Source organism: Streptomyces sp. NPDC057854, assembly GCF_042797055.1.
Classification (GTDB): domain Bacteria; phylum Actinomycetota; class Actinomycetes; order Streptomycetales; family Streptomycetaceae; genus Streptomyces.
In genome coordinates this window covers 1-41,889 of record NZ_JBHVMF010000040.1, presented here as the reverse complement: position 1 = coordinate 41,889, position 41,889 = coordinate 1, and the positions used below count along the sequence as shown (strand labels likewise).

Sequence of the window (41,889 nt, the reverse complement as noted above, 5' to 3'; positions counted from 1 at the left end):
GGCCGGAGTCGTCCGGGACGACTCCGGCCCTCGGCCGTCTCCGGGGCACCGGGCGGTGCGCCCGGTGCCGCTGCTACTTCTTCTTGCCGCGCTTCTCGCGGACGCGCACCGAGATGTGGATCGGGGTGCCCTCGAAGCCGAACTCCTCGCGCAGCCGGCGCTCGATGAAGCGGCGGTAGCCGGCCTCCAGGAAGCCCGAGGCGAAGAGCACGAAACGCGGGGGCTTGGTGCCGGCCTGGGTGCCGAAGAGGATGCGGGGCTGCTTGCCGCCGCGGATCGGGTGCGGGTGGGCGGCGACGAGCTCGCCGAGGAAGGCATTGAGCCGGCCGGTGGGGACGCGGGTCTCCCAGCCGGCGAGGGCGGTCTCGATCGCCGGGACCAGCTTCTCCATGTGGCGGCCGGTCTTCGCGGAGACGTTGACCCGGGGCGCCCAGGAGACCTGCTGCATCTCGGTCTCGATCTCGCGCTCCAGGTAGTAGCGGCGCTCCTCGTCGAGCTCGTCCCACTTGTTGTAGGCGATGACGATGGCGCGGCCGGACTCGACGGCCATCGTGATGATCCGCTGGTCCTGGACCGAGATGTTGTCGGTGGTGTCGATGAGGATGACCGCGACCTCGGCCTTCTCGACGGCGGCGGCCGTGCGGAGGGAGGCGTAGTAGTCGGCGCCGGCCTGGAGGTGGACCTTCTTGCGGATGCCGGCGGTGTCGACGAACTTCCAGGTCTTCCCGCCGAGCTCGATCAGCTCGTCGACCGGGTCGCGGGTGGTGCCGGCCAGCTCGTTGACGACCACGCGGTCCTCGCCGGCGACCTTGTTGAGCAGGGACGACTTGCCGACGTTGGGGCGGCCGATGAGGGCGATCCGGCGGGGGCCGCCGACGGCCTTGCCGAAGGTCTGCTCGGGGGCCTCGGGCAGCTTGCGCAGCACCTCGTCGAGGAGGTCGCCGGTGCCGCGGCCGTGCAGCGAGGAGACCGGGAACGGCTCGCCGAGGCCGAGGGACCAGAGCGTGGCCGCGTCGGCCTCGCCGGACTGGCCGTCGACCTTGTTGGCGGCCAGCACGACCGGCTTGCCGGCGCGGCGGAGCAGCTTGACGACGGCCTCGTCGGTGTCGGTGGCGCCGACGGTGGCGTCCACGACGAAGAGGCAGGCGTCGGCGGCCTCGATGGCGTACTCGGCCTGGGTGGCGACGGAGGCGTCGATGCCGAGGACGTCCTGCTCCCAGCCGCCGGTGTCGACGACCTTGAAGCGGCGGCCGGCCCACTCGGCCTCGTACGTGACGCGGTCGCGGGTGACGCCGGGGCGGTCCTCGACGACGGCCTCGCGGCGGCCGATGATGCGGTTCACCAGGGTCGACTTGCCGACGTTCGGACGGCCGACGACGGCGAGGACGGGGAGCGGGCCGTGGCCGGCCTCCTCGATCGCCTCCTCGACGTCCTCGGCGTCGAAGCCTTCTTCCGCGGCGAGCTCCATGAACTCCGCGTACTCGGCGTCGCCAAGTGCCCCGTGGTCGTGCTGGTCGTTCATGAAGTCCGTTCCTTGATCATTCGTGGTCGGTGGGATCCGGCGGCGGAGCCGAGGGACCCACTACTGAGAGTGTCGCTCAGCGCCCGGTGAGGCGCCTGGCGTTTTTCAGGTGGTCGGTGAGGCGCTCCTGGATCCGCACGGTGGCCTCGTCCAGCGCCTTGCGGGTGCGCCGGCCGCTGCCGTCGCCGGCTTCGAAGGCGTCCCCGAAGACGATGTCCACCCGGCTGCGCAGGGCCGGGAGGCCCTTCACCAGCCGTCCGGGCCGCTCGGTGCTGCCGAGCACAGCGACCGGGACGATCGGGGCGCCGCTGCGGACGGCGAAGTAGGCGAGGCCGGCGCGGAGCGACGCGAAGTCGCCCTCGCCGCGGGTCCCCTCGGGGAAGATCCCGAGGACCCCGCCCCGCTCCAGCACGCCGAGCGCGTCGCCGATCGCCTTCCGGTCGGTGGAGTCGCGGTCGACCTTGAGCTGCCCGATGCCCTCCAGGAAGCCGCCCAGCGGCCCGACGAACGCCTCCTTCTTGATCAGGAAGTGCACGGGGCGCGGGGCGGTGCCCATGAGCATGGGTCCGTCGATGTTGTGCGCGTGGTTGACGGCGAGGATGACGGGGCCGGAGGCCGGCACCCGCCAGGCGCCGAGCACGCGCGGCTTCCAGAAGCCGTACATCAGCCCGATGCCGATGCGCCGGCCGACGGCGGCCCCCTTCGCGGAGGGCTCGGTCACTTGCCGCCCGCCCGCTTCTCCTCCACCAGGGTGACGACGCACTCGATGACCTGGTCGAGGGTGAGCTCGGTGGTGTCGACCTCGACGGCGTCGCCGGCCTTGGCGAGCGGGGAGGTCTTGCGGCTGGAGTCCGCCGCGTCTCGCTTGACCAGGGCCTCCTGGGTGGCCCGCACGTCGGCGCCCTTCAGCTCGCCGGAGCGGCGGGCGGCACGGGCCTCGGGCGAGGCGGTGAGGAAGATCTTGAGGTCGGCGTCGGGGAGGACGGTGGTGCCGATGTCCCGGCCCTCGACGACGATGCCCTGCGCGGCCTCGCGGGCGATGGTCCGCTGGAGCTCGGTGATGAGCGCGCGGACCTCGGGGACGGCGCTGACCGCGCTGACCTTGGAGGTGACCTCCTCGGTCCGGATCGGGCCGGAGGCGTCGGCGCCGTCGACCGTGATGGTCGGGCGGGACGGGTCGGTGCCGGAGACGATGACGGGCTTGGCCGCGGCGTTCGCCACCGCCTCGGCGTCGGTCACGTCCACGCCGTTGCTGATCATCCACCAGGTGATCGCCCGGTACTGAGCGCCGGTGTCCAGGTAGCTCAGCCCCAGCTTGGCGGCGACCGCCTTCGAGGTGCTCGACTTGCCCGTGCCGGAGGGGCCGTCGATGGCGACGATCACGGATTCCACGGTGAGGGGGACCTTCCTGGGTGGGCGGGCGGCCCCGGCGGCAGTGCGGGACCCCTCTAAGGTTACCGAGTCCCCACACCCGTACGGCCCAGCGTCCCCCGGGCCCCGGCCGCACCGCGGCGGGCCGCCGCCCGCCGCGCTCCGGCCGGCGTCAGGCGGTGCGCAGGGCCCAGCCCTGGGACTGGAGGGCCTGGGCGAGCGCGGGCGCCGCCTGGGGGTCGACCATCAGCTGGACGAGACCCGCCTGCTGCCCGGTCGCGTGCTCGATGCGCACGTCCTCGATGTTGACCCCGGCCCGGCCCGCGTCGGCGAAGATCCGGGCCAGCTCGCCGGGCCGGTCGCTGATGAGCACCGCGACCGTCTCGTACGCCGTGGGCGCGGCGCCGTGCTTGCCGGGGACCCGGGCCCGTCCGGCGTTGCCGCGGCGCAGCACGTCCTCGACGCCCTGGGCGCCGTCGCGGCGCTTGTCCTCGTCGGCGGACTGGAGCGACCGCAGGGCGCGGACGGTCTCGTCGAGGTCCGCGGCGACGCCGGAGAGGACGTCGGCGACCGGCCCGGGGTTGGCGGACAGGATCTCGATCCACATGCGCGGGTCGGAGGCGGCGATCCGGGTGACGTCCCGGATGCCCTGCCCGCAGAGGCGTACGGCGGACTCCTCCGCCTCCTCCAGGCGGGCGGCGACCATCGAGGAGACGAGCTGCGGGGTGTGGGAGACGAGCGCGACGGCGCGGTCGTGGGCGTCGGCGTCCATGACGACGGGCACGGCCCGGCAGAGCGCGACGAGTTCGAGGGCCAGGTTGAGGACCTCGGTGTCGGTGTCCCGGGTCGGGGTGAGCACCCAGGGGCGGCCCTCGAAGAGGTCGGCGGTGGCGGCGAGCGGACCGGAGCGCTCCTTGCCGGACATGGGGTGGCTGCCGATGTACGCGGTGAGGTCGAGGCCGGTCGCCGCGAGTTCGCGCTGCGGGCCGCCCTTGACGCTGGCGACGTCGAGGTAGGCGCGGGCGGTCCCGGCGCGCATGGCGTCGGCGAGGGTGGCGGCGACGTGCGCCGGGGGGACGGCGACGATCGCGAGGTCCACCGGGCCGTCGGGTTCCGTGTCGGTGCCGGCGCCGAGCGAGGCGGCGGTCCGGGCGCTCGCCGGGTCGTGGTCGCGGAGGTGGACCGTGACGCCCCGGCCGGCGAGGGCGAGTGCGGCGGAGGTGCCGATCAGTCCGGTTCCGATGACGAGCGCTGTTCTCACGGGGGTGTCCTTGGGGCGCGGGGCGGTAAGGCCCCAGCCTAGTCAGCGGCCGGGGGCGCGCGTGCGCGCGCCCGCCCTGCGAGACGTGACGGGGACGGGTCACGGTCGCCGGGGCGGGCGCGGTGCGGTGCGGGGCCGTCAGAGCTTCTGGGCCCGGATGATGTCCTCCAGCGAACCGCCCTCGGGCAGCGAGCCGCCCGGCGTCAGCTTGTCGACGGCCTCCGGCAGCGACCGGGCGATCTCGTCGGCGGCCTGCTGCGGCGAGACGCCGGCGTCCTGGGCCACCTTCTGGAGGGTCTCGTCGGGCAGCGCCTGGGCGATCTGGCCGCCGTCGACGGGCTTGTTCGCGCCGGTGCCGATCCAGGACTGGGCCTGCTCGGCGAGACCGGACCTGGTCAGCAGGTCGAGGAGCCCGCCGAGCGGGTTCTGGCCGCCGGCCCCGGCCGCGCCGCCGCCCTGGCCGCCCTGGCCGCCGGCGAGGGCGCCGAGGAGGGAGCCGAGGATGCCGCCGGCGCCTCCGCCGCCCTGGCCGCCGCCCCCGCCGAGCAGGGAGCCGAGGAGACCGCCGAGATCGTTGCCCGCCATGGTGCCGCCTTTCGTCCGGTGAGCCGGGTCGGGGACCCGCCGATGCCCCCCTCAATCTCACCCATACCGTGACCTTCCGCCACCCGGAGTAGGCGCGGACCGGCGGGCGCCGGTGGCGGGCCGGTAGAAAGGGCGGATGCTGCTCCATGTCGTGCCCCTGGACGAGTGGTCCGCGGACCCGGACCTCCCCTACGCCCCGCCGTCGCTCGCCGCCGAGGGCTTCGTGCACTGCTCGCCGGACGCGCAGGCGGCGCTGGCGATCGCCGACGCCCACTACCGGGACGTGCCGGGCCCGCTCCTGGTCCTGGTCGTCGACGAGTCCCTGCTGACCGGCGAGGTCCGCTGGGAGGGTTCCGAGGACCGGCTCTTCCCGCACGTGTACGGACCGCTGGAGCGCGCGGCGGTGACCTCGGTCCTGGAGGTGCTGCGGGACGCGGACGGCCGTGCGAGGGAGTTGGCGCCCTGGGTGTAGGCGGGGTCCGGCGTGTTGCGGGGGCGCTGCGGCGCACCGGGCGAAGCTGGGCCGTATGACTTCACGGACGACACCCCGCCGCGCGGTCCTGGCCGCGGCCCTGACGACGGCGACCGCGGCGGCGGCCACCGGCTGCGGCTCGGACGGCGGTGGGGGCGGCGACGGCGGTACGGAGTCGGGCGCGCCGGCCACCACCGCCCCGGGCGGCACGGCCAGCGCGCCGGCGGGCACCCCGCTGGCGAGCACGTCGGAGATCCCGGTGGGCGGCGGCACCGTCTTCGCGGACCGCAAGGTGGTCGTGACGCAGCCCGTGGCGGGCGAGTTCAAGGCGTTCTCGGCGATCTGCACCCACCAGGGCTGCGCGGTCACCAAGGTGGCGGACGGCACGATCGACTGCCCCTGCCACGGCTCGAAGTTCGCGATCGCGGACGGCGCGGTGAAGGCCGGGCCGGCGACGAGGCCGCTGCCCGCCGAGGAGATCACCGTCTCCGGGGAGACGATCACCCTCGCGTAGCCTGGCCGCCATGACCGCCATGGACATGTCCCCCGAGGCGCTGGTGCGCGAGCACACCGTCTACGCCTGTGTGATGGGCTCGCGCGCCTTCGGTCTGGCGACCGAGGACAGCGACACCGACGTCCGGGGCGTCTACCTCGCCCCGACGCCGCTCTTCTGGCGCTTCGACAAGCCCCCGGCGCACGTGGAGGGCCCGGCCCCGGAGCAGTTCAGCTGGGAGCTGGAACGCTTCTGCGAGCTGGCCCTCCGCAACAACCCCAACGTCCTGGAGTGCCTGCACTCCCCGCTCGTCACCCGCACCACCGAGGTGGGCGCCGAGCTCGTCGCGCTGCGCGGCGCCTTCCTCTCCCGGCAGGCCCACGCCACCTTCGTGCGGTACGCGGGCGGCCAGCGCCGCAAGCTGGAGGCGGACGTCCGCCAGTACGGGCATCCGCGCTGGAAGCACGCCATGCACCTGCTGCGCCTGCTGGCGAGCTGCCGGGACCTCCTCCGCACCGGCGCGCTGCGGATCGACGTGGGCGACGACCGGGAGCGGCTGCTCGCGGTGAAGCGCGGCGAGCTGCCGTGGCCGGAGGTGGAGGCGTGGATGAACCGCCTCCAGGACGAGGCCGACGGCGCGCTCGCCGCCTCCCCGCTCCCGCCGGCCCCCGACCACGCGCGCGTGCAGGACTTCCTGGTCCGCGCCCGCCGCGCCTCCGCCCTGCAGGAGCTCTAGCCGCTCACGCGTCCCAGAGCGCCCCGAGGGCCAGCAGTTCGTCCCGGTGCTCGATCCGCGCGGTCCACTCGGCGGGCCAGGCGTCGGCGCCGAGGTGGGCGCCCGCGAACGCGCCGGCGAGGGCGGCGATCGAGTCGGAGTCGCCGCGGGTGCAGGCGGCCCGGCGCAGCGCGGTCACCGGCTCGCCGGGGAACATCAGGAAGCAGAGCAGCCCGGTGGCCAGCGCCTCCTCCGCGATCCAGCCGTCGCCGGTGTACGCGCACGGGTCGAGCTCCGGGTCGGCGGTGCGCTGCACGGCGGCGAGCCGTTCCAGGACGGCCAGGCACTCGTCCCAGCCGCGCCGGACGAAGTGCGCGGCGCTCGGGTCCTGGGAGCGGGTCCACAGGTCGCCGAGCCAGCGCTCGTGGTACCGGTCGCGGTTCTCGTACGCGTACGAGCGCAGCTGCCCGACGAGCCCGGTCGGGTCCGCCCCCTGGGCGAGCAGCCACACGGCCCGCGCGGTGAGGTCGGAGGCGGCGAGCCCGGTGGGGTGCCCGTGGGTGAGCGCGGCCTGGAGCTGGGCGGCGCCGGCCCGCTGCTCCTCGCTGAGGCCGGGGACCAGCCCGATGGGCGCCACCCGCATGTTGGCCCCGCAGCCCTTGGAACCGATCTGGCTGGCGTCCTGCCAGGACCGGTCGCTGTCGAGGAGGTGACAGGCGAGCATGCAGGTACGGCCCGGGGCCCGGTTGTTCTCCGGGGAGCGGTACCAGGCGACGTACTCGTCGCGGAGGGGCCGGGCGAGCCGGTGCGGGGTGAGCGATCCGCTCTCCATGGCGGTCTTGACGCCCCGGGCGAAGGCGAGCGTCATCTGGGTGTCGTCGGTGATGTACGCGGTCCCCCGGGTCACCGGCAGCTCCATCGTCCGCCACGGACCGCACTTCGCGAGGATCGAGGGCACGTCGTTGAACTCGGTCGGGAAGCCCAGCGCGTCGCCGAGCGCCAGCCCCATCAGCGTCCCCGTCGCGGCCTGCTTGGTCATGCGGATCGTCCTTCCGGTCGGAGCAGCGGCGGGTGGAGGGCCGTGGCCTCCCCCGCCCGGTAGAGCGCGGCCGGTTTCCCCCGTCCGCCGGTGCGGCGCGGCGGTCCTTCCACGGGCTCCACGAAGCCGGGGGTGGTGAGGACCTTGCGCCGGAAGTTGGGGCGGTCCAGCGGGACGCCCCAGACCGTCTCGTACACCTGCCGGAGCTCGCCGAGGGTGAACTCGGGCGGGCAGAAGGCGGTGGCGAGGCAGGTGTACTCCAGCTTGGCGCCGACGCGTTCGCGGGCGTCGGCGAGGATGCGGTCGTGGTCGAAGGCGAGCGCCGGGACCTCGTCGTAGGGCAGCCACCGGGCCTCCGCCGCGTCGCCGCCGCCGCGCGGTTCGGGCAGGTCGGGGACGAGCGCCGTGTAGGCGACCGAGACGACCCGCATGCGGGGGTCGCGGTCGGGGTCGGTGTAGGTGCGGAGCTGTTCGAGGTGGAGCCGGGCGACGGTCGCGCCGCCGAGCCCGGTCTCCTCGGCGAGCTCGCGGCGGGCGGCGGCGCCGGCCGACTCGCGGGGCAGCACGAAGCCGCCGGGGAGCGCCCAGGCGCCCGCGTAGGGCTCCTGGCCGCGCTGGACGAGGAGGACGTGCAGCCGGCCGGAGCGGACGGTCAGCACGGCGAGGTCGACGGTGACGGCGAAGGGCTCGAAGGCCCGGGGGTCGTACCCCTCGGGGGGGTTCATCGGCGCTCCGGGAAGGGGGTGGCGAGGAGCGCGTCGACGGCGGCGACGGCGGTCGCGAGGCGTTCCTCGTGGGGGCCGGTGAGGACGACGGTGCGGCGTCCGGTGCGGGTGAGCCGCGCGAGCAGCCGGGCGGTGGTCCAGGCCCGGGTGCCGTCGTCGGCGGGGCCGGCGCCGCGGTGGTCGGTGAGCAGCCAGAGGTCGTGCCGGCCGCGGGCGGCGACGGCGCCGGTGGCGGGGCTGACGGTGCCGAGGTCCCGCTCGTGCCGGACGGCGGTGGCGAAGGCGTCGGTGTCGCAGACGAGGAGCGGCGAGCCGGCCCGGGCGGCCTCCTCCTCCCGTTCGGCCTGCTCCTGGGCGAGGACGGGGAAGTCGGCGGAGTGCGGCGGGCCGTCGGAGGGGCCGGGGCCGGGCCGTACGGCGCGCGGCTCGGGGACGCACCGGGTGCGCGCCCAGACGCCGCCACGCCGCCGGTAGTGGTCGGTGAGGGCGCGGGCGAGGGTGGTGGTCCCGCTGTGCGCGGCGCCGAGGACGACGACCCGGCGGGTGAGCGCGGCCCGGACGGGCGCGGCCAGCAGGTCCCAGTGGGCGGCGGGGTCGGCGCGGACGGCCGCGGTGGTGACCGGGTGGGTCCGGCGTCCGGGGTCGACGGCGACGGCGCCGAGGCGGCGGGCGAGCGCGTCACCGTACGGCGCCGAGGTGAAGACGGCGTCGACGGGTTCCCGGACGGCGGCCGCGACGGCGGCGGGCAGGTCGGTGCCGGGCTCGGTGTCGGCGCCGAGGACGAGGGCGCCGGGGTGCAGCTCGCGCATCCAGGCGACCCGCTCGGCGGGCGGCAGCGGGTCGGCGGCGGTGCCGGCGACGACGACGGTGACGCGGGCGCAGCGGCCGAGGGCGGTGCGGACGAGGTCGTGGTGGCCCGCGTGGGGCGGGCAGAACCGGCCGGGGACGAGGCCGTGGCCGTACGCGGCGCCGGGGCCGTGAGGCGTCTTCACGCGGTCGCCTCCTGTCGGCTGGTCCGGAGCTCCACCGTCCCCGGCCGTGGCCGGTGTCCTGGTCCACCCCCGTGGGTCCAGGTCCGCCGGCCGGGTGCGGCAAGCGGGGACGGTGGAGCGTTGTGCGTGCCCGACTCTTTAAGAGTCACCCTGACTATAAAAGACGGCGGACCGCCCGCACAAGGCCGGACAAGCGGAGAGGCCCGTGCCCCGCGCGGATCGCGCGGGGCACGGGCCTCCGGCCGTCAGGAAGGGCTCGCCCTCTACAGGCCGACTTCCTTCATCAGCATGCCGACCTCGGTGTTGGACAGCCGCCGCAGCCAGCCCGACTTCTGGTCGCCCAGGGTGATCGGGCCGAAGGCGGTGCGGACCAGCTTCTCCACCGGGAAGCCCGCCTCGGCGAGCATCCGGCGCACGATGTGCTTGCGGCCCTCGTGGAGCACGACCTCGACCAGGTAGTTCTTGCCGGTCTGCTCGACCACCCGGAAGTGGTCGGCGCGGGCGTAGCCGTCCTCCAGCTGGATGCCCTCCTTGAGCCGCTTGCCGACCTCGCGGGGCAGCGGGCCGGTGATGGCGGCCAGGTAGGTCTTCTTCACGCCGTACTTGGGGTGGGTGAGACGGTGGGCCAGCTCGCCGTGGTTGGTGAGCAGGATGATGCCCTCGGTCTCGGTGTCGAGCCGGCCGACGTGGAAGAGCCGGGTCTCGCGGTTGGTGACGTAGTCGCCGAGGCACTGGCGGCCGTCCGGGTCCTCCATGGTGGAGACGACGCCGGCCGGCTTGTTCAGGGCGAAGAACTGGTACGACTGGGTGGCGACGGTCAGGCCGTCGACCCGGATCTCGTCGCTGTCCTTCACCCGGAGGCCCTGCTCCAGGACGATCTCGCCGTTGACCTCGACGCGGGCCTGCTCGATCAGCTCCTCGCAGGCGCGGCGCGAGCCGTAACCGGCGCGGGCCAGCACCTTCTGGAGGCGCTCGCCCTCCTGCTCGGCGCCCGGGAAGGTCTTGGGGGTCTTGACCTCGGGCTTGTTCGCGTACCGCTCGCGGTTGCGCTCCTCGGCCCTGGCCTCGTACTCGCGCGAGCGCGCCGGGGCCGTCCGGCCGCCGCCCCACCGCTGCCCGGAGGGCTGCTTCGGGGACTGCTTGGGCCCGCCCTTGGCGCCGCCGCGCGCCGCCTCGCCGCGGCCCTTGCGGGGGCCGCCCTTGGCGCCGTCGGAGGGCATGTTCACGTCGTACGCGCGCTCCTCCGGACGGGTCTTGCGGGGGCGGCCGGCGCTCTGGCCGCGCTCGTCGCGGTTGTTGCCCGCGCCCCGGTAGTTGCCGCGGCCGCCGCTCTTGGCACCACGGCTCCCGCCGTTGTTTCCGCTGTTCCTGCCGCTGCTGCTTCGCATCAAACTTCCGTCGTCTCTTCGTCCGCTGGTCCGTCCCTGTCGGGATGGAACGACGGAACGCCTTCCAGGGAGTCCGGTTCGACCGCGTCCGCCTCGGGGAGGAAGGGCGCGAGCTCCGGGAGTTCGTCCAGGCCGCGCAGGCCCATCCGCTCCAGGAAGTAGTTCGTCGTCCTGTACAGGATCGCACCTGTTTCGGGTTCCGCGCCCGCCTCCTCCACCAGACCCCGCTGGAGCAGGGTCCGCATCACGCCGTCGCAGTTGACCCCGCGGACCGCGGAGACCCGGGAGCGGCTGACCGGCTGGCGGTACGCGACCACCGCCAGGGTCTCCAGCGCGGCCTGGGTCAGCCGGGCCTGCTGGCCGTCCAGGACGAAGGCCTCGACGGCGGCGGCGTGGGCGGGGCGGGTGTAGTAGCGCCAGCCGCCGGCGACCCGGCGCAGCTCGAAGCCGCGCCCGTCGGCGGTGTACTCGTCGGCCAGCTCGTGCAGGGCGTCGGCGACCTCGCGCGGGGTGCGGTCGAGGACCTTGGCGAGGTGCGCCTCGGTGGCGGGCTCGTCGACGACCATGAGGACGGCTTCGAGGGCGGGCTTGAGGTCGCTCATGCGGGCTCCGGTGCTTCCTGGTCGAACTCTGCCGTGACGCGGGTCTCGCCGTCGCCGCCGGTCCAGGCGACCGTGAGCTCGCCGAGCGGGTCCGGCTGGTCGAGGGCGACGGCCTTCTCCCGGTACAGCTCCAGGAGGGCGAGGAAGCGGGCGACGACGGTGAGGGTGTCCCCGGCGTCCTCGATCAGCTCCCGGAACCGCGCGGTGCCGCGCTCGCGCAGCAGGGCGGCGACGACGCCCGCCTGCTCCTGGACGCTGACCAGCGGGGCGTGGATGTGGTCCACGTACACCTGCGGGGCGGCCTTCGGCTGCAGGGCCTTCACGGCGAGCTTCGCGAACCCCTCGGCGCCGATCGAGATGACGACCTCGGGCAGCAGCTCGGCGTGGTGCGGCTCCAGGCCGACGGTCCGGGGGTGCCGCCGCCCCTCCGCCTCCCAGCGCTCCGCGAAGATCTCGGCGATCCGCTTGTACGCGCGGTACTGGAGGAGCCGGGCGAAGAGCAGGTCGCGGGCCTCCAGGAGGGCGAGGTCGGCCTCGTCCTCCACCTCGGCGGCGGGCAGCAGCCGGGCGGCCTTGAGGTCGAGCAGGGTGGCGGCGACGACCAGGAACTCGGTGGTCTGGTCGAGGTCGCCGTCCGGCCCGAGCGCCCGGAGGTGGGCCATGAACTCGTCGGTGACCTGCGAGAGCGCGACCTCGGTGACGTCCAGCTTGTGCTTGGTGATCAGCTGGAGCAGCAGGTCGAACGGCCCCTCGAAGTTGGCCAGCCGCACGGTGAACCGCCCGTCCCCCGCTTCGGGGCCCGGCTCCTCCGGCGGCGGTACGGCTCCGGGGGCGTCGCCCGGGACGGCCGCGGGTTCGGCGGCGGCCGGGGCGGGGGGTGCGGTCCCGGGGGCGCCGGAGGGCGGCCCGCCGCCCCGGCCCAGCGCGCGGCGGCGCGGTGGGCGGGACGTTTCGTCGGCGTGCGGGTGCATCGGGGCGGTTCCAGGGGTGCGGGGTCGGGGCCGCCCGCAGGGTACCGTCAGCGACCGCGCAGACGGCGGACGAGGATGCTCGCGTCGCCGCGGGACTCCAGGTCGGCCAGGACCACGGCGACCGCCTCGCGGACGATCCGGCCGCGGTCGACGGCGAGCCCGTGCTCGCCGCGCAGCACGAGCCGCGCGTGCTCCAGGTCCATCAGCTCCTCGGCGGAGACGTAGACCGTGATCTTCTCGTCGTGGCGTTCCCGCCCGCTGGGGCGCCGGTTGGTGGTCCGGCCCCGGCGCCGCGCGGGCGCGGCCGGCTGGGCGGCGGGCTTCGCGGGGGCCGCCTCGGTCTCCCGGGCGCGCGGCTCGGCCGCCTCCGAGCCGGCCGGGGCGTGCTCGGCGGAACCGGCGGCGGCGTCCGCTCCGGCGGCCGTGTCGCTCTCACCCGCCGGAGCGGGAACGGTTCGGCGGGGCGACGACGACTGCAGTGCCATCCCCCCGGTCGTACGGAAGAGTTCGTCGGCTCCGGGCAGACTCACTCGGCGTGACACCGGGCGAGCACCTCCCTGGCGAGCTGGCGGTAGGCGGCGGCGCCCACGGAGTTGGAGGCGTACGTGGTGATGGGCTCGCCGGCGACCGTGGTCTCCGGGAAGCGCACCGTCCGGCCGATCACCGTGTGGTAGACGTGGTCGTCGAACGCCTCGACGACCCGCGCCAGCACCTCGCGGGAGTGCACGGTCCGGGAGTCGTACATGGTGGCGAGGATGCCGTCGAGCTCCAGCTCGGGGTTGAGCCGCTCCTGGACCTTCTCGATGGTCTCGGTCAGCAGCGCGACGCCGCGCAGCGCGAAGAACTCGCACTCCAGCGGCACGATGACCTTGTGAGCCGCCGTCAGGGCGTTCACGGTCAGCAGGCCGAGCGAGGGCTGACAGTCGATCACGATGTAGTCGTAGTCGTTCATCAGCGGCTTGAGGGCGCGCTGGAGCGTGGACTCGCGCGCGACCTCGGAGACCAGCTGCACCTCGGCGGCGGAGAGGTCGATGTTGCTCGGCAGCAGGTCCATGTTGGGGACCGCCGTCTTGAGCAGGACCTCGTCCGCCGACATGCCCCGCTCCATGAGCAGGTTGTAGACGGTGAGGTCGAGCTCCATCGGGTTCACGCCGAGGCCGACCGACAGGGCTCCCTGCGGGTCGAAGTCGACGAGCAGCACCCGCCGTCCGTACTCGGCGAGCGCGGCACCCAGGTTGATGGTCGACGTGGTCTTGCCGACGCCGCCCTTCTGGTTGCACATCGCGATGATCTTGGCGGGACCGTGGTCGGTCAGCGGGCCCGGGATCGGGAAGTACGGCAGCGGCCGTCCGGTCGGGCCGATCCGCTCGCGGCGCTGGCGGGCAGCGTCGGGCGCGAGGGTGGCCGCGTACTCCGGGTCGGGCTCGTACTCGGCGTCGGGGTCGTAGAAGTGCCCCTCGGGCAGCTCGTCGTAGGCGGCGAAGTGGGTGGACTCTCGGCCCATCTCGTTGCCGGCCGTGGCGTTCACGTGTAGGCCGTCCATCGTCTTCAGCGTGTGGGGTGTCGTCATGGGCTGGTGCGTCGCGAAGGTCCGCACCGCGACGGAGCCGACCGGGGCACCTGGCGCACCGCTCCCGGGAGTAAATGTCGACTCATTCACAAGTCGTCTTACCTCCTTGGATGTGACCAGGAACATTTATCGATCTGTCAGCGTGGCACCATGCCGACGGTTGGCGACTCTATGGCGTGTCACCGGTCCGCAGCAACACAATCGCCCGGACCCGGCCCGTTGTGTCGGCAACCGAACACGCCTCTGTCAAGGGTGCGCAGCCGTGCATCCACACGTTTCAGGGGTGTGCGAAACGGTTAAAGGGTTACGTTCGAGGCGAGTTGACCGAACGTTTTGGCGTGGCCGGAGACACAGCCGGCCGGACCTTGTCGAACAAGGTCCGGCCGGGTGCGTGACATTGACGGCGGGCGTTGACGGGGCGTCACCGGCGCCGTCGGGAGCCGCTGCGGGCTCAGCCGATGAGGGAGCTCAGCTCGACGTGGTCGTAGCCGTGCGCCTCGGCGACCTCCTTGTAGACGACCTTGCCGTCGTGGGTGTTGAGGCCCAGGGCGAGGGCGGCGTCGCGGCGGAGCGCCTCGGCCCAGCCGTTGTTCGCCAGCGACACGATGTAGGGCAGCGTGGCGTTGGTGAGGGCGTAGGTGGAGGTGTTCGGGACGGCGCCGGGCATGTTGGCGACGCAGTAGAAGACCGAGTCGTGGACCTGGAAGGTCGGGTCGGCGTGGGTGGTCGGGTGCGAGTCCTCGAAGCAGCCGCCCTGGTCGATCGCGATGTCGACAAGGACACTTCCAGGCTTCATCTTGGCGACGAGCTCGTTGGTGACCAGCTTCGGGGCCTTGGCGCCCGGGATGAGGACGGCGCCGATGACGAGGTCGGCCTCGACGACGGCCTTCTCCAGCTCGAAGGCGTTGGAGACGACGGTCTGCACCTTGGTGCCGAAGATCTTGTCGGCCTCGCGGAGCTTGTTGATGTCCTTGTCGAGCAGGGTCACGTGGAAGCCCATGCCGACGGCGATCTGCACGGCGTTCCAGCCGGAGACGCCACCGCCGATGACGACGGCCTTGCCGGCGTGGGTGCCGGGGACGCCGCCGGGGAGCACGCCGCGGCCGCCGGCCGAGCGCATCAGGTGGTACGCGCCGACCTGCGGGGCCAGCCGGCCCGCGACCTCGGACATCGGGGCGAGCAGCGGGAGCGCGCGGTTCGCGGTCTCGACCGTCTCGTAGGCGATGGCGGTGGTGCCGGACTCCAGGAGGGCGTCCGTGCACTCCTTGGAGGCGGCCAGGTGCAGGTAGGTGAAGAGCGTCTGGTCCTTGCGGAGGCGGTGGTACTCCTCCGCGATCGGCTCCTTGACCTTGAGGAGCAGGTCGGCGGTGGCCCAGACCTCGTCCGCGGTGGCGAGGATCTCGGCGCCGGCCGCGACGTACTCCGCGTCCGTGATCGAGGAGCCGACGCCGGCGTTCTGCTCGATGAAGACCTGGTGGCCGTTGCGGACGAGCTCGTGGACACCGGCGGGGGTGATGGCCACGCGGAACTCGTTGTTCTTGACCTCGCGGGGGATGCCGACCTTCATCGTCGATCACGGTCCTTGAATCAGGGGGATAACTGGTGCACTGCGATACATACCCGGATGCACTGCGGCGCACCGGGGCAGACCACGTTCGAACGCGGCGGAACCAGTCTAATGAAGGAGTTCCCGCTGTCTAGCCTTTCAAAGTACTAATCTTCAGCAGACCCACTGCGGATTTCGTAGGCAGAGTCTTCCGTTTCCAGCAGACGGTCCGCGGCGGCCCGGTGCAGCCGCGCCGCGGCGGGGTCGCCGAGCCGGTCCAGGGTGTCGGCGAGCCGCAGCTGGAGCGCCGCCTGGAGCCGGGTGTCCCGGGCCCGGCGGGCCCACTCGACCGCCTCCTCGCAGGTCCGCAGGCTCTCCTCGGGCCGCCCCGCGTACTCCTGGACCCGGGCCGCCTCGCTCAACGCCCGTGCGTGGCCCGGGAGATCGCCGAGCCTGCGGTAGCCGGACGCCGCCGCCCGCCAGTGCCGCAGCGCCTCCCCGTACCGCCCGGCATAGGTGTGCACGGCGCCGAGCCGGGCGTACAGCCGGGCCTGGTCGGCGCGCTCGTCGTGGGCGAGGCGCTGGGCGAGGGCGCGGCCGTACCAGTCGCCGGCCCGCTGCCAGTCGCCGAGCTCCTGATAGCTGCCGCCTACGGATTCCATCGCGCGACCGGTCGCGTACGGGTCATTTGCCTGCCTTCCGGCCTCCCACGCCGACCGATATCGCAGCAGCGCGTCCTGGGTGCGTCCCGTCCGGGCGTCCAGGTCGCCCAGGTTCAGCAGCGCCGCGGCCCGCTCCCGGTGCAGTCCGCGCCGCTCGGCCACGTCCAGGACCAGCCGGTGCAGCCCGTACAGGTCGGGCGCCGCGGCCTCGGCGCCCTGGTGCGCGGTGAGCGCCCGCACCAGGGAGGCGATGAGCCGGCGGGCGAGGGTGTCGAGCTCCCCGTCCGCGACCGCCATGCGGGCGCAGGCCAGCAGCGCCGGGCGGCGCGAGGCCAGCCAGCGGGCGGCGTCCTCGGTGGTGGGGAAGCGCAGGGCGCGCGGCAGTCCGGCGAGCTTGCGCCGGGCCGGGGAGCCCTCGGGTTCGGTGACTGCACGGCAGGACTGGAGGAGCCGTACGGTCCGCTCCAGCATCCGGGCCCGGGCGAGCTGCACCTCGGCGGGCCGGTCGCGCTCCTCCAGCTGGGCGCGAAGGAGGGGGACGAGATGGCCGGGGGCCTCGTACTCGCCGTCGGCGGCCTCGGTGACCAGACCCAGGCGGGCGAAGTCCGCGAGGGTGGTCGCCGCCGCCGACACCGAGCAGCCGGCCAGGGCGGAGGCCGTGTGGGCGTCGGCCCGGCCGAGCGGGGCGAGCGCCAGGTAACGCAGTATCCGGGCGGCCGGCTGGGGCAGCGCCTGGTGGGCGAGGAGGAAGGCCCGGGTGAGGGGATCGCCGGTCAGGCCGCGGAGCCGTTTGGCGAGGTCGGCGACGGAGGTCTCGGGCCGGCCGGCCAGCCAGCCGCCGGCCAGCACCACCGCCGCGGGCAGCCCGCCGCACTCCTCGACCAGCGCCTCGGCGGCCTGCGGGTCGACGGTGATCCGGACCGAGCCGGTCGCGGAGGTCAGCAGCTCGATGGCCGACTTCGGGTCGAGCCCGCCGAGGGTGCACGGGCGTACGTCCGGGATGCCGGTGAGCGGGCCGCGGGCCACCGCGACGACCAGGGCGTCGGGGTTGTCCGGGAGCAGCGGGTCGGCCTGCTCGGCGTCGACGGCGTCGTCGAGCAGCAGCACCGCCCTGCGGGTCCCGAGCGCTTCGCGGACCAGCTCGGTCAGCTCGTCCTCGGCGGCGCCGGGCGGCTCGGCGACCCCGAGGTCGCGGAGGAGTTCGCGGGCGGCGCGGGCGGTGGGGACGGGTTCGCCGCCGGGCTCGCTGAGCCGGGCGCGGTAGACGCCGTCGGGGTAGCGGTCGGCGATGGAGGCGATCAGCTCCTCGGCGAGCGCGGTCCGGCCGGAGCCGGGCCGGCCGGCGACGAGGAGGACACGGGCGCGGGGCTCCTTGCGGCCGGTGAGGGTGTCCAGGCCGGTCCGCTCGATGTCGGCGCGCAGGGCCTTCAACTCCCGCTGCCGGCCGTAGAACTGCCGGCTGCCGGCCGTTGCCACCGCCTGATCCGTCACGGGCCACGCTCCCGTCCACCTGCGCACGAGCCGATCCCGCGGGGGTCTCCGCACGGGCGTGTACGAGCGTAGTTCAGCGCCTGGTACGGACCCGGTGGAGCGCGGCGGACACATCCCCCGATCGGATCAGCCGACAGTCACACCGGCCGCTCCGCCGTTCCGTCGGGGGCACGTGCCGGCGCGGCACGTGCCCGCACGGAGGTGCCGGAGGGCGCTACGCCTCGAAGGGGCGGGCCGGCCAGGGCGCGTCGGCGGGGCGCAGCGCGTCGAGGCCGTCGCCCGCGCGCGCCGCCACCAGCGACAGCACGCCCACCACCAGGCAGTTGTTGTGCAGCTCGCCGGCGAGTACCCCGCGCACCAGCTCGTCCAGCGGGACCCGCGCGACCTCCATGTCGGCCTCCTCCTCGGCGACCTCGAACCGCGCCCCCTCCGCCTCGGCGAGGTCGCGCGCCAGGAAGATCCGTACCGCCTCGTCGCAGCCGCCGGGGGTGGTGTAGACGTCGGTCAGGACCCGCCACTCCCCCGCCTTGGCGTGCGCCTCCTCGTACAGCTCGCGCTGGGCGGCGTGCAGCGGGTTCTCGCCGGGCACGTCGAGCAGGCCGGCCGGGATCTCCCACAGCTTCTGCCGCACGGGGTGGCGGTACTGCCGCAGCACCAGCACCCGGTCCTCGTCGTCCAGGGCCAGCACGGCCACGGAGCCCGGGTGGACCTGGTAGTCGCGGCGGACGACCGAGCCGTCCGGCATGACCACGTCGTCGGTGCGGACACTCGTCTTGTTGCCCTTGAAGGGGAGGGCGGAGGCGACGACGCGCCACTCCTCCGGGGCGTCCTGCACGTGCATCGGTAGTCCTTCCACAGACGAGAGCCGGGGTGCGCGTCCTCGTGCGAGAACCCGTACCCCGGCTACGTTAACGCGCCGTACTACTTCGCCGTCCCGTTCGCCGTCTTGCGCTCGACGGCCGCCTTGACCAGGCCCGCGAAGAGCGGGTGGGGGCGGGTCGGGCGGGACTTCAGCTCCGGGTGCGCCTGGGTGGCGACCAGGTAGGGGTGGATCTCCTTCGGGTACTCGACGAACTCGACGAGCTTGTTGTCCGGGGAGGTGCCGGAGAAGACCAGGCCGGCCTTCTTCTCCAGCTCCGCGCGGTACGCGTTGTTCACCTCGTAGCGGTGGCGGTGGCGCTCCTCGACGTACGGCTCGTCGCCGTAGGTCGCGCGGACCACCGAGCCCTCGGCGAGCTTCGCCGGGTAGAGGCCCAGGCGCATGGTGCCGCCGAGGTCACCGGCGCCCTCCACGTAGGCCAGCTGCTCCTCCATCGTGGAGACGACGGGGTGCGCGGTGGCCGGGTCGAACTCGGTGGAGTTGGCCTCGGGGATGCCCGCCAGGTTCCGGGCCGCCTCGATGACGATGCACTGGAGGCCGAGGCAGATGCCGAGCAGCGGCACCTTGTGCTCGCGGGCGTACTGGATGGCACCGACCTTGCCGGACACGCCGCGGTCGCCGAAGCCGCCGGGGATCAGGATGGCGTCGCAGTCGCCGAGCTGCTTCTCGGCTCCGGCCTGGGTCTTGCAGTCGTCGGAGGTGACCCACTTGACCTTGACCCGCGCCTTGTTGGCGAAGCCGCCGGCGCGCATGGCCTCGGTGACCGAAAGGTAGGCGTCGGGCAGGTCGATGTACTTGCCGACGAGCGCGACGGTGACCTCGTGCTCCGGGTTGTGGACGCGGTCGAGGAGGTCCTCCCAGACGGTCCAGTCCACGTCGCGGAAGGGCAGGTCGAGCTTGCGCACCACGTAGGCGTCGAGGCCCTCGGAGTGCAGCACCTTCGGGATGTCGTAGATCGACTTGGCGTCGATGGCGGCGACCACGGCGGCCTCGTCGACGTCGCACATCAGCGAGATCTTGCGCTTGATGGCGGTGGGGACCTCGCGGTCGGCGCGCAGCACGATCGCGTCGGGCTGGATGCCGATGTTGCGCAGCGCGGCGACCGAGTGCTGGGTCGGCTTGGTCTTCAGCTCGCCGGACGGGCCGATGTAGGGCAGCAGCGAGATGTGCACGACGAAGACGTTGTCGCGGCCGACCTCGTGGCGGACCTGGCGGACGGTCTCCAGGAACGGCAGCGACTCGATGTCGCCGACCGTACCGCCGACCTCGGTGATGACGACGTCGACGTCGTCGGTCGCCATGCGGCGGATCCGGGACTTGATCTCGTTGGTGATGTGCGGGATGACCTGCACGGTGTCGCCGAGGTACTCGCCGCGCCGCTCCTTGGCGATGACCTGCGAGTAGACCTGGCCGGTGGTGACGTTCGCCGAGCCGTCGAGGTCGACGTCGAGGAAGCGCTCGTAGTGGCCGATGTCCAGGTCGGTCTCGGCGCCGTCGTTGGTGACGAACACCTCACCGTGCTGGAACGGGTTCATCGTGCCCGGGTCGACGTTGAGGTACGGGTCGAGCTTCTGCATCGTGACCCGCAGGCCCCGGGCCTTCAGGAGCGCACCCAGGCTGGAGGCGGTGAGGCCCTTGCCGAGGGAGGAGGCGACACCCCCGGTGACGAAGATGTGCTTGGTCGTCGTGGTGTTGGGCGGCATCGCCAAGAGGGGGCTCCCGTGGTCGCGTTCTGGAGGTGCGAGGCGGCTGGTCCTCCGGAAGAATCGGGGGTGCCGTCGCTGCGGTTTCGGGGGTTTCGGCTGGCGCCGTTTCCCACCGGTCCACGGGGTACCAGGGTATCAGTGACCGCAGGAGACCGCTTCCGGCCACACGGCCGGCACGCCCGCCGACCGGGTGGGACGGGGTGCGGCGGGGCGTTCCGGGGCCGCCCGGCGGGGGTCCGGGGGCAGGGAGGGAGGAGACGCGTTCACCCATTCGGAGCAGCGCGTTACGTGGGTGATCACCACGGTCATTAGGGTGCGGACCATCCCGCCCGGTCTCGTCCCGGGCGGCCGGCCGACGGCACCACCCCCGCCCGTGGAACCGGACGGGGAGTCCGTGTCGCCTCCCCTCGACCCGTTGCCGGAGCCGGCCATCCCGCACACTGGCACCGCGGGCACCTCTCGCAACTCGCAACATCTGCTGCAGGCGCCCCGAGGGGCGGACAGGCCGTTCGACTGGAGTGAAGCACGTGGCCGGGCGTATCGAGGATTACGCACTCATCGGGGACATGCAGACCGCGGCGCTGGTCTGCCGGGACGGCAGCGTCGACTGGCTCTGCCTGCCCCGCTTCGACTCGCATGCCGTCTTCGCGGCCCTGCTCGGCACCGAGGAGCACGGCTTCTGGCGGGTCGGCCCGGCCGGCCCGGAGGACGCCGAGCCGGCCCCCGCCGACCGCCGCCGCTACCGGGGCGACTCGCTGATCCTGGAGTCGGAGTGGGACACCCCGCGCGGCACGGTCCGGGTGACCGACTTCATGCCGCCGCGCGACGGCGCGCCGCAGCTGATCCGGATCGTGGAGGGGGTCAGCGGCCGGGTGCCGATGCGCTCGGCGCTGCGGATGCGGTTCAGCTACGGCCGGATCGTGCCCTGGGTGCACAAGGTCGGCGAGCGGACGGTCGCGGTGGCCGGGCCGGACTCGGTGTGGTTCGACACCGACACCGAGACCCACGGCGAGCACCTGACGACCTACTCCGAGTTCACCGTCACCCCCGGTGACCGGATCGCCCTCACCCTGTCCTGGCAGCCGTCGCACAAGGAGCCGCCGGCGCTGCCGGACCCCGAGGGCTCGCTGGAGGCGACCGCCGCGTTCTGGCGCGAGTGGGTCGGGCACTGCACGTACCACGGCCCCTACCGGGAGGCCGTCGTCCGCTCGCTGATCACCCTGAAGGCGCTGACGTACGCGCCGACCGGCGGCATCGTCGCCGCGCCGACGACCTCGCTGCCGGAGGAGATCGGCGGCGTACGGAACTGGGACTACCGCTACACCTGGCTCCGGGACGCGGCCATCACCCTCTCCTCGATGCTGCGCACCGGCTACCGCGAGGAGGCCCGCGCCTGGCGGGACTGGCTGCTGCGCGCGGTCGCGGGCGACCCGGAGAACCTGCAGATCATGTACGGCATCGCGGGCGAGCGGGAGCTCGGCGAGGCGGAGCTGGACTGGCTGCCGGGGTACGAGAACTCCGGCCCGGTGCGGGTCGGCAACGGCGCCGCGAGCCAGCTCCAGCTCGACGTGTACGGCGAGGTCACCGAGGCCCTGCACCTGGCGCACATGACGGGCCTGTCCCGCAACGACTACGCCTCGCTGCTCCAGATCAAGCTGATCCAGTACCTGGAGAAGAACTGGAACCAGCCCGACGAGGGCATCTGGGAGGTCCGCGGTCCGCGCCGGCACTTCACCCACTCGAAGGTGATGGCGTGGGTGGCGGTGGACCGCACGATCAAGCTGATCGAGTCGGGGGACGCGGACGGACCGCTGGAGCGCTGGCGGGCGCTGCGCGACGAGATCCACCGGGACGTCTGCGAGAAGGGCTACGACAAGGAGCGGAACACCTTCACCCAGTCGTACGGCTCCAAGGAGCTGGACGCGTCGCTGCTGCTGATCCCGCAGATGGGCTTCCTGCCGCCGGACGACAAGCGGGTCATCGGCACGATCGAGGCGATCCAGCGGGAGCTGTCCACCGAGGACGGCTTCGTGCTGCGCTATCCGACGGCCGGCGAGGAGGCGGGCGTCGACGGTCTGGAGGGCGACGAGGGCGCGTTCCTGGCGTGTTCCTTCTGGCTCGCCGACGACCTGGCGATGATCGGCCGGGTCGACGAGGCCCGCACCCTCTTCGAGAAGCTGCTGGCGCTCCGCAACGACCTGGGGCTGCTCGCCGAGGAGTGGGACGCCCGGCTCCAGCGGCAGGTGGGCAACTTCCCGCAGGCGTTCAGCCACGTGCCGCTGATCGACACGGCGCTGCGGCTGACCGCGAGCGGCGCCTACGGCGGCTGAGGGGCGGCGGGCGGGGGCCGGACCTACGATGAAGGTGTCCTGGCCCCCGCATGGAAGGGGGGGCTTCCGATGGCTCCCCAGTTCACCGTTCCGGACACCGCCCTGGCCGGGCTCCGCGAGGACCTGGCCGGTGAGGTCCTGGTCCCCGGGGACCCGGGCTACGACGCGGCGAGGGCCGTCCACAACGGCATGATCGACCGCCGGCCGGCCGTGATCGCCGGGTGTACGACGCCGGCGGACGTGACCAACGCGGTCCTCTTCGCGCGCGAGACGGGGCTGCCGGTCGCGGTGCGCGGCGGCGGCCACAGTGTCGCCGGGGCGTCCGTCGTGGACGGCGGCCTGGTGATCGACCTGCGCGCGATGCACGCCGTGGTCGTGGACCCGGAGCACAGGACGGTACGGGCCGAGGGCGGCGCGACGATCGGGCACGTCGACCGGGCCACCCAGCCGTTCAGGCTCGCGACCACCGGCGGCCGGGTCTCCACGACGGGGATCGGCGGCTTCACGCTGGGCGGCGGTTCCGGCTGGCTGGAGCGCGCGTTCGGGCTGGCCTGCGACAACCTGCTGGCCGCCGAGCTGATCACGGCCGAGGGCAGGCATGTGGTGGCGAGCGCGGAGGAGAACCCGGAGCTGTTCTGGGCGCTGCACGGCGGGGGCGGCAACTTCGGGGTGGTGACCTCGCTGACGCTGCGGCTCCACGAGCTGCCGGTGATGAGCTTCGCGCTGCTGCTGTTCCCGCCGCGTTCCGGGCCGGCGGTGGCGGCGGCGTACCGGGCGCTGGCGGAGACGATGCCGGACCAGGCGGGCGGCGGGGTGCTGTACTTCCCGGCGCCGCCGGAGCCGTTCGTGCCGGCGCATCTGGTGGGCGAGCTGGTGGTGGCGGCGCTGGTGACGTTCGCCGGGCCGGTGGCGGGCGTCCGGGAGCTGGCGGGCCCGCTGACGGCGCTGCGGCCGGTGGTGGAGGTGGTGCGGGAGATCCCGTACGCCGATCTGCAGTGCATGCTGGACGACCCGCCGGGGCTGCGGAACTACTGGTCGGCGGAGTACCTGAGCGGTTTCCCGGACGAGGCGGTGGCGGTGTACTGCGCCCGGGGCGAGCGGATCCCGGCGGGTACGGCGGCGCAGCACGTGCTGTTCCCGCTGGGCGGCGCGGTGGCCCGCGGCGCGGCGGACCACCCGCTGCCGTGGCGTACCGCGCCCTGGGTCGTGCACCCGTTCGCGACCTGGGAGGATCCGGCCCTGGACGGGCCGGCGATCCAGTGGGTGCACGACGTGCGGACGGACATGCGGCCGTGGTCGACGGAAGCGGTGTACCTCAACTTCATCGGCGCGGAGGGCGAGCGGCGGGTGCTGGCCGGTTTCGGTCCGGACGCCTACCCGCGGCTCGCCGCCGTGAAGGCCGCGTACGACCCCGGCAACGTCTTCCGCCTCAACCACAACATCGCGCCGGCCGAGGCGGCCTGACGGCTACCGGAGGGCGTCGATCACCTCCTTCGCGGCCCGCTCGCCCTCGGTGGCGCCGCCCTCCATGAAGCCCTGGAAGTCGTACGAGCAGTGCTCGCCGCCGATGTGGACGTTGCCCTGGGCGGTGCCCTCGTAGCCGGCGTACCGGTGGAGGTAGCCGACCGGCCAGCAGGAGTAGGCGCCCAGCGCGCGGGGGTTCTTGTGCCAGGCGGAGAGCTGGGCGCGGCCGTTCCAGGCGCGGGAGGTGCCGGGGAAGAAGGTGTCGATCCCGGCGAGGTAGCGGCCGACGAGGGTCCGCACGTAGGGGTCGGCCTCGGTGGAGAAGGGTCCGGCGGGGTCGAGGTTCCGGGCGAGGCTGCCGCCGTTGTACTGGATGAGGATGCCGCCGGTGCCGCCCTGGATCTTGGTGGTGTCCCAGGTCTGCTGGACGTCCAGGTCGGTGAAGCAGTCGCCGGCGGAGACGCCGGGCCAGGGGCCGGTGCCGCGCCAGGGGCGGGTGCCGAACTGCATGTTGAGCTTGGTGCAGTGGCCCATGCGGGCGTCCCGCAGCAGGTTCGTCATCAGCGGGTCGAAGCCGGCCCGGGTGAGGTCGAGCTGCTTGAGGATCGGCAGCGGGACGCAGAGGACGGTGTGGTCGGCGGTGACGGTGCGGGTGGTGCCGGCCTCGGTGAAGGTGAGGGTCTGGGTGCCGTCGGCGTTGGCGCGGACGGCCTGGAGGGTCCAGCCCATGCGGAGGGTGCCGGGGTCGAGCGCGCCGGCGATGGCGTTCGGGAGCCGGTCGTTGCCTCCGGTGATGTGGTAGCGCTCGTTGGACAGGCCCCAGACGTTGAAGTTGCCGGGATTGGTCTGGTAGCCCATGAGCAGGACGAGGGCGAGCGAGGACTGCTCGGTGGTGTCGGCGCCGTACTCGACGTTGTAGGCGACGTCGATGAACCGGCCGAGCGGCGAGGCGTGTCCGCCGGGGACGCGGGTCTCGATCCACTCGTACACCGACATGTCGTCGAGGGCGGTGCCGGCGGGCGTGGTCGCGTTCCACTTCACCTCGCCCGCTGCGATCAGGTCGCGGTGGAGCGCCTGGTAGACGCCGTTGAAGTCCTCGTCGGCCTGGTGGCGGGGGTAGTAGCCGCCGTCGAACCAGAGGACCTCCTCGGCGCCGTTGGGTCCGCCGCCGAGGAAGTCCTCGGTGGGCAGGCCGAAGCGGCGGCAGAGTTCCAGCATCTTCTTGTGGCTGGTGTCGATGAGCTCGCCGCCGATCTCGGAGGTCTGCCCGTAGGCCCAGTGGCCGCGCTGGGTCCACATCCGGCCGCCGACGCGGGCCGGGTCGGCCTCGTACAGGACGGGGCTGAGGCCGGCGTCCTGGAGGGTGAGGGCGGCGGTGAGCCCGGCGATGCCGGCGCCGACGACCGCGACCCGGGCGTCGGACCGCACCGGCGGGTCGGGGACGGCTGCCGCGGCGGGGGCGGCTGCTCCGGCGGAGACCGCGATTCCGGCCGCGGCTGCGGCCTTGAGGAGGGTGCGGCGGCCGAGCGGGTCGCCGCGCAGGCCGCGGAGTTCGTCGACGGGGAGGCCGAGCCGGCGGGCGTCGGCGTGGTCGGCGGCGAGGCGGTTCAGGAGGTGCATCGGGTTGGTGCGTGCCATGGGGCGCTCCTGGAGGGGTGGGTGAGGGGGTCAGCCGTGCGTGGCGGGTACGGGCTCCGCCTGCTCGTCGTCGCGTTCGGCGGCGTCCTCCAGGACGATCCGGCCGATGATCTCGTACCGCGCGGGCTGCCGGGCCTTGAGGTAGAGGCCGAGTCCGAGGCCGCCGAAGAAGACCGCGCCGACGATCCACGGGATCGCCTTGAAGAACAGGGAGTCGGCGGCGAGTCCGGCCGCGGTCTCCATGTTGACGACGAGGAGGACGACGACGGCGGTCATGCCGACGCCGCCGAGGAGCGGGGCCGTGAGGGTCTTGAACCAGTGCCGGTCCTCGGGGTGGTTCTTGCGGAAGTAGCCGATGACGGCGAAGGAGCAGAGCGTCTGGACGATGAGGATGGCCATCGTGCCGAGGATCGCGAGCAGCGTGTACAGGTGGATGTAGGGGTCCTGGCCGGTGAGCCAGAAGGCGCCGACGAGGAGGACGGCGATGGCGCTCTGGGTGAAGGAGGCGATGAACGGGGAGCCGTGCCGGCGGTGGGTGCGGCCCAGCGCCGGGTGGAGGAAGCCCTCGCGGCCGATGGCGTAGAGGTAGCGGGAGGCGCACTGGTGGAAGGCCATGCCGCAGGCGAAGGAGCCGGTGAGCAGCAGCCACTGGAAGGCGTCGACGGCCCAGGCGCCGATGTAGGTCTGGGTGGGCGCGAAGAAGAGGTCGAGCGGGCTGGCGGAGGAGGAGAGCTCCACGGACCCGGCGAGGCCGTTGCCGGCGATCGTCATCCAGGAGACGTAGATGTAGAAGAGGCCGACGCCGATGACGGAGATGAGGGTGGCGCGGGGGATGACGCGCTTGGGGTCGCGGGACTCCTCGCCGTACATGGCAGTCGACTCGAAGCCGACCCAGGACCAGAAGGCGAAGAAGAGGCCGAGGCCGGCGGAGGCGCCGGTGAAGGCGTTCTTCGGGTTGACCGGCTCGACGGGGATGCCGTCGGGGCCGCCGCCGTGGAGGAGGACGGCGGTGGCGACCGCGAAGAGGACGGCGATCTCCGCGATGAGCATGACGCCGAGCGCCTTGGCGGTCAGGTTGATGTCGAAGTACGACAGGACGGCGGTGACGGCGAGCATGGCCGCCGCGTACAGGATCCACGGCAGGTCGACGCCGAGCTGGTCGGCGACGGTGGTCTTCGCGAAGTAGGCGAAGACGCCGACGATGGACGCCTCGAAGACGATGTAGGCGAGGACGGCGAGCATGCCGGAGGCCATGCCGGCGATCCGGCCGAGGCCGTGCGAGATGTAGCCGTAGAAGGCGCCGGCGGCGGTGATCCGCTTGGCCATGGCCACGTAGCCGACGGAGAAGACGGTGAGGACGAGGGTGGCGAAGAGGTAGCCGGCGGGGGCGCCGGTGCCGTTGCCGAAGCCGACGGCGATGGGGAGGTTGCCGGTCATGGCGGTGATCGGCGCGGCGGTGGCCACGGCCATGAAGACGACGCCGACGAGTCCGACGGAGTTCGCCTTGAGCCGGTCGACGCGCGTGGCCGGCTGCGGGGTGGAGGTGTCTGCCATGGCGGGAGAGCATCCACCGGAGTGACGTAGGCCACAAGCGACATTCGGTCATACAAATCCCGCCGCGCCCCGACGAGTTGTCGCCCCTGTGTGCGAGCGGACCCGGCCCGTGACCGCGGTGAGATGTCCAGGAAACACCGTGGGCGATACCGTCCGCCCATGGACACGCAGGGCGGCATCACCGTACAACGGGCACTCGAACTCCCGGGGCTCCGCAGCGGCCTCCCGGAGGTCGTCGCCGGCGCCGACCGGCTCCAGCGGACCGTGCGGTGGGTGCACGCGGGCGAGGTGCCGAACATCGCGTCGCTGCTGAAGGGCGGCGAGCTGCTGCTGACCACGGGTCTGGGCCTGGGCACCCGCCCGGCCGAGCAGCGGGCCTTCGTGCGGCGCCTCGCCGACCGGGGCATCGCGGCGCTCGTCGTGGAGCTCGGCCCGCGCTTCGCCCGGCTGCCGGCGACGATAGTGGAGACCGCCCGGACCGCCGGGCTGCCGCTGGTCCAGCTCCACCGCGAGGTGCCGTTCGTCGCGGTCACGGAGGAGATCCACACCGAGATCGTCAACGGCCACTACGCGCTCCAGCGGCGGGCCGAGGAGATCCACCGGCAGTGCACGGAGGCGCTGCTCGGCGGCGGCGGGGTCCCGCAGGTGCTGCGGATCCTGTCCGGCTTCGCCGCGAACCCGGTCTTCCTGGAGACGGCCGACGGGCAGCTGCTGTACGCGGCGGGCACCGACGCCGGTCCGGCGGACCCGCTCCAGGTCTGGGACGGGCTCCGCGGCCAGCGCGCGGCCCGCGAGTCGGGCCCGCCGACCGGCACGGTCCTCGTCGACGTGCCCGGCGGAGGACCCGGTACGGGTTCGGTGCGGGCCCGGCTGGTGCTGCTCGCGGTCTCCGGCGCCCTCTCCCCCGTCCACCGGATGGCCGCCGAGCGCGCCGCCGGCCTGCTCGCGGTCGTCCTCATGCAGGCCCGGCAGGAGGAGGAGCTGGCGGCGCGCGGCCGGGGCGACTTCCTGACGGACCTGGCGGAGGGCCGGATCTCGGCGGAGGACGCGCCGGCGCAGGCCCGGGTGCTGGGCTTCCGGCCGGGCGAGGGCCCGCTGCTGCCGGTCGTGATGCGGCTGGCCCCGGAGCTCTCCCCGTCCGGCAGCTGGGCGCTGCTCGCGCGGGCCGTCCACGAGGAACTGGCGTCCGTCGGCGTGCCCGCGCTGCTCGGCGTCCGGCCGGTGGAGGGCCGGGTGCCACTGCTGCTGGGGCTGCGCTCCGAGTCGGAGCGGACGGCGGTCGCCGACCGGGTCGCGGCGGCGCTGCGGGCCGGGGTGGAGCGGGCCGGCCTGGAGGGCGCCGGGGCGCACCCGCCGGTGGTGGTGGTCGGCATGGCCGGCGGCTGGGCGGCGGCGTCGGCGGGGCTGCGGCACGCGGCGGAGACGGCGACGGCCGCGCAGGGGCTGACCGACCGGCCCTGGTACGACGCCCGGCGCCTCGACATCGACCTGCTGCTGTGGCGGCTGCGCGACCACCCGGACCTGGCGGCCTTCGTCGACCGGGCGATCGGGCCGCTCCGGGACCACGACCGCACCTCCCGGCCGCCGCTGCTGCCGACGCTGGAGACGTATCTGGCGCACGCCGGCCGCAAGGCGGAGACGGCCCGGGAGCTGCACCTCAACCGCCAGACGCTCTACAACCGGCTGGCCCGGATCTCGGAGCTCCTCGGCACGGACCTGGACGACCCGCAGACGGTGCTGGCGCTGTCGCTGGCGCTGCGGGCCCGCCGGCACACGCCGTAGGACCCGGGGGCGGTCAGCGGGCGGACAACTCGTCGTAGACGCTGAGGACGTGGGCGAGGGTGTCGTCCTCCGACGGCCACGTCCCGGCCTGGACCCGGCCCGCCGCCGCGAGGTCCATCCGCCGCTCCTCGTCCTCCAGGAGCCCCCGGACGGCCTCGGCGAGGGCGCGGGCGTCGCCGTACGGCACCAGTTCGGCGGCGTCGCCGACGAGTTCGGGGACGCCGCCGACGGCGGTGGCGACCAGCGGGACGCCGAGCCGCAGCGCCTCCTGGGCGAGCGGCGAGCGCGCCTCCCAGCGGGACGGCAGCACCGCGACGTCGGCGGCGGCGAGGAGTTCGGCGACGTCGTCGCGGCGCCCGACGATCCGGACGGCGAGCCCTTCGGCGACGATCCGCCGCTGGAGCGCGGCCCGTTCGCGGCCCTCGCCGGCGATGACGAGCAGCGGCGGGGGCGCCAGCTCCCGCCAGGCGCGCGCCGCGTCGAGCAGCGTGCCGTACCCGCGGCCGGGTTCGAGCGCGCCGACCGCCATGAGCAGCGGCCGGTCGACGGCGCCGAGTTCGGCCCGGGCCTTGCCGTCCTGGAGGCAGACGGGGCCGCGCGGGGCGGGCAGGGTGACGGGGGCGAGCCGGGCGTCGCGGGCGCCGCGCCGGCGGGCCCGGTCGACGAGGTCGGAGGAGGTGGCGAGGACGACGTCCGCGGCCCGGGCGGTACGCCGTTCCAGGAGCCGGACGAGTCCGCCGCGGGGTCCGTCGGCGGGCGGGCGGCCGTGCCAGGTGGTGACGAGCGCGGTGCGGGCGAGCCCGACGCCGCCGGAGACGGCGAGCGCGGCCCGGACGGAGGCGTGCAGGCCGTGCGCGTGGACGACGTCGGCGCCGATGCAGGCGTTGCGGAGCGCGGCGACGGTCGCGGGGTCGTTGCGCCGGGGCAGCGGCACGACGTGCGCGCCGGCGCCGGAGTAGTCGTAGAGGCGGTCGAGTTCGGCCGGGGCGCACACGGTCACCCGGACGCCCCTCGCCACCAGCCCCGAGGCGAGTGATCGGACGTGCGCGCTGCTGCCCGCGCTGCCGCCGCCCAGCACCTGGACCGTACGGAGCTGTGTCACGCGCCCAAGGATGCCAGTCCGGGCGGCCGACCGTACGCACGTTCCGGCACCGACACCGCATCGTTCCCGTGTCCGAGCGCCGCCCCGCCCTCCCGGTTCACCCGACCGAGCGAGCGCGCGCCCTCACGGCGCGCGCCCCCTGGTGGCTCGCGGCGCCCGGACGACGGCCCGGGCCCCGCCTCAGCCGTCGGCCCTGGCCGTGGCCAGCAGCTCCTCCGCGTGGGCGCGGGCGGTCTCCGAGTCCTCCTGGCCGGCCAGCATCCGGGACAGCTCCCGGACCCGCTCCTCGCCCTCCAGGACGGTGACGCCGGACCGGGTCACGGACCCGTCGTTGGTCTTCTCGACCAGCAGCTGCCGGTCGGCGAAGGCCGCCACCTGCGGAAGGTGCGTCACGACCACGACCTGCGCGGTCTTCGCGAGCTTCGCGAGCCGCCGGCCGATCTCCACGGCCGCCTTGCCGCCGACGCCCGCGTCGACCTCGTCGAAGAGGTACGTCGGCACCGGGTCGACCCCGGCGAAGACCACCTCGACCGCGAGCATCACCCGCGACAGCTCACCCCCGGACGCGCCCTTGGCGATCGGCCGCGGCGGCGCACCCGGGTGCGGGGCGAGCAGCAGCTCGACCTCGTCGGCGCCGGCCGGCCCGTACACCACCCGCCGCCCGCCGACCTCGACGCCCGCGGCCTCGTCCAGCGCCTCGGTCTGCCGGATGTCGAACGACACCCGGGCGTGCGGCATGGCCAGCGACGCCAGCTCGGCGGTGACCGCCCGCGCGAACCGGTCCGCGGCCTCCACCCGGGCGTCGGTGAGCCGCTGCGCGAGGACGGACAGCTCGTCGCGGAGCCGGTCCCGCTCGGCGGTCAGCTCCTCGATCCGGTCGTCGTCGCCGTCCAGCTCCAGCAGCCGCGCCGCGCTCTCCTCCGCCCACAGCAGCACGGCCCCGACGGAGTCGCCGTACTTCCGGGTGAGCTGGGTGAGCGCCGCCCGCCGCTCCTCGACCGCGGCCAGCCGCAGCGGATCGGCGTCCAGGTCGTCCGCGTACCCCGCCAGCTCCTGCGCCACGTCGGCCAGCAGGATGGAGATCTCCCCCATCCGGTCGGCGAGCGCGGCGAGCGCCGGGTCGTGCGACCGCACGGCCTCCAGGGCCCGGCCCGCGCCGGCCACCAGCGTGGTGGCGTCCACGGACTCCGGGTCCTCCGGGTTCCCGGCCAGCGCGGCGTGCGCGAGCGCGGCGGCGGAGGCCAGCGCCTCCGCGTGCCCGAGCCGCTCCGCCTCGGCGGCCAGCTCCGCGTCCTCACCGGCCAGCGGCGCCACGGCCTCGATCTCGCCGAGCCCGAAACGCAGCAGATCCGCCTCCTGGGCTCGCTCACGTGCCCGGGTGGTGATCTCCTCCAGCTCGGCGGTGACGGCGCGCAGCCGCCGGTACACCTCGCCGTAGGCGGCGAGCGGCACGGACACCGCCTCGCCCGCGTACCGGTCGAGCGCACCGCGCTGCCGGGCCGGCTTCAGCAGGCCCTGCTGGTCGGTCTGCCCGTGCACGGCGACGAGCTCGTCGGCGAGCTCCGCGAGCAGCCCCACCGGCACCGACCGCCCGCCGAGATGCGCCCGCGAGCGCCCCTCCGCCGAGACGGTACGGGTCACCAGCAGCGCGCCCTCGTCCAGCTCCGCCCCGGCCTCCTCGGCCCGCCGCGCGGCGGGCGCGCCGGGCGGCAGGGTGATTCGCCCCTCGACGACCGCCGAGCCCGCCCCGATCCGCACCAGGGCCGGGTCGGCCCGCCCGCCGAGCAGCAGCCCGAGACTCGTGACGACCATGGTCTTGCCCGCGCCGGTCTCACCCGTCACCGCGGTGAAGCCGGGCGACAGCTCGACCACCGCGTCGTCGATGACCCCGAGCGACCGTATCCGCATCTCCTCCAGCACGCCCCAGACCATACGAGGTTTCCGCACCGGGACGCGACATCACCCCCACCCCGGGGCGGTCAGTGCGGCGCGCCCCGCCACCCCGAGACCGGCAGCGCGAACTTCGCGACCAGCCGGTCCGTGAACGACGCGTGGTGGAGCCGGGCGAGCCGGACCGGGACGGCGCCGCGCCGGACCTCGACCCGGGCGCCGGAGGGCAGCTCGACGGTCCGCCGCCCGTCGCACCACAGCACCCCGTGCGGGGTGTGCGGCTCGACCTCGACGGCGAGGACCGAGTCGGGGGTGGTGACGAGCGGCTTCGCGAACAGCGCGTGCGCCCCGATCGGCACCATCAGCAGCGCCTCCACCTCGGGCCACACGACCGGACCGCCGGCCGAGAAGGCGTATGCGGTCGAACCGGTCGGCGTCGCGCAGATCACCCCGTCGCAGCCGAAGCCGGTGACGGGCCGCCCGTCGATCGCGAGGACGACCTCCAGCATCCGCTCCGGGGACACCTTCTGCACGGCGGCCTCGTTGAGCGCCCAGTCGCGGTGCAGGGTGTCGCCGTTCTGGAAGACGGCGACGTCGAGGGTCATCCGCTCCTCGACCTCGTACGCCCGGGTGACGACCCGGTCGACGACCTTGTCGAGGTCGTCCCGCTCGGCCTCGGCGAGGAAGCCGACGCGCCCGAGGTTGACGCCGAGCATCGGCACGCCGGAGGCGCGGGAGAACTCGGCACCGCGCAGCAGCGTCCCGTCACCGCCGAGGACGATGATCAGTTCGCAGCCGTCCAGCGCCTCCGGGCAGTCGTCCGGGATCTTCTCCACGGACGGCGGCAGCGGCAGGTCGGCCGCCTCCGCCTCCAGGACCCGGACGCCGATGCCGCTGCGCAGCAGCCCCAGGACGACGAGTTCGGCGCTGCGCACGGCGGCCGGCCGGCCGGTGTGCGCGAGCAGGAAGACGGTGCGTGGTGCCTGTGGTGCCGCTGTGTCTGTCAACGAGGTCCCTCCGCCACGGCGCGGTCGACGTCCGCCGGATCGAGCGCGGGCGCACCCGCCCGCAGCCACAGAAAGTACTCGACGTTCCCGGACGGCCCGGGCAGCGGGCTGGCGGTGACGCCGGCCACCCCGAGCCCCAGCCCGGCCGCCTGCCGGGCGACGTTCTTCACGGCGTCGGCGCGGAGTTCGGTGCTGCGGACGACGCCGCCGGAGCCGAGCCGCTCCTTGCCCACCTCGAACTGCGGCTTGACCATCAGCACGAGGTCGGCGTCCGGGGCGGTGCAGCCGACCAGCGCGGGCAGCACCAGGCCGAGCGGGATGAAGGAGAGGTCGCCGACGACGAGGTCGACGGGGGTGCCGTCGATCGCGTCGAGCGTCAGCTCGCGCACGTTGGTGCGGTCCTTGACGGTGACCCGGGCGTCGCTCTGGAGCGACCAGGCGAGCTGCCCGTAGCCGACGTCGACGGCGACGACGTGCCCGGCGCCGGCCCGCAGCAGCACATCGGTGAAGCCGCCGGTGGAGGCCCCGGCGTCGAGCGCCCGGCGGCCCTCGACCTTCAGCCCGCGCGGGACGAAGGCGGCGAGCGCGCCGGCGAGCTTGTGGCCGCCGCGCGAGACGTAGTCGGGGTCGGAGTCGTCCTGGGAGACGACGATCGCCGCGGCGGTCTCGACCTGGGTGGCGGGCTTGGTGGCGACGGTCTTGCCGACGGTCACCCGGCCCGCGGCGATCAGCTGGCTGGCGTGCTCGCGCGAGCGGGCGAGTCTGCGCCGGACCAGCTCGGCGTCGAGGCGGCGGCGTGCCACTCCTGCCACGGTGGGTTCAGCTCCTGGGGTCGTGCGGACGGGGTGCGGGGGCCGGGTGCGCGTCGAGCGAGGTCAGCTCGGCGCGCAGGCCCCGGTGTACATCCTCGTACACCGCGAGGTGTCCGTCCGCCGGGAGGTGGTCGGCCTCGCCCAGCCGCTCGACGAGCGCGTCGACGGCCGGCAGCCCGGTGGGTTCCCGCTCGACCCCCAGGGGGGCGGCGGTCGCGGGCCCGGCCTCCAGATCCGTACCGGTGTCCGTACCGGTGTCCGTCATCGCTTCGTCCATGCCCCGACGCTACCGCGAAGCCCTGGGGTACGGTCGACGGCGATGGCGACGATCACGGAGTGCCGCGGCGCACTCGACAAGCTGGCGGAGAACCTCGCGGGGGCGGACGGCTCGGTCCGGGGCGCGGCGGCGCTCGACCGCACCCTGAGCTGCCACCTCACGGACCTCGACACGACCTTCACCGGCCGGCTCACCGGCGGCCGGATGGTCGTGGAGTCGACGGTGGACGGCCCGCCGCCGCACAAGGCGCAGATCCGGCTGGCGATGACCGGCGACGACCTGGTCGCGATGGTGGACGGCGGGCTGAACTTCGCGAAGGCGTGGGCCTCCGGCCGGGTCAGGCTGGAGGCCGGCTTCCGCGACCTGCTGCGGCTCCGCTCACTTCTGTAGGGCGGGCTTCTGCGGGGCGGGCGCCTCCGGAGCGGATTCCCGCCCGGCCTCCTCCGCGCCCTCCTGCCCGGCCTTCCCCGCGGTCTTCTCCGCGGCCTTCTCCGGGGTCTCCTGCGCGGGCACGGACCGCCGGCCCGCCCGCGCCTGCCGCCCGGCCGGGACGACCAGCGGGGTGCCGGTCTCCGGGTCCTCGATGACCTGGCAGCGCAGCCCGAAGACCCGCTCGACCAGCTCGGCCGTGACCACCTCCGACGGCGGCCCCTCGGCGACGACTTCGCCGCCGCGCACCGCGATGAGGTGGGTGGCGTACCGGGCCGCGTGGTTGAGGTCGTGCAGCACGGCGACGAGCGTCCGGCCCTGCGTCTCGTGCAGCTCGGCGCAGAGGTCGAGCACGTCGATCTGGTGCTGGATGTCGAGGTACGTGGTCGGCTCGTCGAGCAGCAGCAGCGGGGTCTGCTGAGCCAGGGCCATGGCGATCCACACCCGCTGGCGCTGGCCGCCGGAGAGCTCGTCCACGAACCGGTCGGCGAGTTCGGCGACGCCGGTGGACTCCATCGACTCCTGGACGATCCGCTCGTCCTCGGGCGACCACTGCCGCAGCAGCCCCTGGTGCGGGTAGCGGCCCCGGGCGACCAGGTCGGCGACGGTGATGCCGTCGGGCGCGATGGACGACTGCGGCAGCAGACCGAGGGTCCGGGCGACCTTCTTCGCCGGCAGCGAGTGGATCGACTGCCCGTCGAGCAGCACCCGGCCCTGGGCCGGCTTCAGCATCCGGGACAGGGCGCGCAGCAGCGTGGACTTGCCGCACGCGTTGGGCCCGACGATGACGGTGAAGGAGTGGTCGGGGATCTCGACGGACAGGTCGCGGGCGATGACCCGCTGCTCGTACGCGAGGGTGACCGACTCGGCCCCGAGGCGCTGCTGCTGCCGACCGCTCATGGGCGTGCTCCTGTTGTCCTGGTCCATGGTGCTCTCGTTGGTGGTCATATCCGGCCCGCCTTGCGCTCGCTGACGAGCAGCCAGAGCAGGTAGCAGCCGCCGAGGATGCCGGTGATGACGCCGACGGGCAGCTGGCGCTCGCCGAAGGCGTGGCCGGCGATCCAGTCGGCGCTCAGCAGCAGCGCGGAGCCCATGACGGCGGACACCGCCAGGTTGGGGCCGGGCGCGCGGGTGAGGCGGCGGGCCAGCTGCGGGGCGCTGAGGGAGACGAAGACGATGGGCCCGGCCGCCGAGGTGGCGACGGCGACGAGCAGCACCGCGGAGGCCATCAGGACGATCCGGGTGCGCTCGACCTTCACCCCGAGCGCGTACGCGGCGTCGTCGCCCATCTCCAGCATCCGCAGCGCCCGGCCGTGGCCGAGGACCAGCGGCACGAGCACGCAGCAGACGGCGAGCAGCGGCCAGAACTGGGTCCAGTCGCGTCCCTCGAGGGAGCCGGTCATCCAGACGGTGGCGCGGGTCGCGTCGACCAGGCTGGCCTTGGTGATGAGGTAGTGGATGACGGAGGTCAGCATGGCGGCGGCGCCGATGCCGACGAGCACGAGCCGGTAGCCGTGCACCCCGCGCTTCCAGGCCAGCAGGTAGATCGCCGCGCCGGTGAGGACGCCGCCGACGACGGCACCGAGGGCGGTGGCGACGGCGCTGCCCTGGAAGAGGACGATGACGGTGAGCGCGCCGACGGTGGCGCCCTGGCCGAAGCCGATGACGTCGGGGCTGCCGAGCGGGTTGCGGGAGATCGACTGGAAGACCGCCCCGCCGAGGGCGAGCGCGGCGCCGACCAGGGTGGCGACGAGGACCCGCGGCAGCCGCAGCTCCATGAGCGCGAACTCCTGGACGGCCGTCCCCTGGCCGAGGAGGGTGTCGAGGACCTCGGACGGCGTCATCGGGAAGTCGCCGGTGCAGACGAGGACGGTGCCGACGCCGAGGGTCAGCAGGATCAGCCCGAGGCCGACGAACGCGGCCCGCGGCGCGTACCGCAGGGACAGCCCGCCGCCGGTCCGCAGGGTCTTGGTGGTCACAGCTGGGCCATCCTCTTGCGGCGTACGAGTCGGATGAAGACGGGCCCGCCGACGAGGGCCGTCACGATGCCGACCTGGAGTTCGGCGGGCCGGACGACGACCCGGCCCAGGACGTCGGAGCCGAGCAGCAGCACCGGCGCGAGGACGGCCGCGTACGGCAGGATCCACCGCATGTCCGGGCCGGTGATCGCGCGGACCATGTACGGCACCATCAGGCCGAGGAAGACGATCGGGCCGCAGGCGGCGGTCGCGGCCCCGCACATCAGGGTGACGGCCACCATGGCGAGGATCCGGGTCCGGTTGATGCTGACGCCCAGCGCCCGGGCCGAGTCGTCACCCATCTCCATGGCGTTGAGCGGCCGGGCGATCGCCAGCGCCAGCACGGCGCCGACGAGGATGAACGGCGCGACCCGGCCGACGGTCTCCATGTCCGCCGAGGCCAGCGAACCGACCGTCCAGAAGCGGAGCCGGTCGAGGGCGGCGGCGTCGAGCAGCTGCACGGCGTTGACGTAGCCGTACAGGGCGGCGGTGGCGGCCGTGCCGGCGAGCGCGAGCCGCACCGGGGTGGCGCTGCGGCTGCCGCCGAGCGCGTACACGACGACGGAGACGACGGCGGCGCCGACGAAGGCGAACCACACGTAGTCGCGGACATCGGTGACGCCGAGGAAGGTGATGGCCGACACCACGGCGGCGGCGGCACCGGCGTTGACGCCGAGCAGTCCCGGCTCCGCCAGCGGGTTGCGGGTCAGCCCCTGCATCACCGCGCCGGCCAGACCGAGCGCCAGGCCGACGAGCAGCCCCAGCAGGGTGCGCGGCACCCGCACGTCGTGGATGACGACGTCGTTGCCGACGCCGCTGTTCTGGAACAGCCCGTGCCACACGTCGCCGATCGGCACCGGCTTGGCGCCGATCATGACGCTGAGGACACAGACAAGCAGCAGGACGCCGACCGCCACGAGCAGCCCGAAGGCGCGCACGGAGTTCCGGCGCTTCGGCGACTGCCCGGGACCTGTCGGCTCCGCGCTCGTACGGGAGGGACTCTCGACCAACACGGAGTTAGGTTAGCCTACCCAACATTGATCTAGGAGGCCCCGGCCCTCCCCAATCCCACCGGCCCTTCCGACGACTACGACAACCCGAGCCGCGCCAGCGCCTTCCCCGCGTCGAGCGTGCACGCCCCCGCACCGGCCCACGTCCACGCCGCCCCGCACAGCGCCCGCAACCCGTCCACGACGTCGGCGCCCTCCGCACCGTCGAGGACGAGCGCGCCCCCGGCGGCCGAGGCCCGCCACCCGCCGCACCGGAACCCGCCGTCGCCGTCCGCCTCCACCTCCGGCTGCCCCGTCAGCAGCCCCCGCAGATCGGCCGCCACGTACGTCGGCCGGTGCTCGGGCACCGCCGCGAGCAGCGCCGCCCCGTCGGTGACCCCGGTCAGCACCAGCAGCGAGTCCACCCCGCCGTTGAACGCGCCCTCGATGTCCGTGTCCAGCCGGTCCCCGACGACCAGCGGCCGCTCGGCCCCGGTCCGCAGCACGGTCTCCCGGTGCATCGGCGGCTGCGGCTTCCCCGCCACCTTCGGCTCGAACCGCCGACCGGTCGCGATCCGCACGACCTCGACGGCGGCCCCGTTCCCCGGCCCGATCCCCCGCGCCCCGGGAATCGTCAGATCGGTGTTGGACGCGTACCACGGCACCCGCCGCCCGACCGCGTACGCCGCCTCCGCGAACCGCCCCCACGCCATGTCCGGACCGCCGTACCCCTGGACGACCGCGACCGGCTCGTCGTCCGCCGACTCTACGGGCACCAGCCCCCGCTCGCGCAGCGCCACCCGCAGCCCCTCACCGCCGACGACGAGCACCCGGGACCCCTCCGGCACGTCCTCGGCCACCAGCCGGGCCACCGCCTGCGCCGACGTGACGACGTCCCCGGGAGCCGCCGGCACACCCAGCTCGGTCAGGTGCGCGGCGACCGCGTCCGGCGTCCGCAGCGCGTTGTTCGTCACGTACGCCAGCCGCATCCCGCCGTCCCGGGCCGCGCCCAGCGCCTCCACCGCGTACGGGATCGCCGCCCCGCCCGCGAAGTACACGACCCCGTCGAGGTCGAGCAGCGCCGTGTCGTACGCCGCGCTCAGCGCGACCGCGCTGCCGCCGGGCCGGCTCCGTCCCGTCCGCCGCTCCTGGCCGTCTCCCGCCATGACCACCCGCTCCTCACTCGTCACCTGGGCATCCCCCGCTCCCCCGATCATCGCTCATCGCCACCGCGCGCCTACCATGACGAGATGAACTCCTCAGGTCACGCGGCCAGCGACGTCCGCGACGACACCGGCGGGCTGCGCCTGCACCCGTTCCGCGGCATCCGGTACGTCCCCGAGCGGGTCGGCAGCCTCGCGGCCGTCATGTCCCCGCCCTACGACGTCGTCGTCCGACCTGACGGACTGCTGCACCTGGAGTCGGCGGACCCGCACAACATCGTCCGGCTGATCCTCCCCCAGGCCGTCTCGGCCGGCACCCGCCACCGCAAGGCGGCGGTGACGCTGGACCGCTGGCTGTCCGACGGCGTCCTCGCCCCCGACCCGAGCCCCGCGCTGTACGTGTACGAGCAGCAGGGCGACGGCATCCTGCAGCGCGGCATCATCGGCGCCCTCGAACTGACCACGCCCGACGAGGGCGTCGTCCTCCCGCACGAGGACGTCATGCCGCACGTCGTCGAGGACCGGGCCGCCCTGATGCGCTCGACGGCCGCCAACCTGGATCCGCTGCTGCTGACGTACCCGGGCACGGGCGACGGCGCCGACGAGGTGGTACGGCGGACGATCCTGCGCGAGCCGCTGCTGGCGACGACCACCGAGGACGGCTTCCGGCACCGCCTGTGGGCCGTCACGGACCCGGCCGAGCAGGCGGCGATCACGACCGAGCTCGCCCGCCACCAGGCCCTCATCGCCGACGGGCACCACCGCTGGGCGACGTATCTGCGGCTCCGCGACGAGCGTCCCGCGCCGGGCCCCTGGAACCAGGGCCTGGTGCTGCTCATCGACACCGTCCGCTATCCGCTGCGGGTCCGCGCGATCCACCGGCTGCTGAGCCGGCTCCCCCTGGCGGACGCCCTGGACGCCGTCGGCGACTCCTTCCGGGTCCGCCGCGTCGAGCGCCCCCTGCCGGAGGCCCTGGAGGCCCTGGCGGAGGCCGCCGCCGAGGGCAACGCCTTCCTGCTGGCCGGCGACGGCGGCTTCCACCTCCTGGACCGCCCGGACCCGGCCCTGCTGGCTCGCGCGGTCCCGGCCGACCGCCCGGAGGCGTGGCGGACCCTGGACGCGACGGTCCTGCACGCGGCGCTCCTGGAACACGTCTGGCGCGTCCCGGACTCCCCCGAGGACATCGCCTACATCCACGACACGGCGGCGGCCGTCGCTCAGGCCGAGCGCCGCGGCGGCACGGCGGTCCTGATGCACCCGGTCCGGGAGGAGGTCGTCCGCGACCTGGCCCGGCAGGGCGTCACGATGCCCCGCAAGTCGACGTCGTTCGGCCCGAAGCCGGCGACCGGCCTGGTCCTCCGCAGCCTGGCCCTGGACTGACCGGGACGGCGGCCGTACGAACGCCGAAGGGGCGGCACCCACCGGGTGCCGCCCCTTCGTCATCTCACGTCAGAGCGCCTCAGCGCTCGTCGCTCTCGTCGTCGACGTCGTCGGCGTCGAGGGCCTCGATGTCGTCCGCGTCCGCGGCCTCGTCCGCCGCGCGGCCGTCGACAGCGTCGCCGGCGTCGTGCTCGTCAGCCTCCTCAGCCTCGTCGTCGAAGGCGTCGACGAACTCGACCCCGTCCAGCTCGGCGAGCCGGTCGGAGGCGTCGGTGGCACCGTCCTTGTCGGCCTCCAGCGCCTTGGCGAACCACTCCCGGGCCTCCTGCTCCCGCCCGGCGGCGAGCAGGGCGTCGGCGTAGGCGTACCGCAGCCGCGCGGTCCACGGGTGGTTGGCGTGGGAGGCGAGCTCGGGGCTCTGCAGGGTCACGATGGCGGCGTCCAGCTGCCCCATGTCCCGGCGGGCACCGGCGGCGACGAGCCGCATCTCGACCTGCCCGGCCTTGTCGAGCTTCTGCACCTCGGGCTCGCCGGCCATGGCCAGCGCCCGCTCGGGCCGGCCGAGGCCGCGCTCGCAGTCGGCCATGACGGGCCACAGGTCCACGCCGCCGCTCATCCGCCGCGCGGCCCGGAACTCGGCCAGCGCCTCGGAGTACTTCTGGTTGGCGTACGCGGCGAAGCCGGCGGCCTCGCGGACGGCGGCGACGCGCGAGGCGAGCCGCAGGGCGACACGGGAGTAGCCGTACGCCTTCTCCGGGTCCTCGTCGATCAGCTGGGCGACCATCACGAGGTTGCGCGCGACGTCGTCGGCGAGCCCCTTGGGGAGGCTCATGAGCTCCTGGCGCACATCCGGGTCGATCTCCTCACCGGTGACCTCCGGCGGGATCGGCAGCCGCTTGATGGGCGCGCGGTCAGAACGGTCGCCCCGGTCGTCCCGGCGCCCGTACCCACCCCGGTCGTCCCGGCCCCGGTACCCGCCACGGTCGCCGCCGCGATCGTCCCGACCCCGGTAGCCACCGCCCCGGCTGTCGTCCCGCCGGAAGCCACCGCCCCGGTTGTCGTCCCGACGCTCGTCCCGGCGCTCGTCCCGACGGAACCCACCGCGATCACCACGGTCGTCCCGGCGGAAGCCACCGCCGCGCTGGTCGTCACGGCGCTCGTCACGCCGGTCGTCGCGCGGGAAGGAGGGACGGTCGTCCCGACGGAACGACGGCCGCTCATCGCGCCGCTCGTCACGCCGGAACCCACCACGGTCATCGCGACGGAAACCGCCGCCACCACCGCGCTGGTCACCGCCACGGTTGTCATCCCGACGGAACCCACCGCGATCACCGCGATCGTCCCGGCGGAAACCGCCACCACGCTGGTCGTCACGGCGCTCGTCACGCCGGTCGTCGCGCGGGAAGGAGGGACGATCGTCCCGACGGAACGACGGCCGCTCATCGCGCCGCTCGTCACGCCGGAACCCACCCCGGTCGTCACGACGGAAACCGCCGCCACCACCGCGCTGGTCGCCACCCCGGTTGTCATCCCGACGGAACCCACCGCGATCACCACGGTCGTCCCGGCGGAAGCCGCCACCGCCACCGCGCTGGTCGCCCCCGCGGTCGTCACGGCGGAAACCGCCGCCGCTACCGCGCTGGTCACCGCCGCGGTCGTCACGGCGGTAGCCGCCGCCGCGCTGGTCGCCCCCGCGGTCGTCGCGTCGGAAGCCACCCCCGCCGCCACGGTTGTCGTCACGGCGCGGCCCACGGAAGCCGCCCCGGTCGCCACCGGCACCGTCCCTGCGACGCGGCTCGCGCTCCGGACGGTCGTCGGGAGAGTTGGTGGACATCGGTGTGACTCCTGTCTTCGGGGTGCTGCAGTCATTCTCGCGCAGCCGGCACCCGGCCGCGCTTCGGCACATCGTCAAGCAAAAACAAAGGACCCCTGGTCCCAGCGTGAACGCTGGGACCAGGGGTCCTGAAGAATTGTTCGGCGGCGTCCTACTCTCCCACAGGGTCCCCCCTGCAGTACCATCGGCGCTGAAAGGCTTAGCTTCCGGGTTCGGAATGTAACCGGGC

Annotated in this window: 38 protein-coding genes and 1 rRNA gene; 8 read left to right on the top strand and 31 right to left on the bottom strand. The window is 74.1% G+C overall.

Going from position 1 to position 41,889, the window contains the following annotated elements; all coding sequences use genetic code 11:
• Positions 1–73: 73 nt before the first annotated feature.
• The 5 genes from der to ACFVQZ_RS35480 all read right to left on the bottom strand — a co-directional run bounded on the left by der (position 74) and on the right by ACFVQZ_RS35480 (position 4,739).
• Positions 74–1,522 (bottom strand): ribosome biogenesis GTPase Der, encoded by a 1,449-nt coding sequence (gene der, locus ACFVQZ_RS35500; protein ID WP_030494515.1) that lies wholly within the window; start codon positions 1,520–1,522, stop codon positions 74–76.
• 76 nt (positions 1,523–1,598) lie between these two features.
• Positions 1,599–2,243, bottom strand: coding sequence for a lysophospholipid acyltransferase family protein (locus ACFVQZ_RS35495; protein WP_383628987.1), 645 nt, complete (start codon positions 2,241–2,243; stop codon positions 1,599–1,601).
• Positions 2,240–2,905 carry a (d)CMP kinase gene (cmk, locus tag ACFVQZ_RS35490; RefSeq protein WP_036414613.1) on the bottom strand — a complete coding sequence of 222 codons (666 nt, stop codon included), beginning with the start codon at positions 2,903–2,905 and terminating at the stop codon, positions 2,240–2,242. Before cmk ends, ACFVQZ_RS35495 begins: the two co-directional genes overlap by 4 nt.
• A 160-nt stretch (positions 2,906–3,065) precedes the next feature.
• The gene (locus tag ACFVQZ_RS35485; protein WP_030494518.1) at positions 3,066–4,154 is read right to left on the bottom strand and encodes a prephenate dehydrogenase; all 1,089 of its coding nucleotides are present in this window, start codon (positions 4,152–4,154) and stop codon (positions 3,066–3,068) included.
• 138 nt (positions 4,155–4,292) lie between these two features.
• Entirely contained in the window at positions 4,293–4,739 is a 447-nt protein-coding gene (locus ACFVQZ_RS35480; RefSeq protein WP_383628985.1) for a YidB family protein, read from the bottom strand.
• A 136-nt stretch (positions 4,740–4,875) separates the two neighbouring features.
• On the opposite strand from ACFVQZ_RS35480, the gene ACFVQZ_RS35475 reads away from it, so the two are divergent.
• Genes ACFVQZ_RS35475 through ACFVQZ_RS35465 form a run of 3 tightly spaced genes read left to right on the top strand, consistent with a single transcriptional unit; the run spans position 4,876 to position 6,440 of the window.
• Complete coding sequence (locus tag ACFVQZ_RS35475; protein WP_030494520.1) at positions 4,876–5,211, top strand: DUF952 domain-containing protein; 336 nt, start codon at positions 4,876–4,878, stop codon at positions 5,209–5,211.
• Positions 5,212–5,266: 55 nt separating this feature from the next.
• Complete coding sequence (locus tag ACFVQZ_RS35470) at positions 5,267–5,725, top strand: Rieske (2Fe-2S) protein (protein ID WP_383628983.1); 459 nt, start codon at positions 5,267–5,269, stop codon at positions 5,723–5,725.
• 25 nt (positions 5,726–5,750) lie between these two features.
• Positions 5,751–6,440, top strand: coding sequence for a DNA polymerase beta superfamily protein (locus ACFVQZ_RS35465; protein WP_030494522.1), 690 nt, complete (start codon positions 5,751–5,753; stop codon positions 6,438–6,440).
• Positions 6,441–6,444: 4 nt separating this feature from the next.
• On the opposite strand, the gene ACFVQZ_RS35460 is transcribed toward ACFVQZ_RS35465, so the two are convergent.
• From ACFVQZ_RS35460 to ACFVQZ_RS35405, 12 genes are all read right to left on the bottom strand, one after another.
• Positions 6,445–7,458, bottom strand: coding sequence for an ADP-ribosylglycohydrolase family protein (locus ACFVQZ_RS35460; protein ID WP_030494523.1), 1,014 nt, complete (start codon positions 7,456–7,458; stop codon positions 6,445–6,447).
• Positions 7,455–8,183: an NUDIX hydrolase gene (locus ACFVQZ_RS35455; RefSeq protein ID WP_030494524.1), complete on the bottom strand. Its 729-nt coding sequence runs from the start codon at positions 8,181–8,183 to the stop codon at positions 7,455–7,457. The genes ACFVQZ_RS35460 and ACFVQZ_RS35455 overlap by 4 nt, the downstream gene beginning before the upstream one ends.
• Positions 8,180–9,175: an AAA family ATPase gene (locus tag ACFVQZ_RS35450; protein ID WP_383628980.1), complete on the bottom strand. Its 996-nt coding sequence runs from the start codon at positions 9,173–9,175 to the stop codon at positions 8,180–8,182. Before ACFVQZ_RS35450 ends, ACFVQZ_RS35455 begins: the two co-directional genes overlap by 4 nt.
• A gap of 263 nt (positions 9,176–9,438) precedes the next feature.
• Positions 9,439–10,563 (bottom strand): pseudouridine synthase, encoded by a 1,125-nt coding sequence (locus ACFVQZ_RS35445; RefSeq protein WP_030494526.1) that lies wholly within the window; start codon positions 10,561–10,563, stop codon positions 9,439–9,441.
• Positions 10,563–11,165, bottom strand: coding sequence for an SMC-Scp complex subunit ScpB (gene scpB / locus ACFVQZ_RS35440; RefSeq protein ID WP_030494527.1), 603 nt, complete (start codon positions 11,163–11,165; stop codon positions 10,563–10,565). The genes ACFVQZ_RS35445 and scpB overlap by 1 nt, the downstream gene beginning before the upstream one ends.
• Entirely contained in the window at positions 11,162–12,136 is a 975-nt protein-coding gene (locus ACFVQZ_RS35435) for a segregation/condensation protein A (RefSeq protein ID WP_030494528.1), read from the bottom strand. Before ACFVQZ_RS35435 ends, scpB begins: the two co-directional genes overlap by 4 nt.
• A gap of 47 nt (positions 12,137–12,183) precedes the next feature.
• Complete coding sequence (locus ACFVQZ_RS35430; RefSeq protein ID WP_030494529.1) at positions 12,184–12,666, bottom strand: hypothetical protein; 483 nt, start codon at positions 12,664–12,666, stop codon at positions 12,184–12,186.
• Positions 12,663–13,706 (bottom strand): ParA family protein, encoded by a 1,044-nt coding sequence (locus ACFVQZ_RS35425; RefSeq protein WP_240981853.1) that lies wholly within the window; start codon positions 13,704–13,706, stop codon positions 12,663–12,665. Before ACFVQZ_RS35425 ends, ACFVQZ_RS35430 begins: the two co-directional genes overlap by 4 nt.
• A gap of 451 nt (positions 13,707–14,157) precedes the next feature.
• Complete coding sequence (gene ald / locus ACFVQZ_RS35420) at positions 14,158–15,273, bottom strand: alanine dehydrogenase (protein ID WP_030494531.1); 1,116 nt, start codon at positions 15,271–15,273, stop codon at positions 14,158–14,160.
• Between the two features lie 146 nt (positions 15,274–15,419).
• Positions 15,420–17,405: a tetratricopeptide repeat protein gene (locus ACFVQZ_RS35415; protein ID WP_383628976.1), complete on the bottom strand. Its 1,986-nt coding sequence runs from the start codon at positions 17,403–17,405 to the stop codon at positions 15,420–15,422.
• Between the two features lie 214 nt (positions 17,406–17,619).
• A complete protein-coding gene (locus ACFVQZ_RS35410) occupies positions 17,620–18,246 on the bottom strand; it encodes an NUDIX hydrolase (RefSeq protein WP_030494533.1) in 627 nt (208 codons plus the stop codon).
• An 80-nt stretch (positions 18,247–18,326) separates the two neighbouring features.
• Positions 18,327–19,988, bottom strand: coding sequence for a CTP synthase (locus ACFVQZ_RS35405; protein ID WP_030494534.1), 1,662 nt, complete (start codon positions 19,986–19,988; stop codon positions 18,327–18,329).
• A 530-nt stretch (positions 19,989–20,518) separates the two neighbouring features.
• On the opposite strand from ACFVQZ_RS35405, the gene ACFVQZ_RS35400 reads away from it, so the two are divergent.
• Positions 20,519–22,321, top strand: a complete 1,803-nt coding sequence (locus tag ACFVQZ_RS35400; protein ID WP_030494535.1) for a glycoside hydrolase family 15 protein — start codon at positions 20,519–20,521, stop codon at positions 22,319–22,321.
• Between the two features lie 69 nt (positions 22,322–22,390).
• On the top strand, positions 22,391–23,785 hold the full coding sequence (locus tag ACFVQZ_RS35395; protein ID WP_030494536.1) for an FAD-binding oxidoreductase: 1,395 nt from the start codon (positions 22,391–22,393) through the stop codon (positions 23,783–23,785).
• 3 nt (positions 23,786–23,788) lie between these two features.
• Here the strand turns inward: ACFVQZ_RS35395 and ACFVQZ_RS35390 are convergent, their stop codons facing one another.
• Both ACFVQZ_RS35390 and ACFVQZ_RS35385 read right to left on the bottom strand, forming a co-directional pair.
• Entirely contained in the window at positions 23,789–25,423 is a 1,635-nt protein-coding gene (locus ACFVQZ_RS35390; protein ID WP_383628973.1) for a flavin monoamine oxidase family protein, read from the bottom strand.
• A 30-nt stretch (positions 25,424–25,453) separates the two neighbouring features.
• Positions 25,454–26,977 (bottom strand): APC family permease, encoded by a 1,524-nt coding sequence (locus ACFVQZ_RS35385; RefSeq protein WP_383628971.1) that lies wholly within the window; start codon positions 26,975–26,977, stop codon positions 25,454–25,456.
• Positions 26,978–27,136: 159 nt separating this feature from the next.
• Between ACFVQZ_RS35385 and ACFVQZ_RS35380 the strand changes: the two genes are divergently transcribed.
• Positions 27,137–28,759 (top strand): PucR family transcriptional regulator, encoded by a 1,623-nt coding sequence (locus tag ACFVQZ_RS35380; protein WP_030494539.1) that lies wholly within the window; start codon positions 27,137–27,139, stop codon positions 28,757–28,759.
• A 13-nt stretch (positions 28,760–28,772) separates the two neighbouring features.
• On the opposite strand, the gene ACFVQZ_RS35375 is transcribed toward ACFVQZ_RS35380, so the two are convergent.
• The 5 genes from ACFVQZ_RS35375 to ACFVQZ_RS35355 all read right to left on the bottom strand — a co-directional run bounded on the left by ACFVQZ_RS35375 (position 28,773) and on the right by ACFVQZ_RS35355 (position 33,847).
• Complete coding sequence (locus tag ACFVQZ_RS35375) at positions 28,773–29,861, bottom strand: glycosyltransferase family 4 protein (protein ID WP_030494540.1); 1,089 nt, start codon at positions 29,859–29,861, stop codon at positions 28,773–28,775.
• A gap of 180 nt (positions 29,862–30,041) precedes the next feature.
• Positions 30,042–31,793 (bottom strand): DNA repair protein RecN, encoded by a 1,752-nt coding sequence (gene recN / locus ACFVQZ_RS35370; RefSeq protein WP_030494541.1) that lies wholly within the window; start codon positions 31,791–31,793, stop codon positions 30,042–30,044.
• 47 nt (positions 31,794–31,840) lie between these two features.
• Positions 31,841–32,758: an NAD kinase gene (locus ACFVQZ_RS35365; protein WP_030494542.1), complete on the bottom strand. Its 918-nt coding sequence runs from the start codon at positions 32,756–32,758 to the stop codon at positions 31,841–31,843.
• Positions 32,755–33,570, bottom strand: coding sequence for a TlyA family RNA methyltransferase (locus ACFVQZ_RS35360; RefSeq protein ID WP_030494543.1), 816 nt, complete (start codon positions 33,568–33,570; stop codon positions 32,755–32,757). Before ACFVQZ_RS35360 ends, ACFVQZ_RS35365 begins: the two co-directional genes overlap by 4 nt.
• Positions 33,571–33,577: 7 nt before the next feature.
• The gene (locus ACFVQZ_RS35355) at positions 33,578–33,847 is read right to left on the bottom strand and encodes a hypothetical protein (protein WP_383628968.1); all 270 of its coding nucleotides are present in this window, start codon (positions 33,845–33,847) and stop codon (positions 33,578–33,580) included.
• Positions 33,848–33,889: 42 nt separating this feature from the next.
• Here ACFVQZ_RS35355 and ACFVQZ_RS35350 point away from each other — a divergent pair, with 42 nt between their 5' ends.
• Positions 33,890–34,237: an SCP2 sterol-binding domain-containing protein gene (locus ACFVQZ_RS35350; protein ID WP_030494545.1), complete on the top strand. Its 348-nt coding sequence runs from the start codon at positions 33,890–33,892 to the stop codon at positions 34,235–34,237.
• Here the strand turns inward: ACFVQZ_RS35350 and ACFVQZ_RS35345 are convergent.
• The 4 genes from ACFVQZ_RS35345 to ACFVQZ_RS35330 form a co-directional block, all read right to left on the bottom strand.
• Positions 34,226–35,203: an ABC transporter ATP-binding protein gene (locus ACFVQZ_RS35345; RefSeq protein ID WP_383628991.1), complete on the bottom strand. Its 978-nt coding sequence runs from the start codon at positions 35,201–35,203 to the stop codon at positions 34,226–34,228. The genes ACFVQZ_RS35350 and ACFVQZ_RS35345 overlap by 12 nt on opposite strands.
• Positions 35,204–35,220: 17 nt before the next feature.
• On the bottom strand, positions 35,221–36,255 hold the full coding sequence (locus ACFVQZ_RS35340) for an iron chelate uptake ABC transporter family permease subunit (RefSeq protein ID WP_030494547.1): 1,035 nt from the start codon (positions 36,253–36,255) through the stop codon (positions 35,221–35,223).
• Positions 36,252–37,307 (bottom strand): iron chelate uptake ABC transporter family permease subunit, encoded by a 1,056-nt coding sequence (locus ACFVQZ_RS35335; RefSeq protein WP_383628965.1) that lies wholly within the window; start codon positions 37,305–37,307, stop codon positions 36,252–36,254. Before ACFVQZ_RS35335 ends, ACFVQZ_RS35340 begins: the two co-directional genes overlap by 4 nt.
• A 74-nt stretch (positions 37,308–37,381) precedes the next feature.
• Positions 37,382–38,449 carry an HAD hydrolase-like protein gene (locus ACFVQZ_RS35330; protein WP_383628989.1) on the bottom strand — a complete coding sequence of 356 codons (1,068 nt, stop codon included), beginning with the start codon at positions 38,447–38,449 and terminating at the stop codon, positions 37,382–37,384.
• Positions 38,450–38,533: 84 nt separating this feature from the next.
• On the opposite strand from ACFVQZ_RS35330, the gene ACFVQZ_RS35325 reads away from it, so the two are divergent.
• Complete coding sequence (locus tag ACFVQZ_RS35325; RefSeq protein WP_383628963.1) at positions 38,534–39,826, top strand: DUF1015 family protein; 1,293 nt, start codon at positions 38,534–38,536, stop codon at positions 39,824–39,826.
• A 79-nt stretch (positions 39,827–39,905) separates the two neighbouring features.
• On the opposite strand, the gene ACFVQZ_RS35320 is transcribed toward ACFVQZ_RS35325, so the two are convergent.
• The 3 genes from ACFVQZ_RS35320 to rrf form a co-directional block, all read right to left on the bottom strand.
• Complete coding sequence (locus ACFVQZ_RS35320) at positions 39,906–40,673, bottom strand: tetratricopeptide repeat protein (protein WP_383628961.1); 768 nt, start codon at positions 40,671–40,673, stop codon at positions 39,906–39,908.
• Positions 40,655–41,566, bottom strand: a complete 912-nt coding sequence (locus tag ACFVQZ_RS35315; RefSeq protein WP_383628959.1) for a hypothetical protein — start codon at positions 41,564–41,566, stop codon at positions 40,655–40,657. Before ACFVQZ_RS35315 ends, ACFVQZ_RS35320 begins: the two co-directional genes overlap by 19 nt.
• A gap of 232 nt (positions 41,567–41,798) precedes the next feature.
• Positions 41,799–41,889: ribosomal RNA gene (gene rrf, locus ACFVQZ_RS35310) — 5S ribosomal RNA — on the bottom strand; the annotation flags it as partial.

What these genes read in the sequence shown, in the direction of transcription:
- der (WP_030494515.1), bottom strand. Translation starts at nt 1,522, where the DNA reads ATGAACGACCAGCACGACCACGGGGCACTTGGCGACGCCGAGTACGCG.
- ACFVQZ_RS35480 (WP_383628985.1), bottom strand. Translation starts at nt 4,739, where the DNA reads ATGGCGGGCAACGATCTCGGCGGTCTCCTCGGCTCCCTGCTCGGCGGG.
- ACFVQZ_RS35475 (WP_030494520.1), top strand. Translation starts at nt 4,876, where the DNA reads ATGCTGCTCCATGTCGTGCCCCTGGACGAGTGGTCCGCGGACCCGGAC.
- ACFVQZ_RS35470 (WP_383628983.1), top strand. Translation starts at nt 5,267, where the DNA reads ATGACTTCACGGACGACACCCCGCCGCGCGGTCCTGGCCGCGGCCCTG.
- ACFVQZ_RS35465 (WP_030494522.1), top strand. Translation starts at nt 5,751, where the DNA reads ATGTCCCCCGAGGCGCTGGTGCGCGAGCACACCGTCTACGCCTGTGTG.
- ACFVQZ_RS35460 (WP_030494523.1), bottom strand. Translation starts at nt 7,458, where the DNA reads ATGACCAAGCAGGCCGCGACGGGGACGCTGATGGGGCTGGCGCTCGGC.
- ACFVQZ_RS35455 (WP_030494524.1), bottom strand. Translation starts at nt 8,183, where the DNA reads ATGAACCCCCCCGAGGGGTACGACCCCCGGGCCTTCGAGCCCTTCGCC.
- ACFVQZ_RS35445 (WP_030494526.1), bottom strand. Translation starts at nt 10,563, where the DNA reads ATGCGAAGCAGCAGCGGCAGGAACAGCGGAAACAACGGCGGGAGCCGT.
- scpB (WP_030494527.1), bottom strand. Translation starts at nt 11,165, where the DNA reads ATGAGCGACCTCAAGCCCGCCCTCGAAGCCGTCCTCATGGTCGTCGAC.
- ACFVQZ_RS35435 (WP_030494528.1), bottom strand. Translation starts at nt 12,136, where the DNA reads ATGCACCCGCACGCCGACGAAACGTCCCGCCCACCGCGCCGCCGCGCG.
- ACFVQZ_RS35425 (WP_240981853.1), bottom strand. Translation starts at nt 13,706, where the DNA reads ATGACGACACCCCACACGCTGAAGACGATGGACGGCCTACACGTGAAC.
- ald (WP_030494531.1), bottom strand. Translation starts at nt 15,273, where the DNA reads ATGAAGGTCGGCATCCCCCGCGAGGTCAAGAACAACGAGTTCCGCGTG.
- ACFVQZ_RS35410 (WP_030494533.1), bottom strand. Translation starts at nt 18,246, where the DNA reads ATGCACGTGCAGGACGCCCCGGAGGAGTGGCGCGTCGTCGCCTCCGCC.
- ACFVQZ_RS35405 (WP_030494534.1), bottom strand. Translation starts at nt 19,988, where the DNA reads ATGCCGCCCAACACCACGACGACCAAGCACATCTTCGTCACCGGGGGT.
- ACFVQZ_RS35395 (WP_030494536.1), top strand. Translation starts at nt 22,391, where the DNA reads ATGGCTCCCCAGTTCACCGTTCCGGACACCGCCCTGGCCGGGCTCCGC.
- ACFVQZ_RS35390 (WP_383628973.1), bottom strand. Translation starts at nt 25,423, where the DNA reads ATGGCACGCACCAACCCGATGCACCTCCTGAACCGCCTCGCCGCCGAC.
- ACFVQZ_RS35385 (WP_383628971.1), bottom strand. Translation starts at nt 26,977, where the DNA reads ATGGCAGACACCTCCACCCCGCAGCCGGCCACGCGCGTCGACCGGCTC.
- ACFVQZ_RS35380 (WP_030494539.1), top strand. Translation starts at nt 27,137, where the DNA reads ATGGACACGCAGGGCGGCATCACCGTACAACGGGCACTCGAACTCCCG.
- recN (WP_030494541.1), bottom strand. Translation starts at nt 31,793, where the DNA reads ATGGTCTGGGGCGTGCTGGAGGAGATGCGGATACGGTCGCTCGGGGTC.
- ACFVQZ_RS35355 (WP_383628968.1), bottom strand. Translation starts at nt 33,847, where the DNA reads ATGGACGAAGCGATGACGGACACCGGTACGGACACCGGTACGGATCTG.
- ACFVQZ_RS35350 (WP_030494545.1), top strand. Translation starts at nt 33,890, where the DNA reads ATGGCGACGATCACGGAGTGCCGCGGCGCACTCGACAAGCTGGCGGAG.
- ACFVQZ_RS35345 (WP_383628991.1), bottom strand. Translation starts at nt 35,203, where the DNA reads ATGGACCAGGACAACAGGAGCACGCCCATGAGCGGTCGGCAGCAGCAG.
- ACFVQZ_RS35330 (WP_383628989.1), bottom strand. Translation starts at nt 38,449, where the DNA reads ATGGCGGGAGACGGCCAGGAGCGGCGGACGGGACGGAGCCGGCCCGGC.
- ACFVQZ_RS35325 (WP_383628963.1), top strand. Translation starts at nt 38,534, where the DNA reads ATGAACTCCTCAGGTCACGCGGCCAGCGACGTCCGCGACGACACCGGC.